This window comes from Kribbella sp. ALI-6-A (assembly GCF_001984195.1).
Lineage (GTDB): Bacteria > Actinomycetota > Actinomycetes > Propionibacteriales > Kribbellaceae > Kribbella.
On sequence record NZ_MTQN01000011.1, the window covers coordinates 1252048 to 1309718 of the forward strand.

General features: G+C 70.4%; 38 protein-coding genes, 1 tRNA gene and 1 riboswitch (2 of these 40 only partly in view). Of the genes, 20 read left to right on the plus strand and 19 right to left on the minus strand.

The genetic code is table 11. The features are described from left to right. The 4 genes from BWI15_RS26385 to BWI15_RS26400 form a co-directional block, all read left to right on the plus strand. Positions 1-2982: the 3' portion of an NEW3 domain-containing protein gene (locus BWI15_RS26385; protein ID WP_077017298.1), read on the plus strand. It extends 1278 nt beyond the left edge of the window; only the last 2982 of its 4260 coding nucleotides appear in the window; its start codon lies off the left edge, out of view; the stop codon is at positions 2980-2982. After that, the gene (locus BWI15_RS26390) at positions 2979-3638 is read left to right on the plus strand and encodes a DUF7158 domain-containing protein (RefSeq protein ID WP_237771471.1); all 660 of its coding nucleotides are present in this window, start codon (positions 2979-2981) and stop codon (positions 3636-3638) included. The genes BWI15_RS26385 and BWI15_RS26390 overlap by 4 nt, the downstream gene beginning before the upstream one ends. 10 nt (positions 3639-3648) lie before the next feature. Next, positions 3649-4563, plus strand: a complete 915-nt coding sequence (locus BWI15_RS26395) for an ROK family protein (protein WP_077017111.1) — start codon at positions 3649-3651, stop codon at positions 4561-4563. Positions 4564-4929: 366 nt separating this feature from the next. Next, entirely contained in the window at positions 4930-5472 is a 543-nt protein-coding gene (locus BWI15_RS26400; RefSeq protein ID WP_077017112.1) for a hypothetical protein, read from the plus strand. Between the two features lie 271 nt (positions 5473-5743). Here BWI15_RS26400 and BWI15_RS26405 read toward each other — a convergent pair whose 3' ends face one another. From BWI15_RS26405 to BWI15_RS26420, 4 genes are all read right to left on the minus strand, one after another. After that, positions 5744-17686: a hybrid non-ribosomal peptide synthetase/type I polyketide synthase gene (locus tag BWI15_RS26405; RefSeq protein WP_077017113.1), complete on the minus strand. Its 11943-nt coding sequence runs from the start codon at positions 17684-17686 to the stop codon at positions 5744-5746. A gap of 614 nt (positions 17687-18300) precedes the next feature. Then, positions 18301-18372 (minus strand) — tRNA-Val (locus tag BWI15_RS26410). 14 nt (positions 18373-18386) lie between these two features. Further along, positions 18387-18866, minus strand: a complete 480-nt coding sequence (locus BWI15_RS26415; protein ID WP_077017114.1) for a peroxiredoxin — start codon at positions 18864-18866, stop codon at positions 18387-18389. Then, positions 18863-19309, minus strand: coding sequence for a DUF3052 domain-containing protein (locus BWI15_RS26420; RefSeq protein WP_077017115.1), 447 nt, complete (start codon positions 19307-19309; stop codon positions 18863-18865). The genes BWI15_RS26415 and BWI15_RS26420 overlap by 4 nt, the downstream gene beginning before the upstream one ends. A 316-nt stretch (positions 19310-19625) precedes the next feature. Here BWI15_RS26420 and aceE point away from each other — a divergent pair, with 316 nt between their 5' ends. The 6 genes from aceE (at position 19626) to BWI15_RS26450 (ending at position 28024) form a co-directional block, all read left to right on the plus strand. After that, positions 19626-22355, plus strand: a complete 2730-nt coding sequence (gene aceE / locus BWI15_RS26425) for a pyruvate dehydrogenase (acetyl-transferring), homodimeric type (protein ID WP_237771472.1) — start codon at positions 19626-19628, stop codon at positions 22353-22355. Positions 22356-22524: 169 nt separating this feature from the next. Next, positions 22525-23628: a flavin-containing monooxygenase gene (locus BWI15_RS26430; RefSeq protein WP_077017117.1), complete on the plus strand. Its 1104-nt coding sequence runs from the start codon at positions 22525-22527 to the stop codon at positions 23626-23628. Positions 23629-23670: 42 nt separating this feature from the next. Further along, entirely contained in the window at positions 23671-25305 is a 1635-nt protein-coding gene (locus BWI15_RS26435; protein WP_077017118.1) for a helix-turn-helix transcriptional regulator, read from the plus strand. A gap of 43 nt (positions 25306-25348) precedes the next feature. Next, positions 25349-25870, plus strand: a complete 522-nt coding sequence (locus BWI15_RS26440; RefSeq protein WP_077017119.1) for a GNAT family N-acetyltransferase — start codon at positions 25349-25351, stop codon at positions 25868-25870. Positions 25871-25946: 76 nt separating this feature from the next. Next, the gene (locus tag BWI15_RS26445; RefSeq protein WP_077017120.1) at positions 25947-27422 is read left to right on the plus strand and encodes a peptide MFS transporter; all 1476 of its coding nucleotides are present in this window, start codon (positions 25947-25949) and stop codon (positions 27420-27422) included. A 74-nt stretch (positions 27423-27496) separates the two neighbouring features. Next, a complete protein-coding gene (locus tag BWI15_RS26450; protein WP_077017121.1) occupies positions 27497-28024 on the plus strand; it encodes a hypothetical protein in 528 nt (175 codons plus the stop codon). 12 nt (positions 28025-28036) lie between these two features. Here BWI15_RS26450 and BWI15_RS26455 read toward each other — a convergent pair whose 3' ends face one another. After that, complete coding sequence (locus BWI15_RS26455; protein WP_077017122.1) at positions 28037-29047, minus strand: pirin family protein; 1011 nt, start codon at positions 29045-29047, stop codon at positions 28037-28039. Between the two features lie 43 nt (positions 29048-29090). Here BWI15_RS26455 and BWI15_RS26460 point away from each other — a divergent pair, with 43 nt between their 5' ends. Beyond that, positions 29091-30365, plus strand: a complete 1275-nt coding sequence (locus tag BWI15_RS26460) for an ADP-ribosylglycohydrolase family protein (RefSeq protein WP_083751011.1) — start codon at positions 29091-29093, stop codon at positions 30363-30365. Between the two features lie 6 nt (positions 30366-30371). Here the strand turns inward: BWI15_RS26460 and BWI15_RS26465 are convergent, their stop codons facing one another. After that, positions 30372-31415 carry a PHP domain-containing protein gene (locus tag BWI15_RS26465; RefSeq protein WP_077017123.1) on the minus strand — a complete coding sequence of 348 codons (1044 nt, stop codon included), beginning with the start codon at positions 31413-31415 and terminating at the stop codon, positions 30372-30374. 53 nt (positions 31416-31468) lie between these two features. On the opposite strand from BWI15_RS26465, the gene BWI15_RS26470 reads away from it, so the two are divergent. The 6 genes from BWI15_RS26470 (at position 31469) to BWI15_RS26495 (ending at position 38171) form a co-directional block, all read left to right on the plus strand. After that, the gene (locus BWI15_RS26470) at positions 31469-32668 is read left to right on the plus strand and encodes a PucR family transcriptional regulator (RefSeq protein ID WP_077017124.1); all 1200 of its coding nucleotides are present in this window, start codon (positions 31469-31471) and stop codon (positions 32666-32668) included. A gap of 78 nt (positions 32669-32746) precedes the next feature. Beyond that, complete coding sequence (locus tag BWI15_RS26475) at positions 32747-33937, plus strand: acyltransferase domain-containing protein (RefSeq protein WP_077017125.1); 1191 nt, start codon at positions 32747-32749, stop codon at positions 33935-33937. A 1-nt stretch (position 33938) separates the two neighbouring features. Then, positions 33939-34937: a beta-ketoacyl-ACP synthase III gene (locus tag BWI15_RS26480; RefSeq protein WP_077017126.1), complete on the plus strand. Its 999-nt coding sequence runs from the start codon at positions 33939-33941 to the stop codon at positions 34935-34937. Positions 34938-35021: 84 nt separating this feature from the next. Continuing rightward, complete coding sequence (locus BWI15_RS26485; protein ID WP_077017127.1) at positions 35022-35270, plus strand: acyl carrier protein; 249 nt, start codon at positions 35022-35024, stop codon at positions 35268-35270. A 158-nt stretch (positions 35271-35428) separates the two neighbouring features. Continuing rightward, entirely contained in the window at positions 35429-36664 is a 1236-nt protein-coding gene (locus BWI15_RS26490) for a beta-ketoacyl-[acyl-carrier-protein] synthase family protein (protein WP_077017128.1), read from the plus strand. A gap of 82 nt (positions 36665-36746) precedes the next feature. Continuing rightward, positions 36747-38171 carry an acyl-CoA carboxylase subunit beta gene (locus BWI15_RS26495; protein ID WP_077017129.1) on the plus strand — a complete coding sequence of 475 codons (1425 nt, stop codon included), beginning with the start codon at positions 36747-36749 and terminating at the stop codon, positions 38169-38171. 302 nt (positions 38172-38473) lie between these two features. Here BWI15_RS26495 and BWI15_RS26500 read toward each other — a convergent pair whose 3' ends face one another. Then, on the minus strand, positions 38474-38971 hold the full coding sequence (locus BWI15_RS26500; RefSeq protein WP_077017130.1) for a DUF3145 domain-containing protein: 498 nt from the start codon (positions 38969-38971) through the stop codon (positions 38474-38476). A 397-nt stretch (positions 38972-39368) separates the two neighbouring features. Between BWI15_RS26500 and BWI15_RS38930 the strand changes: the two genes are divergently transcribed. Next, the gene (locus tag BWI15_RS38930; RefSeq protein ID WP_143465824.1) at positions 39369-39614 is read left to right on the plus strand and encodes a hypothetical protein; all 246 of its coding nucleotides are present in this window, start codon (positions 39369-39371) and stop codon (positions 39612-39614) included. Here the strand turns inward: BWI15_RS38930 and BWI15_RS26505 are convergent. Genes BWI15_RS26505 through BWI15_RS26515 form a run of 3 tightly spaced genes read right to left on the minus strand, consistent with a single transcriptional unit; the run spans position 39600 to position 42580 of the window. Next, on the minus strand, positions 39600-40553 hold the full coding sequence (locus tag BWI15_RS26505) for a VWA domain-containing protein (protein WP_077017131.1): 954 nt from the start codon (positions 40551-40553) through the stop codon (positions 39600-39602). The genes BWI15_RS38930 and BWI15_RS26505 overlap by 15 nt on opposite strands. Further along, complete coding sequence (locus BWI15_RS26510; protein ID WP_077017132.1) at positions 40553-41512, minus strand: DUF58 domain-containing protein; 960 nt, start codon at positions 41510-41512, stop codon at positions 40553-40555. Before BWI15_RS26510 ends, BWI15_RS26505 begins: the two co-directional genes overlap by 1 nt. A 33-nt stretch (positions 41513-41545) precedes the next feature. Beyond that, a complete protein-coding gene (locus BWI15_RS26515) occupies positions 41546-42580 on the minus strand; it encodes an AAA family ATPase (RefSeq protein ID WP_077017133.1) in 1035 nt (344 codons plus the stop codon). A 345-nt stretch (positions 42581-42925) separates the two neighbouring features. Between BWI15_RS26515 and BWI15_RS26520 the strand changes: the two genes are divergently transcribed. Continuing rightward, on the plus strand, positions 42926-43786 hold the full coding sequence (locus BWI15_RS26520) for a hypothetical protein (protein WP_143465826.1): 861 nt from the start codon (positions 42926-42928) through the stop codon (positions 43784-43786). 18 nt (positions 43787-43804) lie between these two features. Here the strand turns inward: BWI15_RS26520 and BWI15_RS26525 are convergent, their stop codons facing one another. From BWI15_RS26525 to BWI15_RS26555, 7 genes are all read right to left on the minus strand, one after another. Then, complete coding sequence (locus BWI15_RS26525) at positions 43805-44065, minus strand: CBU_0592 family membrane protein (RefSeq protein ID WP_077017135.1); 261 nt, start codon at positions 44063-44065, stop codon at positions 43805-43807. A 20-nt stretch (positions 44066-44085) separates the two neighbouring features. Further along, positions 44086-44154: riboswitch (guanidine-III (ykkC-III) riboswitch) on the minus strand. Positions 44155-44165: 11 nt separating this feature from the next. Continuing rightward, a complete protein-coding gene (locus BWI15_RS26530; RefSeq protein WP_077017136.1) occupies positions 44166-46436 on the minus strand; it encodes a right-handed parallel beta-helix repeat-containing protein in 2271 nt (756 codons plus the stop codon). A 207-nt stretch (positions 46437-46643) separates the two neighbouring features. Continuing rightward, positions 46644-47516 (minus strand): aldo/keto reductase, encoded by an 873-nt coding sequence (locus tag BWI15_RS26535; RefSeq protein WP_077017300.1) that lies wholly within the window; start codon positions 47514-47516, stop codon positions 46644-46646. A gap of 614 nt (positions 47517-48130) precedes the next feature. Then, entirely contained in the window at positions 48131-50611 is a 2481-nt protein-coding gene (locus tag BWI15_RS26540; protein ID WP_077017137.1) for a LamG-like jellyroll fold domain-containing protein, read from the minus strand. A gap of 87 nt (positions 50612-50698) precedes the next feature. After that, the gene (locus tag BWI15_RS26545; RefSeq protein WP_083751016.1) at positions 50699-51781 is read right to left on the minus strand and encodes a lactonase family protein; all 1083 of its coding nucleotides are present in this window, start codon (positions 51779-51781) and stop codon (positions 50699-50701) included. Positions 51782-51915: 134 nt separating this feature from the next. Then, positions 51916-52833 (minus strand): oxidoreductase, encoded by a 918-nt coding sequence (locus tag BWI15_RS26550; RefSeq protein WP_077017138.1) that lies wholly within the window; start codon positions 52831-52833, stop codon positions 51916-51918. A gap of 58 nt (positions 52834-52891) precedes the next feature. Then, a complete protein-coding gene (locus tag BWI15_RS26555) occupies positions 52892-54376 on the minus strand; it encodes a M4 family metallopeptidase (RefSeq protein ID WP_077017139.1) in 1485 nt (494 codons plus the stop codon). Positions 54377-54569: 193 nt separating this feature from the next. Here BWI15_RS26555 and BWI15_RS26560 point away from each other — a divergent pair, with 193 nt between their 5' ends. After that, the gene (locus tag BWI15_RS26560; protein ID WP_077017140.1) at positions 54570-55667 is read left to right on the plus strand and encodes a winged helix DNA-binding domain-containing protein; all 1098 of its coding nucleotides are present in this window, start codon (positions 54570-54572) and stop codon (positions 55665-55667) included. An 81-nt stretch (positions 55668-55748) separates the two neighbouring features. Here the strand turns inward: BWI15_RS26560 and BWI15_RS26565 are convergent, their stop codons facing one another. Both BWI15_RS26565 and BWI15_RS38935 read right to left on the minus strand, forming a co-directional pair. After that, positions 55749-56768, minus strand: coding sequence for a hypothetical protein (locus BWI15_RS26565; RefSeq protein ID WP_143465830.1), 1020 nt, complete (start codon positions 56766-56768; stop codon positions 55749-55751). A 15-nt stretch (positions 56769-56783) separates the two neighbouring features. Beyond that, a protein-coding gene (locus BWI15_RS38935; RefSeq protein WP_143465832.1) for a hypothetical protein crosses the window boundary here: on the minus strand, positions 56784-57671 show its 3' portion. Its footprint extends 255 nt past the window's final position; 888 of the gene's 1143 nt are visible here — the last part of the coding sequence; the start codon falls outside the window, past its right edge; its stop codon occupies positions 56784-56786.

Below are 57671 nucleotides of genomic sequence, written 5' to 3' on the forward strand. Positions count from 1 at the left end.
GACACCAAGCAGGCCCAGCGGGCCGCCGAGGTCGCCGCCGTCGACGCGGAGAAGCTCGGCACGTACGCCGACCTGCTCGGTCTCGGCCGGTTCGCGGAAGCCTCGCTGGACAAGGCCTGGCGGCAGCTCGCGTACGGCGCGCACCACGACGCGATCACCGGATCGGAGTCGGACCAGGTCTACATCGACCTGGTCACCGGCTGGCGCGAGGCGCACGACCTGGCCGACACGGCCCGGACCGCCGCGCTCGAGGCGTTCGCGGCCCGGATCGACACCAGCGCGTTCGGCAGCACGGCGGTCGTCGTCACCAACACGCTCGGTTTCACGCGCACCGATCTGGTCACGGTGGAGCTGCCCGGACCGGGCGGAGTCGCTGTGCTCGGCCCGGACGGCGAGGTCCTGCCCTCGGTTGTCGAGGGCAACAAACTGACCTTCCTCGCCCGGGACGTCCCCTCGCTCGGCTGGCGCACCTACCAGCTCACCGACGGTACGCCGGGTGCCTGGGGCCCGGCCAACTCCGCCGAGACGGTGGAGAACGAGTACTTCCGGATCACCGTCGACGCCTCCCGGGGCGGCGCGGTCAGCGGCATCGTCGACAAGCGCACCGGACGGCAGGTGCTCAAGGGTCTCGGCAACGAACTGCGGGTCTACCAGGAGTACCCGGACCACCCGCGCTTCGGCGAAGGCCCCTGGCACCTCACGCCGTCCGGCCCGGTGGTCGGCTCGTCGGAGGCGCCGGCGAAGGTGATCACCCAGACCGGACCGCTCGGCAGCCGGGTGATCAGCCGCGGCGAGGTCGACCGGATCGCCTACGAGTCCGTCGTCACGGCGTACGCGGGACTGGACCGGATCGAGTTCTGCACCCGGATCCTCGACCACGCGCAGTCCGACCGGCTGGTCCGGGTGAAGTTCCCGGCCGACGTTCCGGGGGCGCTGCCGGTCAGCGAGGTCGCCGGTGCGGTGGTCGGGCGCGGCTTCGGCCTGATCGACGTGGACAGCGAGCAGGCTCCGTGGACGCTGGACAACCCGGCGAACACCTGGTTCGGGCTCAGCTCGACCGCGCGGATCGAACTGGTGGACACCGACGGCGGATCGGTCGGCACCCGGCCGATGGCCGTCGCGGAGATCGTCGTCCCGGACGAGTCCGACCCGGCCGAGGTCCGCGACCTCGTCGTGGCGCTGGCCCGCGTCGGGGTCACCGCCACCACCTCCCGCGCGAGCGGCTCCCGCTACGGCAGTCTGCAGGTCGACTCCAACCTTCCCGATCTGCGCATCCTCGTCGGCTCGGCGGCGGCGCTGCTCGATGCTCCAGGCAACGAAGTTACGGCCTTCTACGTGCCGCCCCGGACGGCATTGGCCGACGTCTGGCAGCCGAACGCGGACGTGCGGGACGTGCGGGCGATCCCCGCGCTCGTGCTGCCCACCCAGGACGCCGTCGCGGCCGCCATCGCGGAACTCGGCCAGGCCCGGATCACCGCGACCGTGGCGGGCGACGGGGTGATCGAGGACTTCACCGACGCGACCGTCGCGCTGCTGACTTACGGCCTGCCCGGTTTCGCCGTGGACGCGACCGGCGCGCTGCATGCCTCGCTCATGCGGTCCTGCACCGGCTGGCCGGCCGGAATCTGGATCGACCCGCCCCGGCGTTCGGCGCCGGACGGATCGTCGTTCCAGCTCCAGCACTGGACCCATGAGTTCCGCTACGCGCTGACCGCCGGTGACGGCGACTGGCGTGCGCTCCAGTTGCCGGCGCGCGGTCAGGAGTTCTCCTCGCCGTTGCTGGCAGCAACTACCACCGGCCACACCGGACCGTTGCCCGCGAGTCATTCGCTGCTCAGGGTCACCCCTGAGCGCGACGTCCTGATCTCCACCGTCAAGCCGGCCGGCAATCCGATCGCACACGGTTCCGGTCGTCCCGCCGACCCGCGCGAAGGTGTCACGCTCCGCCTCGTCGAGGCGACCGGTCTCGGCGCGACGGCGACCGTCACTTCTGCCCTGCCGATCACTGCGGCGACCCAGGCCGATCTGCTGGAGCACCGCGGCGCCGCGCTCGACGTTGCCGACGGCACCCTCACGGTCGACCTGACCGGTTCCGCGGTCGACACCTACGTCCTCGACCTCGAGCACGAAGCCGCGGCAGGCTCCAGCGTGCTCGGACAGGCCGCGGAGATCGCGCAACCGTCGTACTCGCGGTACTGGCTGCACAACCGGGGTCCTGCGCAGATGGGCTTCCTTCCGGTCAGCCTGTCGGTCTCCCCCACCGTCGCGCGGACCGCCGGCTCGAAGTTCGAGGTCTCGATGGTGGTCGCCAACCAGTACGCCGACGCGGTCGCGGTCGGCGTGCTGTCTCTCGACCTGCCGGAGGGCTGGACGACCGACCAGCCGGACCGCACGCTGCGGCTCGAGCCGGGCGGCTATGTCCGTCATCTCGCCTACGTTCACCCACCCGCGGACTGCGAGCCAGGCCAGTACTTCGTCGCTGCCCGGGTCGACACCGCTACGGATCACCTGGCCGGTGGAGCGGGAGTGCGGTCGGTCGAGGACGTCGTCACCGTCTTCGTCGGGGAGAGCCCTGAGCTGACCGCGACGCTGGGCTTCGCCATGGCGCCGGCCGAACCGCCGAGCCCCAACGCCGGAGCGGCCGAAGGCGAGCCGGGGCGCCCGACCGGATTGACCGTCACGCCGGCCACGCAGGATCTGCGGCTCGACCCTGGTTCGACGGCGACGCTGGAGCTGGTCTTCGCGAACGACACCTCGGCCGAGATCCGCGCCGAGCTGCAGCTGGCGTCGCCGTACGGGACCTGGTCGTGGCTGCCGGAACCGGTCCGCGCGGTCGTCGTACCGGCGAAGACGTCGGTGACCGTCGGTGTACCGGTGGTGGCTCCTGCGGACGCGACCCCGGCGCATGCCTGGGTGCTGCCGAAGGTGATGTGGTTCGGGCGAGCCCAGTACGCGCCGACCGTGCGACTGGAGATCCTGTGACGGCCGCTCTCGCCAGGCCCGCCATCAGCGGGCCCGGGCATTCAGCTGCGCACGATCACGGTCACGGTCACGGGCATTCCGGTGCGCCGATCGCGCCCGACGACGTGATGGCCTACCTGAACGGCCGGCCGATCCCCCGCACGCTGCTGGACGAGCGCCTGGCCGCCCTGCGCTCCGGCGACGCCGCCTGCGTGCTGCCGAAGCCCGGCAGCCGCGAAGCCCGGCAGCTCACCCGGTGGGTGGCCCAGGTGATCATCACCGAGCAGCTGTGCCACGACGAGCTGAGCCGTCGTACCGACGTCATACCGGAGCCTGCTGCTCGCCCCTTGGACGTGTCGGCCGCCATCGCCGTCGGGTCGATCACGGCCGCCGCTCTCGCCGGATCGGAGCCGGTACGCCGGGTTGCCGCGCTGGTGAGCGCCGGCGTGGCGATCCCGCGTGAGCAGCTGGAGTACGCCGCTGACGTCCTCGGTGTGCCGGCGCCGGCCGACCCCGACGTACCGGTGGACCGCTGGCACGCCGAGCTGCTCGACAGTGCCCGGCTGGAGGCGTTCGCCCGCTGGCTGAACCGGGCCATGCACGAACGGGTCCAGCTGGTCCACGGCCTGGAGCACCCCGGCGACAGCAACCAACCTGACAACCTGCACCGGCACTGACGGGGGGATCATGAGCGACGAGTCAGCGACCGTTCTCGGCATCGACATCGGCGGCACCAAGATGGCCGCCGCGCTGGTGGCGGCCGACGGGACGATCCGCACCGAGGACCGGATCCTCACCCCCTCGGGTGACGCCGACCAGGTCTTCGCCGCGCTCGCCGAACTGGTCGCGCGGGTGGTGGACGGCAGTACGCCGATCGCGGTCGGCATCGGCTCGGCCGGGCCGCTCGACCTCACCCACGGTCTCGTCTCCCCGGTGAACATCACCGGCTGGCGGGACTTCCCGCTGGTCGACCGCGTCCGCGCCCTGGTCGGCGACGTACCGGTCGAGCTCGGCGTCGACGGGCACTGCTTCGCGCTCGGCGAGTCCTGGACCGGTGCGGGCCGCGCGGTCGACACACTGCTCGGCATCGTCGTCTCGACCGGCGTCGGCGCCGGGATCGTTGTCGACGGCAAGCCCTTGCTCGGCCAATCCGGCAACGCGGCGCATCTGGGGCACATGGTGGTCGACCTGGACGGCGAGGCGTGCGCCTGCGGCTCGTTCGGCTGCGTCGAGACCTATGCCAGCGGTCCCCGGATGGTCGCCCGGGCCCAGCGGCGCGGCTGGCGCCCCGACCAGCAGGTCGACGCCGCCGTGCTGTCGGCGGACGCCGCGGCCGGCGACGAGATCGCCCTCGCGATCTTCGACGACGGCGCGCAGGCCCTTGCCGCAGGCATCGTCGCGACCGCCGTCACCGTCGATCTCACCACCGTCGTGATCGGTGGCGGTGTCGCGAAGGCCGGCCCGGTCCTGTTCGACCCGGTCGGCCGGTGGGTGAAGCGCCTGGCCCAGCTGCCCTTCGTCACCGCTCTGACCGTCGAGCCCGCCCAGCTCGCCAACGCCGGCCTGCTCGGCGCCGCCCGGCTGGCCTGGGCGGCCGTCTGAGCTGTCGCCCCGGCGGTAATTGAATTCTGTCGGACAGTCCGACGGAACCCGGCGTGACGGTCGCGGCACCGGCTGCAGCCCTAACGCACACAAGTGGCGCGCAGAAACGGATTCCGCGCGCAATTTTGGGCAATTTTTACCCAATGCCGAAAAGTCTGTAACGGCGACCCCGTTCCACCCGATGCAACGGATGGATGGGGTGGGGGCACGTCATCCAAGGGCAGTCAGGGGGGCCTGCATGCCAGGGATTGACCACTTGTGGGTGCGGCGGAGAGGCGACTCTCCGCCACACCCGCGGGAAACGCAGTCGTACGCACGTCCACCAGCGTTGCCCAGGGCAATGCTCGACCCGAGGAACTGGTGTTGATGGACGTTGCCGTACTTGTCGTCTTCGCCTTGTTCTTCACCGCGCTGGTCGTCGTGACCACCAGCGCGCACGGCCGCGTCCGGGCCTCGGTCCGCCGTCCGCGGCTGTTCCAGCTGGTTGTCGTCGGCGCCGCCGCCGCGACGGTTCCGGTCGATGTGTACGCCGTGGTGTACGGCACCGTCGCCGGGACACCGGTCGCCGCGGTCTCCGACCGCCTGCTGCTGCTGAACGTCGCCGCCGCGTGCGGCGTCGCGGCCCTGCACGAGTCCCTCCGGGGACACGCCGTCACCGCCGTACTCGACCCGGACGACCGGTCCGCGTCCGAGGAGCCGGTGCGGATGGGCGTGCTGGGCTGGACCGGCCCACTGATCGCTCTCGTCGCGGTCACCGCCGTGATCGCGCTCGGCTCCCGGGGGAACGGGAACGAGCTCGGCCACGTCGGATCTGTCTGGGCCGTCTACTCGCTGCTCGTCTGCGTGATCAGCGCCTACGCGCTGCTGCGGCGACAAGCGGTGAGTGCGATCGATCCTCGGGAGGGATGAGGATCGACGCGGGTTCTGCACCGCGGACGGTGGGCCGGTGACCGCGGGGAGGGCGGCCACCGGGGAACCACACCCCCGTCCACGGTGCAGAACCGAAGTCCCCGGGTGAAAACCCGCCCGCCGGGAGGACACCGGGCGGGGCTTCGGCGCAGCGGACTGCGCCGAATCGGCGATGGGTTGGCTGGCAGGTCCACCCTCAGGCGAGACTGAGGTGCTGGATGCCTCCAGCCCTTTCCGAGGGCGAGGTGGGCGGAGCCCACGAGCCCGAAGGTCAGGCCTGCAACCACTCCGGCTCGGGAAGACGACGCCGGTCGAGCTTGCCCGCGGCGTCCAGCGGCAGATCCTCGATCGGGATCAGATCCGCCGGCACCAGATAGATCGGCAGTTCCTTGGTGAGCTCCAGCATCAGCCGCGCCAGCACCGCCGGGTCCTCGTCCTCGAGTACGACGTACCCGATCAGGCAGGTGTCGCCGGCCGGATTCACGCACGCCACGACGACCGCGTCGATCACCCCGTCCAGGTCGGCGAGCACGTGCTCGGTCTCCCCCGGCTCGACCCGGTGGCCGCGGATCTTGACCTGGTCGTCGACCCGGCCGAGGTAGTCGAGGGTGCCGTCCGGCCGCCAGCGTCCGAGGTCGCGGGTCCGGTACAGCCGGCTGCCCGGTGTCGACGGATCGGCGACGAACGCCGTCATCGTCTCGTCCGGCCGCCCGACGTACCCCTGGGCCACGGCCACGCCGCCGAGGTGGATCTCGCCGACCGCGCCGACGGGGACCGGCCGTAGCGCCTCGTCCAGCAAGCGAACGACGACCCCGTCGATCGGCCGCCCGATCGACGGCCGGTCGTCGGCCGGGTCGACCTGGTGGATCGTGGTGACGATCGACGCCTCGGTCGGCCCGTACTCGTTGAACAGCACGCAGTCGGGGTGCGCGGCGAGGAAGTCGCGGATCCCGTGCGTCAGCACCATCGCCTCGCCGCCGGCCACGATCTCCCGCAGCGCCGGCAGCTTCGGCATCTCCTCCATCGTCGCGAGCAGCGCGGTCAGCGGCGTGAACGTCATGAACAGCCGCTCGATGCCGTGCTCGGTCAGCGCCGCGACCACCGCGTCGGGATCGTACCGGTCGTCCTCGCCGATCAGCACCAGCGCGGCGCCGGACGCGAGCGCGGTGAACATCTCCTGTACGTGCACGTCGAACCCGAACGACGTCCACTGCAGCGTGCGCAGCGACGACCGGGTCCGCAGGTAGTGCCGGATCAGGTTCACCGGGCCGCGGTGCGGGACCGCGACGCCCTTAGGGTTGCCGGTCGAGCCCGACGTGTAGATGCAGTAGGCAACGTCGTCGGCCGCGGCGTTGACCGGCGGCGCCTGCCGGGCCCGGACGTCGCCGTCCCCGGACGCGACCGGGACGAGCCGCAGCCCGAGCCGGTCCGCCAGCGCCGCGTCGTCACCGACCAGCGCGACCGCTCCGGCGTCCGCGGTCATGAACGCCCAGCGCGACTCCGGCACACCAGGATCGAGCGGCAGGTACGCCGCGCCGGACTTCAGCACCGCCAGTACGCCGACCACCAGCTCGGCGCCCCGCGCGACTCGGACGGCGACCAGCTGACCGGGCTTCACGCCGAGGTCGACCAGCTGCCACGCGACGGCGTTCGCGCGCCGGTCGAGTTCGGCGTACGAGATCTCGCGGTCGCTCTGGATGAGCGCGATCGCGTCCGGCGTACGGGCGACCTGCTGCTCGAACAACGTGTGCAGGCCGCTCAGCTCGCCGCTGACGACCGCGTTGCGACCGACCCGGCCAATTGGTCCGGTCTCCGGGGCCGCGCCTTCGAGCTCGCGCAGGGCGATGCGGTCGGACTCGATCGGCAGCATCAGGTCGGGCAGCGTCGTCGCCGGCTGGGCGACCGCGCGGCGCAGGACGGCCTCGAGGTAGTCGAGCAGGCGCTTGATCGTCGACTCGTCGAACAGGCCGGCGCGGTAGTCCGCCGTACAGGTGATGCCCTGGGCGTGATTGGCGAGGGTGAGCCGGAGGTCGAGGCCGACCGGCAGCTCGTCGGTGGTCGGTTCGAAGACGACGAGGACCTGGTAGAGCGGGTCCTGCTCGAGTACGGCGAGGTCGGCGCCGGCGTGGTCGAACGCGCCGGTGGTTGCCTCGCGCACCCGTTGCGCCAGCTCGCCGAGGTCGGGTTCGCCGGACAGGTCGATGCGCAACGGCAGCGGCGTCGGCTCCTGGCTGCGCAGCGCGGCGGCGCCGATGGTGATGTCGTCCTGTGCGGCGAACCGGCCCAGCACGGTGCCGACCGCGGCGAGCATCGTCATCAACGGGCTGACCCGTCGCTGGCGGCTGAACGCGAACACGGCCTCGCCGAGGCCTGCGTCCACCTCGTGCACGAGGACGGCGGTGCCGGCCGCTGCTTCGGGCCTTGCGCGGTCGGCCGGCAGGACCAGTGGCTGGGCGCCGCTGAGGGCGGCCTGCCAGTAGTCGACTGCTGCGCGCTGGCGGGCTCGTTCGGCCTCGGCTTGTTCGGGGTCTTGGGGCGTGGTGGTTCCGGTTGCCTCGTCCAGGACGGATGCGGCGCTTCCTGGCTCGGCTTGATCGAGATGAGTCAGCGGCGGGTTGGCCGGCGCGCCTGGTGCCGCGCCGGTTTGCGTCGGGTCAGAACCCGCGTGCTCGTCGGGCGCATCGTTCTGCGCCGGGCCGCTCCTTGCGGGGCCGCCGCGGTTCGGTCCGCCGGGGTTCGGGCCGCCTCGGAGCGTGCCGCCCTGGTCGGGGCCGTCCTCGTCCGGGCCGGGTTCGTCCTGACCGCGCTGTTGCTGGGCCGGCGGGGCCGGTACCTCGCCCAGCAGCGCCAACTGCTCGTGCATCAGCTTTGTGACGCCCTCGACCAACTGACTCGCGACCCGCAACTGCTGCGACATCAACGCGGCCATGCCCGAGCCCGGCAGATCGGCCTCGCTGGTGGCGGCCGCCGCGGCGTCGACCTTCGCGGCCAGGTCGGCGAGCCCCGACCCGAGCACCGCCAGGGCCGTGCGCGAGCTCGGCTGCTCCTTCTTCGGGTGCTCCGGCAGGACCTTGATCCGCGCCGGCTTCAGCGTGGTCTGCTTGCGCCTCGACGTGAACGCCGACGGCGGGGTCTTCGCCGCGACGGCCGAGGCCAGCTTGTGCGGCGTGATCAGGTCCTCGAACAACGCCTCGGCCTTGACCTCGACGTCGAACTTGCGCTGCACGGCGTCGACCACCCGCTGCATCAGGGCGGCATCCGCGCCGAGCTCGGCGAACGAGTGGTCCACCGTCACGTCGTACGGATCGAGGCCGAGCTGCTCGCTGGTCAGGTCGAGCACCAGATCCAGCGACTCGCGGTACCGCTCGGCGACCACCTCGGGGTCGGCGGCCGCGGCGTACCCGGACTCGTCGGCGCGCTGCTCGGTCGCCTCGGGCTCGCTCTGCGGAGCCTCGTTGCCCAAAGCAACGTTCTGGGCAGACCCTGTCGCCTCCACGTCGACGTGCTCGTCGACCACGGCCGCCGTGTCCGGCACCACGACCCGGTCGACGTCGTCGGCCGGGATCGCGAACGGCGACTCCTCGGTCGTCTCGGGCTCGGGCTCGGTCTGCTCGGTCGCCTTCGGCCGGCTCGGCGGGTCCAGCGGGATCCGCTTGAGCGCACCGCTGGTCCGCTCGACCGGACGCAGGTCGTCGACCGGTTCCGTATCCTCCAGCCGCGCCGCCTTCGCGGCCGCCTCCGCCGAACGAGCGAACGCGTCGACCGGGTAGTGCACCCGCCGGAACGGGTACGTCGGCAGCGGCACGCGGCCACCGTCGGCGTACACCTTGGCCCAGTTGATCTCCGTGCCCTGCAGGTACAGCTCGGCCAGCCCGTTCATCGTCGCCAGCACCGGATCCTGGCCGAGCCGCTGGGCCGGGATCCACGTGCTGTTCGGCGCGATCCGCCGGCCGGCCGGCGACAGTACGGCGTCCGGGCCGAGCTCGAGGAACCGCCGGCACCCGGCCGCGGTCAACGCCTCGACCGCGTCGCCGAACTGCACCGGCTGCCGCAACTGCCCGACCAGGTAGTCCTCGTCGAGCTTCGTCCCGCTCTCCAGCAGATCACCCGACCACGACGACACCATCGGCGTCCGCAGCGGCCGGAGCTTGATCGTGGCAACGAACTCGGCGAAGTCGGACAGGATCGGCTCCACCAGCGAGCTGTGGAACGCGCGATCGACGTCCAGCCGCTGCCAGGACACGTCCAACCGGTCCAGCTGTTCGGCCAGCTGCCCGACGATCACCTCGGACCCGGCCAGTACGAACGACTGCGGACCATTGCCGGCAGCAACTTCCACGCCGGGCGTCTTGGCCAGTTCGCGGACCCGGTCCGCATCGGCGCGTACGGAAACCATTGCTCCCGGCACCGTTCCGCGCTGCATCAGCTGGCCGCGCTTCGCGGTGAGGCGAACGCCGTCAGCGGTCGACAACGCGCCGGCCACGCACAGGGCGGCGTATTCACCGACGCTGTGCCCGACGACCAGCGCGGGCCGGACGCCGAACGACTCCCACAGTCGCGCCAGCGCCAGCTCGAACGCGAAGAGCGCCGGCTGTGCGGTCTCGGTCGGCCAGACGCCTTCGCTCCCGCTCGCGGGAGTGAGCAGGAGGTCGAGCAGGCTGCCGCCGAACTCCTCGGCGTACACCTTGTCGCACTCGTCGAGCACCGAGCGGAACACCGGGAACCGGGCCGCGAGGCCGGCCGCCATTCCGCGTCGCGCGGCGCCTTGGCCGGTGAAGGCGTACCCGAGCGGACCTGGTCCGCCGCGCGGCACCTCCGCCGGGATCGCCGAGCCGAGGGCCTCCGCGAGTTCCTGCTCCGACGAGCCCGCGACCGCGATCCGGTGCCGGTGCGCCGGGCGACCGAGCGCCGCCGTACCGGCCAGGTCGATCAAGCGGTGGCCGGTGCCGATCTCGAGGTCGGCGCGGAACAGTTCGGCCAGCTCGCTCAGGCCGTGCGGGTCGGGCGCGGACAACGCCAGTACGACGGGTCCGTCGTCGCCGCGGCGGATCTGGCGCGGTGCCTCCTCGAGGATCACGTGCGCACTGGTGCCGCGGGCATCGAGTGCGCTGACGCCGGCGCGCAACGGCGTACCGGACTCCCAGGCGCGGACCTCGGTGCCGATCACGAACGGGCCGTTGGCCAGCGGGAGCGCGGGATTGGGCCGGGCGTAGTTGATCGTCGGCACGAGCGTGCGGTGCTGCAGCATCAGGATCGTCTTGATCAACCCGGCCATGCCTGCGGCGCTGGCGAGGTGGCCGATGTTCGGCTTGACCGAGCCGATCGTGCAGAAACCGACCTTGTCGGTGTGCTTGCGCAAAGCGTTGCTCAGGGCACGGAACTCGGCCGCGTCGGCGTCCGCCGTACCGGACGCGCTGGCCTCGACGTAGCTGATCGACTCGGCCGGTACGCCGGACTTCTCCAGCGCCCGCTCGACCAGCTCGACTTGATCGCCTTCACTGACGGCCGAGCCGCGGATCACGGCGTACACGGTGTCGCCGTCGGCGATCGCCTGATCGAGCCGCTTCAGCAGCACGGCCGCGACCCCGTTGCCGCCGACGGTCCCGTCCGCGTCCGCGTCGAACGCCCGGATGTGCCCGGTCGGCGAGAGGATCGACTCCGGGCTGGCGTGGTAACCCGTTGCCTGCGGCACATGAACGGCGGCCGCGCCGGCGAGCGCCAGGTCGGCGTCCCCACTGCGCAGCGCCTGGCACGCCAGATGCACCGCGACCAACGACGAAGACCAAGCAGCTTGTACGCCGATCGCGGGGCCGGTCAGCCCCAGCCGGTAGGCCACGCGGGTCGCGAGGTTCTCCCCCGGCTGCGCGCCTTGGGAGTACAGGTTCATTCCGGACCCGGCGAACACGCCGATCCGGCTGGATGATCCCGCGTGCCCGCCGTGCTCGAGCGCCTGCTGGCAAACCTCCAGGAACAGTCGCTGCGCCGGGTCGGTCAGCTCGGCCTCGCGCGCGCTCAGTCCGAAGAAGGCCGCGTCGAACGACTCCACGTCGTCGAGCGCACCACTTACCGCGACGAGTTCGTCGTCTCCGAATGCTTCGGCGTCGCCGACGCTGCGCAGTTCCTCCGGGGAGAACCGCCGCAGACTCTCGACGCCGTTGACGAGGTTGTCCCAGAACTGGTCGAGTCCTGTTGCCCCGGGCAACCGAGCCGCGAGACCGATCACGGCGATGGGCTCGGCTACTTGGCCGGATGCTGTTCCGCGGCCGGCGTGGGCTGCGCTCCTGGTGCCCTTGACTGCAGGTGCCGGCGCCAGCTCCATCACGGAGACGTCGGTTTGACGGGCTGGGTCTTCACCGACGTGACGTCGAGCCGTGGGCTCTGCCGGTGCCCCCGGCGTACCGGATTCGGCCGCCACGAACGCAGCCTCGTCGGGGCCGGCTGCTACCTCGGCATCCGGCTGCCCAGCCGGCGCGGTAGGCAGAGCAGCCGCAAGCGTCGGCGCCGCCACGAGCGGCGCGGTCACAGCCTCCGCGGTGTCCTTTGCGATGCCTGCGTCTTCCGCGGCGTTGGCCCCGTCCACCTCGTCGGCGGGCTCACCGTCCCCAGCGGACTCATCCACATCGGCAGACGCGACGTCATCTGCAAGCGACTCGTCCTCAGCCTCGGCAGCCACCGCTTCATCAGCGTCACCCGCGGTGGATCGCGGCTCCTCGCCCGACGCAGCGTCCTCGCCTGCCCGCTCTTCGGTCAGATCACCAGCATCGCCCGAGACACTCGGCGTCTGCTCCGACACTGCCTCGCCAACCGTCGGCGACTCCGCTGTGCGCACGCCTTCATCGGTCGCCGCCAAGCTCTGCGCACTCTGCTGGACATCCCCCGCGGCCCGTCGAACGTCTTCCGCCGTCGCCGAAGCATCCGCGTCGGACGGAGTCCCGTCGATGCCCGTCTGATCTTCGTCAGCCGTCTCGACCTCGACCGGCGAATCCTCAGCTGCGGGCGCACTCTCGGCCACTGCCGACCGCGGGTCCTCGACATCCGGTGCGCCGGTACTCGAAGACGCCACAACGTCCGAGCCAGACACGACCTCGCCGGCCGATGCGTCTCCAACCGTTGGGATCTGCTCATCGGCCGCCCGTACGCCGTCCGCTGTCTCTGGAACGTCGTCCGCAACTGCCTCGACCTCAACCGCCGGAACCTCGTCGCTCGCCGCAGACTCAGCGGCCCGCAACTTAGCCGATCGCACATCCTCCGCCTGCGGCGTATCCGCGCCCGCGGCCGGGACGTCGTCCGCGGTCCGTGCGGCGAGATCGTCGCCAGCCGGGGCCTCATCCTCAGCTTGCGAGGCAACTTCACCGCCCGGCCTGTCGCCGTCCAGCGGCGCGACCACACCGCCGTCCGCCGAGCCATCTCCAACAACCTGCTGAGCAATCTCCGCATTCGGCGCGTCGCCGTCCACCATCGGCCGGACCGCATCACCGTCAGCCGGGACGTCATCGACACCCTGCTGGGCGACCTCAGAGTCCGGCCCGTCGGTATCCGCCTCCGACGCGACCACGTCGGCACTCGCCGGATCAACCACCGCAGCCTGCTGAGAATCCTCAGCGCTCGGCCGCGCATCGCCCACCGCCGGGTCAACGTCGGTGGCGACCGGCTCAAGGTCATCGGTGGCTGCTGCTTCGGCGGCGATCGGCCGGTCATCGTCGGCAGTCGGCTGAACGTCCTCCGCGTTCGGGGCAACGTCGGTCGCCCGCACCTCGGACTGTTGCCCGTCGTCCGGCTGCGATGTTTCTGCCGACGAGGCTTCGTCGGTGACAGCGGCCGCTTCGGTGGTTGCGGGCTCGGTAGACCGGTCGTCGGCGTGCGTCGAGGACTCGTCCGCGAGTTCGCGGTCGTCGGCCGAGGGTTCAACCGTCGGCACGTCGCCATCGCCCGACGACTCAACCACCGGTACGTCGGCACCTGCGGAGGGCTCGGTCGCCGTCACGTCGGCCGAGGACTCGGCAGCCAGCGAGTTGCCGTCCGCCGAAGACTCGGCAGTCGGTGCGTCAGCGTCCGCGTCCGCCGAGGACTCGGCCGTCAGTGCGTCCGCAGAACGTTCGGCCGGTGGTGCTTCGGTAGTTGCCGCAGGCACCGTCGGCTGCGAGGCGTCCGGCTGGGGTACATCGCCCGGCGACGGAGCATCGGCGTTGAGCGGTACGTCGGCGTGCGCCGGCAATTCGGCGGATGAACGGTCCGCCGGGCGGACATCTGCAAGCGACGCGGCGTCAGACGGAAGGGAGTCCGCTTGCGACAGTTCGTCGTCCGTCGGCGGGACGGCGTCGATGGACTCGACCGCTTCGGCCGACGAGGTCTCCGACGACAGCACGTCGCGGGTCGACAGGATCTGAGTCGGCTCGTCGTCCGCTTCCTGCACGTCGCCGCTGTCGGCGCGCTGACCGGCGGGAGACTCCAAAGACAGCACGTCACGAGCCGACAGAATCTGAGTCGGCTGCTCGTCATCCTCTTCCCGCGCGTCGCCGGTCGCGGCGTCGTTGTCGGCGAGCGGGGCAACGGCGTCGGAGCGCTGCTCGGTCGCCGACGACTCCGCGGACAGAGTGTCGGCCGACATCGAGGGCTCTTCCGTCAGCACGTTGGCGGGCGACGCAGAGGTGTCGACCTCCGCCTCGTCCGCCGGTGCCCCTTCGGTGGAAAGCGCTGCCGCGGCGACCCGCGCGTCGTCCGCCACTGCCCCGTCGGCGGAAGGCGCCGACTCGGCGATCTGTACCTCGTCCGCCGGTGCCGTGTCGCTCGAAGACGCGGTTTCGGAGACCCGCGCGTCGTCCGTCACTGCCTCGTCGGTGGACGGCACCGACTCGGCGATCTGTACGTCGTCCGTCGGCGCCGTGTCGCTCGAAGACGCGGTTTCGGCGACCCGCGCGTCGTGCGCCGGCGCCGCGTCGGTGGAAGACGCCGGGTCGGAGATCTGCGCGTCAGCAGTCCGGGGGGCGTCGTCGGCTGTGGGGACGCGGTCGGAAACCAGTTCGCCGTCGGTCGTCAGCTGCTCGGCCGTCGATTCCTCAGCCCCGACCACTTCGGCGGGCGACCCCGTCGTACGGGGCGTCGCGGACTGGGGCGCGGCAGCGGGGGCCGCCTCGGGCGAAAGGTCGGTGGACGCCTCGGCCGAGAGAGCTGCGTCCGGCGTCACCTCGGGCGCCCGGTGCTCAGCCGGGGCCTCGTCGGAAGGCACTTCCGCACCCGACACTGCCGCCGAACGCGCATCTGCGGGAGTTGCGTCACCGGCGAGCGAATCGGCCGGAGCCGCCTCGGGTGAGAGGTCCTCGGCGGACGCCTCTGCTGAGAAGTCGTCGGTGGACGCCTCGGGTGGGAGGGCCTCGTCCGGTGGTACTTCGGTCGCAAGGGCTTCGACCGAGGGCGCCTCGTCGGAGACCACGTCAGCACGCGACTCTGCGGACGACAGCGCGTCGGAGGGAGTTGCGTCGGAAGCGAGCGGGTCGGAGGGAGTCGCCTCGAGCAAGAGGTTATCGGTGGACGCCTCGGGCGACGCCGCCTCGGCCGCCGGGCTCTCGGATGGAGCCGCCTCGTCGGAAGCTTCGTCCGCACCCGACTCCGCGGCCGGCTGCGCATCGGCAGGAGATGCGTCGGACACGAGCGCATCGGCGGGCGCCGCCTCGGGCGACCGCGCGTCAGTGGGCGCGGCTTCGGGCGACAGCGCGTCGGTGCGGGCTGCCTCAGACAGAAGATTGTTCGGCGTCGGCGTCGGCGTCGGCGTCTCGGCGGCGGGCTCGTCTACGCCGGACTGCGGAAGCGCGCCGGCGGGGGTCGCGTCTGGCGAGAGCGCGTCGGCTTGGATTTCCTGGGAAGGGCGCGCGTCGGCTGAGGTCGACTCGGAGGACCGCGCGTCGGCTGGGATCGACTCGGACGACAGCGCGTCGGCTGGGGACTCGGAGGACTGTGCTTCGGCTGGGATCGACTCGGACGACAGCGCATCGGCTGGGATCGACTCGGACGACAACGCATCGGCTGGGACCGACTCGGACGACAGCGCGTCCACGGAGGACGACGCGGGCAAGTGTTGATCGACGTCCGTCCCCGACGGCGACGCGTCGAGCTCGTCGGCTTGGACCTCCGACGTCGGCTCGGCAGGAGCAGCCTCCGGATCGCCCGCCAGTTCGTCGTACGACGACTCCTGCGGCAGCTCGTCCATCGCGACCACCGGCGTCGGCTCGGCGGAAGACTGGGGCTCGTCCGCTTCCGCGTACGACGGCTCCCGGTTCGCCCCGAGCGTCGGGCGCTCAGGCGGCTTCGGGATCGAGTCCTTGATCTCGCGCCGCCACGCCAGCCGCACGACCGGGAGCTCCATCGTGCGCTCGGCCGGGTCCTCCTCGAACGTCGGCGGCGCGGTCGCGCTGTCGAGGGCGTCGGCGGCCGGAGCAGCCGGGCGGAGAGGGCGGGACTGGTCGAAGCTGTTCTCGATCCAGCGCTGCTTGAGCAGCGGGCGGAGGATCTTGCCGCCGGGTGTGGTCGGGAACTGGTGGCGCGGGACGGCGACCACCTGGGCGGCCAGGCCCAAACGGTCGAACAGCGCGCGGTTGATGGCCTCGTCGAGGTCGGGGCGGTTCTCCGGTACGGCGGCGTAGAAGATGACCAGGCGGTCGGTGCCGGTGGTGCTGTCGGCGACTCCGCAAGCCGCGATCAAGCCCTCGGGGGCGCCGGGGACGCTGCCCGCGACGGCCTCGATTTCGTGGGCGTAGTGGTTCTCGCCGTTCAGGACGATGCGTTCGCTGTCGCGGCCGGTGATGACGACCTGGCCGCCGGCGATGAACGCCTGGTCGCCGGTCGCCAGCCACTTGCGGGCCGGCCAGTTGCCGACCGGGAACGCGGCGCGGTCGGCCTCGGGGTTGCCGAGGTAGCCGGGGGTGACTCGGGCCGAGGCGACCTGGAGCTGGCCGATCCGGCCTTCGGGCAGGACGGCGCCGTTGGGGCCGACGATGCGGACCGTCGTACCGGGGGCGGGGGCTCCCACTGACACCAGGCTCAGTACGCCGGGGTCGTCGACGCGGGGCTTGCCGGGGCGGGCGACGGCCACCTTGCCGGACGCGGTGGCCTGGTCGACCCATTCGACGACGCCGGTCGGGGGGATCCGGACGCGGTGCACGTTCGGGGTGAGGCCCGGCCGGGCGAAGGTGATGCCGGTGACGGTCTCGGTCATGCCCCACGCGGCGACGAAGGTTTCCGGTACGACGCCGAAGCGGTTGGTCAGGCGCAGGAACTCGCTCATCACCGGCACGGTGATCTGCTCGCCGCCGCTGACCAGGCTGCGCAGGGCGGACAGGTCCCAGTGGCGGTCGGGCTCGCCGGAGATCGCGGTGGTGACGAGCCGGTAGCCGAAGTTCGGCGACCAGGAGTGGTTGACCCGGTGCTGGTCCATCAGGTCGAGCCAGCGCAGCGGGTCGGACAGCACCCAGCCGGTGTTCACGTGAATGTTGGTGCAGCCGGTGAACACGGGCAGCAGGTGGTAGAGCAGGAACGCGCCGCTCTGGTCGAGCGGGAGCCAGTTGAGCGTGACCTGGCCGGGGCGGACCGGCAGCATGGCCGGCGTACCGGCGGCGAACTCGACCAGTCCGCGGTGGGTGAGCTGGGTGATCTTCGGCGTACCGGTGCTGCTGCCGGACGACATCATCAGTACGGCGACGTCGTCCGCGGCCGGGCGGTGGAAGTCGGACGTCGGCTCGTGGCCGGCCAGCGCGTCGGGGTCGAGGACCGGCAGGCCGAGGTCGTCGGGCAGGTCGCTGGGGCGGCCGATCAGCACGGTCCAGCCGAGCAGCTCGGTGACCTTGCGGAGGCGTTCGCGGCCTTCCTCGGAGCGGTCGCCGGCCGGGGACGGGGAGATCAGCAGCGGGCGGATGCCGCCGAGGGTGCAGGCCCAGAACGCGGCGAAGAAGCCGACCGGTTCGGTGCAGTGCACGACGGCGGGGTCGCCGGCGCGGACGCCGTTGGCGCGCAGGCCGGCCAGGATCCGGGCGGCCAGCTCGAGCAGGGTCGGGAAGTCCAGGCGGGTCTCGCGGCCGTCCGGGCCGATCTCGACGACGCCGGCGGTGCCGAAGTCGCGGGCCGCGCGCAGCAGCGCGCTGGGCAGGTCGCGGGGATAGCCGGCCGGGATCATCAGGGCCGGTCCGGTGCTGATCGCCGGCCGGTCCGCGCCGTTCCTCACCACGCCGCGGGCCCGTCGCCGGAGTCGTCCAGTACGCCGTACGCCTGCCGCAGGCCGGCGGTCGGGTGCGGGTCAGGGAAAGCGGAGGAGACGGAGGCTGCCGCCAGGCGGAGCGGCCTGGCGACCGCCCCCTCCCCGGTGCCGTGGGCAATCGGGTGCAGGCGAGGGAGAACGGAGGACGCGAGGCAGGTCGTGGCGGGACGCGAGGATCCGGCGGTCGCCCGCGCGGGGTTTGCGGCGTACGGGCGCGTCGGCCGCGTGCTGGTCACCAGGCGGGGTGACGGGGATGCAGGCTGGGTACGGCTGTGGACCTCAGCGGCGCCTAGTCGGCGACCCACGGACACGCGCCTCCCCAACTGGACGGAGCCGGGCTCAGGGCACACCCGTCTCGCTCTCACCGACAGAACTGGCCCCGTTGCGGCCGGGCGGCGGTGCCTCAGCGCGCCGACCGACAGCCGTGAACCCTACCAGCCGGCGGGTGGGCCGGAGGAGTCCGTTCTCGGCAGCTGACGGTTAAGAATTTCGCCGCCCCCTGACACAGGAGACAACGAGCGTCGGCCCGATCGGATACGGCCGAACCACCAACTGGCGGGAAGTCGCCGTCGGTGCGGAAAGGGTGGGTGCTGAGGGGATCGAACCCCCGACATCTTCCTTGTAAGGGAAGCGCTCTACCGCTGAGCTAAGCACCCGGGAGCGACGCAGTTTACCCGAGTCCGGGGACCAGTTCGGACAACGCGCGGGCGTAGTCGTCGGGGTCGCGGGCGTCGGGCACGTCGTTGACCACGGACCACCGCACCACGCCCTCGGCGTCGATCACGAAGGTCCCCCGCAGCGCGTGACCGCGCTCCACGTCGAACACCCCGTACGCCGACGCGATCGCCCCATGCGGCCAGAAGTCGCTCAGCAGAGCGAAGTCCAGCCGCGCGGACTCGGCGTACGCGCGCAAGGTGAACATGGGGTCGCAGGACACCCCGACGAACTCGGCCGCGCTGAGCAGGTCGGGGCGGTCCCGCAGCGCCTCCAGCTCACTCGTGCAGACCCGGCTGAAGGCGTACGGGTAGAACACCACGACGACCGGCCGCCCACCCCGAAGAGAGGACAGGCGCCACGGCTCGCCGTGCTGCGTCCGTGTGGTGAAGTCCGGTGCCTCGCTGCCGACCAGGAGGGCGGCAGCGGGGCTCACTTCTTGACCCGTGGCGACTTCGGCATCACCAGTTTGGTGGCGGACCAGTCATCGGTCACCGTCAGGCTGCTGGTCGTGGCCAGTCCGGCGGTGGGTGCTGCCTCGGCGATGTCGCTGGCGTCGACGTAGCCCTCCCGGCCCACCTTCGGGGTCAGCAGCCACACCACGCCCCCGGCCTTGAGGTCGGTCAGGACGTCGAACAGCGCGTCCACGAGATCGCCGTCACCGTCCCGGAACCACAGCAGCACGACGTCCACGACGTCATCGGTGTCCTCGCCGACGAATTCCTCGCCGGTCGTCTCCTGGATGGCGTCGCGCAGTGCGTCGTCGCAGTCCTCGTCGTAGCCGAGCTCCTGGACGACCCAGCCGCTCTCCAGGCCGAGCCGGCTCGCCATGTTCGGCTCGCCGCTCTTGCCGTCCGCGTGGTCCGCGGTCGCGCTCACGTGTCCTCCTCCGTCGTCCCCGGGGCCCGGGGGTAGGCGTCAGTAGCAGTAGTCCATCGTGGCCTACCGCGTCGCGCAAGTATGCACGAGGGTTCCGTGACGTGTCCGGTATCCGCGTGCCGTGGACCGTGCGTGTCCGCTCCGACTGCCCTCCGGAGGCCGGATCCTGCCCGGGAAGGGACGCAAAGTAGAACGCATTCCGAACAGGTGACAGGATTGCTAGGAGTACCGACTAGTGCTTGGCAGGATCGACTAGACAGAACGGCAGGACACCGTGGCTTCCGGACACGAACCACCAGCCATCATCACCGAGGGGATGCCGACCCAGCTCCCCGACATCGACCCCGACGAAACTCGTGAGTGGGTCGAATCGCTCGACGCCGTGCTGGACGAGCGGGGCAAGTCGCGCGCGCGTTACCTGATGCTCAAGCTGATCGAGCGGGCCCGGGAGCGGCAGGTCGGCGTGCCGGCGCTGCGCAGCACCGACTACATCAACTCGATCCCGCCCGAGCGCGAGCCGTGGTTCCCCGGCGACGAGCACATCGAGCGGCGGATCCGGGCCTTCATCCGGTGGAACGCCGCGGTGATGGTGAGCAAGGCCAACCGCAAGGGCCTCGAGGTCGGCGGTCACATCGCCACCTACCAGTCGGCGGCCAGCCTGTACGAGGTCGGGTTCAACCACTTCTTCCGCGGCAAGGACCACCCGGGCGGTGGCGACCAGATCTTCATCCAGGGCCACGCCTCGCCGGGCATCTACGCGCGCGCGTTCCTCGAGGGCCGGCTGACCACGGACCAGCTGGACGGCTTCCGCCAGGAGGTCTCCCGGGGTGCCCACCAGGGCCTGTCGTCGTACCCGCACCCGCGGCTGATGCCGGACTTCTGGGAGTACCCGACGGTCTCGATGGGGCTGGCGGCGCTGGACTCGATCTACCAGGCCCGGTTCAACCGGTACCTGCACCACCGCGGCATCAAGGACACCAGCGACCAGCACGTCTGGACGTTCCTCGGTGACGGCGAGATGGGCGAGCCGGAGTCGCTCGGCGCGATCGGCCTGGCCGCCCGCGAGGAGCTCGACAACCTCACCTTCGTGATCAACTGCAACCTGCAGCAGCTGGACGGACCGGTCCGCGGCAACGGCAAGGTCATCCAGGAGCTGGAGGCGTTCTTCCGCGGCGCCGGCTGGAACGTGATCAAGGTGATCTGGGGCCGCGAGTGGGACGCGCTGCTGGCGCAGGACCACGACGGCGCGCTGGTGAACAAGATGAACACCACCCCGGACGGCCAGTTCCAGACCTACTCGGTCGAGTCCGGCGAGTACATCCGCAACAACTTCTTCGGCGGCGACCAGCGGCTGCGCCAGATGGTCAGCAACCTGTCCGACGAGGACCTGCGCAAGCTGCCCCGCGGCGGTCACGACTACCGCAAGGTGTACGCCGCGTTCAAGAGCGCCAAGGAGCACGTCGGCCAGCCGACGGTCATCCTGGCCCAGACCATCAAGGGCTGGACGATCGAGGCGCTGGAGGGCCGCAACGCGACCCACCAGATGAAGAAGCTGACCTCGGACGACCTGAAGGCCTTCCGCGACCGGCTCTATCTGCCGATCGAGGACAAGGACCTCGAGGACGCCTACAACCCGCCGTACTTCCACCCCGGCACCGACTCGCCGGAGTACCAGTACATGATGGAGCGGCGCCGGCAGCTCGGCGGTTTCCTGCCCGAGCGGCGGGTGGCCCCGAAGACGTCGCTGAAGCTGCCCGACAACAAGGTCTACGCGCCGCTCAGCAAGGGCAGCGAGAAGACCCCGGTGGCCACCACGATGGCGCTGGTCCGGCTGTTCCGCGACCTGATGAAGGACCCGGAGATCGGCGACCGGATCGTGCCGATCGCCCCGGACGAGTACCGCACGTTCGGCATGGACTCGATGTTCCCGACGGCCAAGATCTATTCGCCGCACGGGCAGAACTACGAGGCCGTGGACCGCGCGCTGCTGCTGTCGTGGAAGGAGTCCCAGCAGGGCCAGCTGCTGCACGAGGGCATCAGCGAGGCCGGCGCGATGGGCTCGATGATCGCGGCCGGTACGGCGTACGCGACGCACGGCGAGCCGATGATCCCGTTCTACATCTTCTACTCGATGTTCGGGTTCCAGCGCACCGGCGACTCGCTCTGGGCGCTCGGCGACCAGCTCGGCCGGGGCTTCCTGATCGGCGCCACGGCCGGCCGGACGACGCTGACCGGTGAGGGCCTGCAGCACGCCGACGGGCACTCCCCGCTGCTCGCCTCGACCAACCCGGCGGCGGTGCACTACGACCCCGGTTTCGCCTACGAGGTCGCGCACATCGTCAAGGACGGGCTGCGCCGGATGTACGGCTACGGCCTGGACAAGGACAAGCCGTTCGGCGAGGACGTCTTCTACTACCTGACCGTCTACAACGAGCCGGTTCCGCAGCCGGCCGAGCCGGAGAACCTCGACGTCGCGGCACTGCTCAAGGGCATGTACCGCTTCAGCGAGGGGCAGGCGACCGAGGACGACGCGCCGCGTGTGCAGCTGCTGGCCTCCGGTGTGGCGCTGCCGTGGGTGCGCAAGGCCCAGCAGATCCTCGCCGACGAGTACTCGGTGGCCGCCGACGTCTGGTCGGTGACCTCCTGGAACGAGCTGCGCCGGGACGCGATCGCCGCGGAGGAGCACAACCTGCTGCACCCGGACGAGGACGAGCGGGTTCCGTTCGTCACCGAGCAGCTGAAGGACACCAAGGGCCCGGTCGTCGCGGTCAGCGACTTCATGCGGTCGGTCCAGGACCAGATCTCCCGCTGGGTCCCGAACGACTACACCTCGCTCGGCACCGACGGCTGGGGTCTGGCCGACACCCGTGCGGCCGCGCGCCGGCACTTCCACGTCGACGCCGAGTCGATCGTGGTCGCCACGCTGGAGATCCTGGCCAAGCGCGGTGACGTCAAGCGCGAGGTGGCCGCCGAGGCTGCCCGCAAGTACCGCATCGACGACCCGACCGCGGTCGCCGGCGTGAAGCAGGAGGGCGCCGGCGCCTGACGCCGACGTCCGAGCCAGGGGCCGTCCACCGACCAGGTGGGCGGCCCTTCGCGCGTCTACGACAAACCACGTAGCCGCGGCCGCGCGCGAGTTGGGTAGATCGTCCGACGCGGCCGCGGGCCCCGCGCTCCTAGCGTCGAAGGACCTTCCACGACGAGCGGAGACGGACATGTTCACCGAACAGATCGAGACGGTCATCATCGGCGCCGGGCAGGCCGGACTGGCCACCGCCCACCACCTGCACAAGCGGGGGCGGCAGTGCGTCGTGCTCGACGCCAACGCCCGGATCGGCGACAACTGGCGGGCCCAGTGGGACACCCTGCGGCTCTACACGCCGCGCCGGTACGACGGGCTGCCCGGCCTGCGCTTCCCCGGCGACGGCTGGTCGTACCCGACGAAGGACGAGGTCGCCGACTACCTGGAGTCGTACGCCGCCCACTTCGAGCTGCCGGTCCGGACCAGCACCACGGTCGACCGGCTCGAACGGTCGGGCGACGGCGGCTTCGTCGTGACCACGGGCGATCGCCGCATCCTGGCCGACAACGTCGTGGTTGCCACCGGCACCTTCGGCCGGACGCCGTACCTGCCCGACTTCGCGGTCGACGTGGACCCGGCGATCCGGCAACTGCACTCCAGCGAGTACCGCCGGCCCAGCCAGCTCAAGGACGGGCCGGTGCTCGTAGTCGGCGGCTCCCACTCGGGCACGGACATCGCGTACGAGGTGGCGCTGACCCATCCGACCGTGCTCTGCGGCCGGGACCCGGGCCAGATCCCGGTCCGGCTGGAGAAGAAGGGCGCTCGGCTCTTCTTCCCGGTGTTCCTGTTCGTCGGCAGCCACCTGCTCACCCGGCGGACTCCGATGGGCCGCAAGGAACTGCGGGAGGTCCGCTACCACGGCGGTCCCGCGCTCCGGGTGAAGCGCGAGGACCTGCTGACCCGGGGCGTCGAGCGGGTGCCCGAGCGGGTCGTCGGCGTACAGGACGGGCGGCCGCTGCTCGACGGCGGCCGGGTGCTCGACGTCGCCAACGTGGTGTGGTGCACCGGGTTCCGTCAGGTGTTCGACTGGATCGATCTCCCGGTGATCGGCGCGGACGGCTGGCCCGAGGAGTCGCGGGGCGTCGTACCGGCAGCGCCGGGGTTGTTCTTCTGCGGCCTGTCGTTCCAATTCGCGTTCACCTCGATGACGCTGCCGGGCGTCGGCCGGGACGCCGAGTACGTCGCCGAGCGCATCGCCGCCCGGGCGCGCAGACCTCGCACCGTCGCTGCCGGATGAGGCCGCGCGCGCGTATTGTCGGCGGAAGGGGAGGACTGCGCGATGGGCATCGTCGACGATCTCGAGCAGGCGCGGCAGGCGTTCGAACGGCGGGACTGGACCGCCGCCTACCAGCGACTGTCGACCGTCGGCGACCAGGAGCCCGACGAGCTGACCCCGGACGACCTGCTGTCCCTGGCCACCGCGGCGTACTTGGCCGGGGACGACGACGCCTGCATCCGGGCCCTCCAGCGTGGTTACCAGGCGGGCATCGAGCGCGGTGACACGCTGCGGGCGATCAGGTTCGCCTTCTGGCTCGGACTCGTCCTGAACGTCCGCGGCGAGGCGGCGGTCGCCAGTGGCTGGGTCGCCCGGGCGCAGCGCCTGCTGGCCGGCCAGCCCGCCGATGTGGTCGAGCGTGGCTACCTGCTGATCCACGACTTCTTCCGGTGCCTCGACCGGCAGGACTTCGCCGGCGCGTTGCGGGTCGGCACCGAGATGACCGATCTGGGCCGCCGGTTCAGCAACGACGACCTGGTGGCTCAGGGTCTGGTCTGCCAGGGCCGCCTGCTGATCTATGCGGGCCGGGTCCCCGACGGACTAACGCTGCTCGACGAGGCGATGGTCGCGGTCGCGGCCGGCGAGCTGTCCCCGATCTTCGCGGGCAACGTCTACTGCGCGATGATCGAGGCCTGCCAGGAGGTGCTGGACTTCGGTCGCGCGTCGGCCTGGACCAGCGCGCTGACCCGATGGTGCGACAGCCAGCCCGACCTCGTCCCGTTCACCGGACAGTGCGCCGTGCACCGGGGGCAGATCCTGCGGCTGCGGGGCGCGTTCACCGAAGCGCTGGAGGAGTTTGAGCTCGCCTGCCGCCGGTACGCCGCCTCGCGCTCCCAGGCCGCGGCAGGACTCGCCCTGAGCGAGCAGGGCGACGTCCTGCGCATCCGCGGTGACCTGGCCCGGGCCGAGACCTCCTACGAGCAGGCCTCTGGCTTCGGCCACGAGCCCCAGCCCGGTCTGGCCCTGCTGTGGCTAGCCCGGGGCCGTACGCCGGCCGCCCTCGCGGCGATCCGCCGCCTGCTCGCCGAGACGCCCGGCCCGGTCCAACGCGCCCGGCTGCTGCCCGCGGCGGTGGAGATCCTGGTGGCCGGCGAGTGTCACGACGAAGCCGAGCGGGCCGGGAGCGAACTGACCGAGATCGCGGCGGCCTTCGGCTGCACCGGCCTGCGCGCGATGGCGGCGTACGGCACCGGGCTGGTCGCCCTGGCGGTCGGCGATCCCGACCGCGCGCTGCCGCAGGCGCGGCTGGCCAACCGGCTCTGGAGCGACCTGCAAGCGCCGTACGAGGTTGCGCGGGCCCGGGTGCTGGTCGGGCGGGCGTTCCGGGGGCTCGGGGACGAGGACTCGGCGACGGCCGAGCTGACCGCCGCGTTCCAGACCTTCTCCGAGCTCGGCGCGGTGAGCTGTCGCGAGGACACCGGGCGCCTGCTGCACCGCCCGAGCGCGGGTGGCCTCACCCCGCGCGAGCTCGAGGTCCTGCGTTTGGTTGCCGACGGCCACAGCAACACGGAGATCGCCCAGCGCCTCGTGCTCAGCGACAAGACGGTCGCCCGGCACCTGTCGAACATCTTCGGCAAGCTCGCGGTCCCGTCGCGCACAGCGGCGGTCGCCAGCGCCCGGGAGCACAACCTGCTCTGAAATTCGGTGCGCCTCGCTGCCGGTGCCGATCTAGGCTCTGGTCATGCCTGAGCTGATCGAACCGACCATGGCCTTGCGCGACTCCTGGCTGGAGTCCTCGCGTGAGTGGGGTGCGCAGCCCCAGCACGGCTCCGGGCTGCACGAGACCGACGAGGTCGGCACGGTCGAGGGTTTCACCGCCTGGATCGAGCGACTGAAGGCGGAGGGTGACGAGACCCGCGAGCTCGCACCTGGTCGCGTGCCCGCGGCGTACTGGTGGATCGTTGACGACGGCAACTACGCCGGAGCGATCACGCTGCGGTACCGGCTGAACGAGAAGCTGCTCGACGGTGGCGGACACATCGGGTACGGCGTCCGGCCGTCGGCGCGCGGGCGCGGACTGGCGTCGTGGGCGCTCGGCGCCGTCCTCGACCGGGCTCGCGCTCGGGGTCTCGACCGCGTGCTGGTCACCTGTGACGACGGCAACCTCGCGTCGGCCCGGACGATCGAGCGCAACGGCGGTGTCCTGGAGGACGTCCGCGAGACCTGGCTCGGCATCACCCGGCGGTACTGGATCGCGCTCTGACCCCCGGGTGATGGTTGGTAACGGCAACCGACTACCGTCGAGACGTTTGATTTCCGTCGACGGGGAGTAGTCGATCGTGTCGCAGACACAGTCCGGAACCGATCAGGACACCGCGTTCTTCGGGCATCCGCGGGGCCTGAGAACGCTGTTCGCCACCGAGTTGTGGGAGCGGTTCAGCTATTACGGGATGCGCGCCATCCTGCTGCTGTACCTGACCGACCAGGCGCACGGGCTCGGGCTCGGGCAGTCGCTCGGCGAGGCGGTCGTGTCGATCTACGGCGCGTCGGTCTACCTGCTGTCGGTGCTCGGCGGCTGGTTGGCCGACCGGGTCGTCGGCGCCCGCCGTACGGTCCTGTACGGCGGGTCGGTGATCGTGGCCGGCCACCTCAGTCTCGCGCTGCCCGCCGAGGGCCTGGCCTACCTGGGCATCGCCCTGGTTGCCCTCGGCACCGGCCTGCTGAAGCCGAACGTGTCGACCATGGTCGGCACCCTGTACGCCGACGGCGACGACCGGCGCGACTCGGCGTTCTCGATCTTCTACATGGGCATCAACCTCGGCTCGTTCAGCGCGCCGTTCGTGGTCGGCTTCCTGCGCCGCGAGTTCGGCTTCCACGTCGCGTTCGCGGCGGCCGCGGTCGGGATGACGCTGGCGCTGGTCGCGTACGTGCTCGGCCGGCGGACGCTGCAGGGCCGCGGCGACACCCCGCCGAACCCGTTGACCGCGCAGGACCGGCCGACGATGCTCAAGGTCACCGGCGCGGTCGTCGGCCTGCTGCTCGTGGTGTTCGCCTTCTCCGCCTGGCGCACCGGCGGAATCGGGCCGAAGCCGGTCGTCGACGCGATCTCGTACCTGTGTTTCCTGGCGCCGATCGCCTACTTCACGATGCTGTTGCGCAGCCCGCTGGTGACACCGATCGAGCGGCAGCAGGTCCGGGCCTACATCCCGCTGTTCGTCGCGGCGATGTTGTTCTTCATGCTGTTCGAGCAGGCCGCGACGACGCTGACCACCTTCGCCGCGGACCGGACCGCGCTGGACCTGTTCGGCCTCTCGATCTCGCCGGAGTTCTTCCAGTCGGTCAACCCGTTCTCGATCGTCGTGCTGGCGCCGGTGTTCGCGGCGGTCTGGATCAAGCTCGGCGACCGCGGCCCCGGGATCGGCCAGAAGTTCGCCACCGGCCTGCTGCTGGCCGGGATCTCGTTCGCGGTGATGGGCGTCGCCTCGGCGGTTACCGGCGACGGTCTCGCCTCGCCGCTGTGGCTGATCCTGGTCTACGTCATCCAGACCCTGGGTGAGCTGTTCCTGTCCCCCGTCGGCCTGGCCGCGACCACCGTGCTCGCGCCGAAGGCGTTCCTCAGCCAGATGATGGCGCTGTGGTTCCTCGCCCCGGCGGCCGGGCAGGCGATCACCGCCCAGCTGGTCCAAGCCACCGAGGGAGCTTCCGACACGGCGTACTTCGGTGGTTTGGCGGTGGTGACGATCGCCTTCGCGCTCGCGCTGTACTTCCTCTCACCGTGGATCCGCCGGCACGCCGAACCGCACCGGAACCGCTGATCTCACCCGCGCGAGGGAGGCGAATCCCTCGCGGGGGTGAGGTTTTCGAGGGCTCGGCCACGCAGGCTTGAGGCATGACCGAGAGACCTGTGCCGCGGTGGGCCGAACGGCTGGCCCACGCGATTCCGTTCATGGTGCTGCCGTCGGGGTTGTGGCGGCTGGGTCTGGCCGCCGGGTGGTCGATGGGCATGGTGGACGAGGCCGGGCGGCCGATCCACGCGCACGGGTGGGAGATCGGGTACGTCGTGGTGCTCAGCCTGGTCTCCGAGGCGGTCGCGCTGACGGCGTTCGGCCTGGTCCGGCGGTGGGGCGAGGTGGTGCCGCGGTGGATCCCGTGGATCGGCTCGCGCCGCGTCCCGCCGTACGCGGCGATCGTGCCGGCGACGCTGGGCAGCCTGGCGCTGATCGCGATCTGGGGCTTCGCGTTCCGGGACGTGTTCAGCGACGAGTTCCTGCCGTTCGGCAGCGACGCGGCGAAGGCACTGATGATCGCCTGCTACGCGCCGCTGAACCTGTGGGGACCGGCGCTGCTCGTGCTGACGTGGGCGTACTACCGGCGCCGGGTCAGCTCGGCGGCGCCGGTGGAACCCGCGGCGGTGTGAGTGGAAACGGGTTCAGCGCGCGCGAGGTCTCGGCTTCAGGCGGGTGCCGGGCAGCGGCGGAGCCGGGAGCGGCGCGCCGTCGTACCCGGGCACGGCCGGGAACCGGGCCGAGCCGCCGGCCTCGATCGACGCCATCCAGTCGTTGCGCGCGGCAACAACCTCCTCGTGCGACCGGCCGATGAAGTTCCACCACATCACCAACTGCTCGTCGAACGGCTCGCCCCCGAGCAGCACGAACCGGGCGCCGTCGGCACCGGCGGTCAGCTCGATCGCGTCCCGGCCGGCGCCGAAGTACGCCATCTCGCCGAACCCGGGCGCGACCTGCCCGGCGCTGACCGACCCGTCGACCACCAGGACGGCGTACTCGAACTCGGGCGTCAGCGGCACCGCCACGGTCCGTCCCGGCTCGATCGTCACGTCGGCCCCGACCAGCGGCGTGTACGCCGGAGCCGGCGACGTGACCCCACCGACCGTGCCGACCATCACCTTCGCCCGCGCGCCGTCGAGCTCCAGCACGGGCAGGTCGGCGTAGGCGTTGAAGGCGGGCGGGACCGTGTTACGGGCCGACTCGGGCAGGGCGACCCACAGTTGTACGCCGTGCAGCATCGGCGGCGCCGACGGCAGCGAGATCTCCGAGTGCGCGATGCCCGGGCCCGACGTCATGATGTTCAGCTCGCCCGGCCGGACCATCGCGTGCGACCCGGCGGAGTCGCGGTGCTCGATCTCGCCCTCGATCAGCCAGCTCACCGTCTGCAGACTGGTGTGCGGGTGCGGCGGCACGAACATGCCCCGCTCCCCCGGTACGTCGTACGAGTCGACCCGGGCGGTCAGGTCGTCCGGTCCGTAGTGGTCGGCGAAACACCACGCGCCGACCATCCGGCGGTTCTTGTTCGGCAACAGCCGACGGACCTTCGTGGTCCGGCCGAGCACCACCTGCCGCGGCTCCAGCAGCTCCTGCACCGGCCCCTCCGCGTCCGCCCCGTCGCAGACGACCTCGGCCGGGTCGTTCTCCAAGTCGCTCATTGCACGAGTATGGACTCTGACGCGCGAACTCTGGAGGCTGCCCGTGCACGACGTACTCGACCTTCGCGACCTCGTCCCGGACGAGGCCGAGCAACTGGAGAGCGCCGGGTACGCCGTCGGCGACCTGCACGCGCGGGCCCGGATCGCGGCGGCCGCGGGCGACCTCACCCAGCTGGCCGACATCGAGACCGCGCTGGCGGCACTGCGGCGTGACCCGGAGTGGCCGTACGAGGAACCGGAGCCGACCGGGTCGGGATCGCAGGCGCCGACGCCGCCCGGGGACGACCTGGCCGACCGGATCCGGGGCGCGTGGCTCGGACGCTGCGTCGGGAACACGATGGGCAAGCCGGTCGAGGGGCTGAGCCGCGCCGATGTCCGGACCTATCTCGAGGCGGTCGGGGACTGGCCGCTGAGCGGGTTCGTCCCGTACGCCGCGACGCCTCCGCCCGGCATCGTCCTGCACCCGTCGGCGGCCGAGGCGTCCGCGGGCCGGTTCGACGCGGTACCGCGCGACGACGACCTCGACTGGACGATGCTCGGGCTGCACCTGCTGGAGACGTACGGGCCGGAGCTGCGCACCGAGGACGTCGCGCGCGAGTGGCTGGACCGGATGCCGTTCACGCAGACCTACACCGCGGAGCGGGCGGCGTACCGGAATCTCGTGCAGGGCCTGCGCCCGCCGGACACGGCCACCACGCGCAACCCCTACCGCGAGTGGATCGGCGCGCTCATCCGCGTCGACGCCTACGGCTACGCCAACCCGGGCAACCCCGCCGAGGCGGCGCGTCTGGCCCTGGTCGACGCGAGCCTGTCCCACACCGCCAACGGCCTGTACGGCGCTCAATGGGCCGCCGCGCTCGTCGCCCAGGCGCTCGTCGCGGACGGGATCACCGAGGCGTTGCGCGTCGCGCTCGACGTCGTCCCGCCGAAATCGCGCCTCGCCGACAGCCAACGGGCTCTGCTCGATCTGCACGCGCAGGGTGCGACCGCCGAGGAGGCCCTCGACTGGATCGACGAGACGCTCGACTACAACTGGGTGCACACGCTCAACAACGCCGCGATCATCACCACGGCGCTGCTCTGGGGCGACGGCGACTACGTCCGCACGCTGGGCTTGTCCGTCGGCGCCGGGCGCGACACCGACTCCACCAGCGCGACGGTCGGCAGCGTCTTCGGCGCTTTACACGGCGCCGCCGCCATCCCTGCTGTCCTGACCGAGGCGGGCAACGGCGTCGTCCGCTCAGCCGTCCGAGGCTTCGACCGCATCACGATCGACGAACTGGTCGAGCGGACCACGGCGCTTCACGGCGAGTTCTGACGGCCCTCAGCTGTTCGTCCACTCCAGCAGCTCGTCGGCGTCCCAGGTGTTGACCACCTGGGACGGGTCGACGCCGCACTCCTCGGCGCGTTCGCAGCCGTAGGGCTGCCAGTCGAGCTGGCCCGGGGCGTGCGCGTCGGTGTCGATCGAGAACTGACAGCCGGTCTCGACGGCCAGGGAAAGCAGGCGGCGTGGCGGGTCGAGGCGTTCCGGGCGGGAGTTGATCTCGACCGCGGTGCCGAACTGGCGGCAGGCCTCGAAGACGACCTCGGCGTCGAAGTCCGACTCCGGGCGGGTGCCGCGGCCGCCGGTGACGAGCCGGCCCGTGCAGTGGCCGAGGATGTCGACGTGCGGGTTGGCGATCGCCTTGACCATTCGCTCGGTCATCGGCTCCGACGCCATCCGCAGCTTGGAGTGCACGCTGGCGACCACCACGTCGAGCCGGGCCAGGATCTCGATGTCGCAGTCCAGCGACCCGTCGTCCAGGATGTCGACCTCGATCCCGTTCAGGATCCGGAACCCGTCGAGCTCGTCGGCTAGCTTCTTGTTCAGCTCGGCGACCACGTCGAGCTGCTGCAGCCGCCGTTCGCGGGACAGCCCGTTGGCCACCGTCAGCCGCGGCGAGTGGTCGGTCAGCGCGATGTAGGAGTGCCCGAGCCGGGCCGCCGTGCGCGCCATCTCCTCGATCGGGCTGCCGCCGTCGGACCAGTCCGAGTGCAGGTGCAGATCCGCCTTCAGCGCCGCCCGCATCGCCGTACCGGCCTCGGTCAGCGCGGCGGCCCCCTGCTCCAGCTTCGTCAGGTACGCCGGCACCGCGCCGTCCATCGCCTCCAGGATCACCGCCTCGGTCTTCGGCCCGATCCCCGGCAACTCGGTCAGCGTCCCGGCGCGCTTCCGCGCCCGCACCTCGGTGGCCGGCAACGCCTCGATCGTGTCGGCGGCGCGCCGATAGGCCTTCACCCGATGAGTCGGCTGCCGGTCGCGCTCCAGGTAGTACCCGATCGCGCGCAACGCCTCGACCGCCGCCGTCACCCCAGCCTTGTCGCTCATGGCCTCCATCATGGCGGGTCGGTGGGACAACCGCGGACAGCTATGGTCGGGGCGTGGCTAAGGGCAAGGGTCAGACGCATGCGGCGCGCGCGGAGCGGCTGCAGGGGGCTACTGGCGCGCTGGCCACGGCGGCGATCGCGGCGATGGACGAGAAGTTGCCGTGGTTCGGCAAGTTGTCGGCGCAGGACCGGTCCTGGATCGGGCTGGTCGCGCAGTCCGGCATCACCGCGTTCGTGGACTGGTTCCGCGACCCCGAGGCGCACTCGTCGATGCCGACACGGATGTTCGGGTCGGCGCCGCGGGAGTTCACCCGGGTGATCAGCCTGCACCAGACCGTCGACCTGGTCCGGACCACGATCGAGATGATCGAGAACACGATCGGCGACCTGCTGCCCGCCGAGGACGTGCCGGCCGTGCACGAGGCGATGCAGCGGTACGCGCGTGAGGTCGCGTTCGCGGCGGCCGCGGTCTACGCGCAGGCGGCCGAGATGCGCGGCGCGTGGGACGCCCGGCTGGAAGCGCTGGTGGTCGACTCGGTGATCCGCGGCGAGGCCGACGAGTCGGTCCGGTCGCGCGCCTCGGCGCTGGGCTGGACCGGCGCCACCGGGTCGTCCGAGGTGGCGGTCGTGGTCGGCCGGGCCCCCGACGGAGAGTCCGGTACGGCGAACGTCTCCGACGCCGTCCGGGCCGCCGCCCGCGAAGCCGGTGCCGACGCGTTGTGCGCGATGCAGGGCGACCGGCTGGTGGTAGTACTTGGTGGTACGAGTAAACCTGTCGAGATCGTACAAAAGCTGGTCGGCTGGTTCGGGCCCGGTCCGATCGTCGTCGGGCCGGTTGTCAAGGACCTGATGGCGGCCGTCACCTCGGCCCGCGCGGCGGTCGCCGGACTGCGCGCGGCGCCGGCCTGGCCGACGGCTCCGCGACCGGTGCACGCCGACGAACTGCTCGCCGAGCGATCGCTGTCCGGCGACGGTCACGCCCGCCGTCAACTGGCCACCGGCGTCTACGGCCCGCTCACGATGGGCGACGGAGTCCTGCTCGACACCGTTTCGGCGTACCTGGACTCGGGTGGTTCGATCGAGGCGACGGCCCGGGCGATGTTCATCCACGCCAATACCGTCCGGTACCGGCTGAAGCGTGTGGGCGAAATCACCGGTTACTCGCCGGGCAATCCCCGCGACGCTTTCACGTTACGTGTCGCACTGGCCCTCGGCCGCCTGCTCAACCCGGAACCAGGGGCCCACGTTTTGTAGGATCCCTACAAAGTCCAGGCGGTAGAATTCGTGCTGCCGCGTAGCCCACGATCGGTCCGGCTCAGGGAGAGTTGTCACGTGCTCGTCATCGTCGCGCCCGGACAGGGCGCCCAAGCCCCAGGTTTCCTCGAGCCGTGGCTGGAGGACCCAGTCTTCGCCAACCGGCTGAACTGGTTGTCCGCCGTCGCCGGTCTCGACCTCGCCCACTACGGCACGAAGGCCGACGCGGAGACCATCCGTGACACCGCGATCGCGCAGCCGCTGCTGGTCGCCTCCAGCATGCTGGCCGCGCTGGCCGTGTTCCCGCACCCCGGTGACGCGTTCCAGAAGATGGGCGCGCTGGCCGGTCACAGCGTCGGCGAGATCGCCGCGGCGGTCGGCGCCGGGGTGATCAGCGCCGAGCAGGCGATGGTGTTCGTCCGCGAGCGCGGCAAGGCGATGGCCGCCGCGTCCGCGCAGACCGCGACCTCGATGACCGCCGTACTGGGTGGTGACCGGGACGAGATCCTGGCCAAGCTCGCGCAGTACGGGCTGACCGCCGCCAACGACAACGGGCCCGGCCAGATCGTTGCCGCCGGCACCGTCGAGGAGCTGGCCGCGCTGGCCGAGGACCCGCCGGCCAAGGCCCGGCTGATCCCGCTGTCGGTGGCCGGAGCCTTCCACACCAAGCACATGGAGCCCGCCGTCCAGACCCTGGCCGGCTACGCCCGCTCGATCACCACCCACGACCCCCGCGCGCGGCTGATCTCCAACCGCGACGGCCAGGTCGTGCACGACGGCCAGGACGTCCTGCAGCGCTTGGTCCAGCAGGTCAACGCGCCGGTCCGCTGGGACCTGTGCATGCAGACGATGGCCGACCTGCAGGTCACCGGCATCCTGGAGATGACCCCGGCCGGCACGCTGACCGGGATCGCCAAGCGCGCGCTCAAGGGCGTCGAGACGTTTGCGCTGAAGACGCCGGACCAGCTCGACGACGCCCGCGCGTTCGTCGACAAGCACGGCAGTCCGTCGGAGATCGACGCCTCGCCGACCTGGCGGCTGCTGGTCGCGCCGATGAAGGGCACGTTCACCCGCGAGGCGCAGGTCAAGCGCGAGGCGGGCGACGCCGTCGAGGCCGGCGAGGTGGTCGCGAGGGTGTTGAGCCTGCGCGACGAGCTCGAGGTGCGGGCCCCGCACGGCGGCATCGTGGTGGAGTGGCTGGTCGAGGAGGGCGACCCGGTCGCCCCCGGGCAGCCGCTGGTCCGGTTGCATCCGAGCGGAGGAAACTGACATGACCGGCACGATCGCTTCAGTCCAGGGCGCGGCGCACACCGCCGTCCTGGGCCTCGGTTCCTACCGCCCGCGGCGCGTCGTGCCGAACTCGGTGATCCTCGAGCAGATCGACTCCAGCGACGAGTGGATCCGGACCAGGTCCGGCATCCGTGAACGCCGCTGGGCCGAGCCCGACGAGACCGTGCTGATGATGTCGGTCGAGGCCGCCAAGCAGGCGCTGCGCGACTCCGGCATCGACCCGGCCCAGATCGGCTGCGTCGTCGTGGCCACCGTCACGCACCTGTACCAGACGCCCGCGATCGCGACCCGGATCGCGGTCGAGGTCGGCGCCCCGACGGCCGCCGCGTTCGACATCTCCGCGGCCTGCGCGGGCTTTTGCTACGGCGTCGCGATGGCCAGCGACATGGTCCGCGGCGGCAGCGCGAAGTACGTGCTGGCGATCGGCGTCGAGCGGCTCAGCGACATCACCGACCGGACCGACCGCGGGACGGCGTTCATCTTCGCCGACGGCGCCGGCGCGGCCGTCGTCGGTCCGTCCGACGAGCCCGGCATCGGCCCGGTGGTGTGGGGTTCCGACGGCACCCAGCACGCGCTGATCAGCCAGAAGGAGTCCTGGCAGGAGGCGGCCGGCAGCTTCAACTGGCCGCACCTGACGATGGACGGCAACCCGGTCTTCCGCTGGGCGTCGTACGAGATGGCCAAGGCCGCGCAGCAGGCGCTGGACGTGGCCGGCGTGAGCGCCGAGGACCTCGACCTGTTCGTGCCGCACCAGGCCAACATGCGGATCACCGACGCGATGCGGCGGGCGCTCAAGCTGCCCGAGCACGTCAAGGTGGCCCGCGACATCGAGCGCCAGGGCAACACCTCGGCCGCCTCGATCCCGCTGGCCATCGAGGCGATGCGCGAGTCCGGCGAGGCCAAGAGCGGCGACCTGGCGCTCATCATCGGGTTCGGGGCCGGGCTGGTGTACGCCGGCCAGGTGATCCGGATCCCGTAGCACTCCCCCAGTTGTCCGGGAACGGCTCAGGTGGCCGGGCCCGGCGTACGCAAGCAGCAGAAATCCGAAAGGGAAACCACACAGATGGCCAGCACCGAAGAGATCCGCAGCAACCTCGCCGAGATCGTCAACGAGATCGCGGGTATCCCGGTCGAGGACGTCCAGCTGGACAAGTCCTTCACCGACGACCTCGACGTCGACTCGCTCTCCATGGTGGAGGTCGTGGTGGCCGCCGAGGAGAAGTTCAGCGTGAAGATCCCCGACGACGAGGTCAAGAACCTGAAGACCGTCGGCGACGCGGTCGCGTTCATCGAGCGCGCCCAGAACGGCTGACCGAGCCCTGCCCGGATCGGGCCGGCGGCGGCGACCCACGAGGTCTTCGCTGCCGGCACCGCGCCAGTCACCATGCCAGTCACCACGCAGTCCACACCGCCGGCCCGCCGGCGTTCCCGTTACTCGCACCAGTTCTCTCGCCGAAGGATGAGGTAACCATGTCGAAGACCCGAGTCGTGATCACCGGGCTCGGAGCGACGACCCCGGTCGGGGGCGACGTCGCCAGTACCTGGGAAAGCCTGCTGGCCGGCCGGTCCGGCGCCAAGCTGCTGACCGCCGACTGGGTCGAGGAACTGCCGGTGAAGATCGCCGCCCCGGCCGCGGTCGAACCGACCGAGATCATCGAGCGGGTCAAGGCCCGGCGGCTGGACCGCAACGCGCAGTTCGCGGTGGTCGCCGCCCGTGAGGCCTGGGCCGACTCCGGCCTGGCCGACGTCGAGCTGGACAAGACCCGCCTCGGCGTCGCGATCGCCACCGGTATCGGCGGCCTGCTCACCACGCTGGCCAACTACGACGCGCTGCGCAACGGCCCGCGCCGGGTCTCGCCGCTGGCGATCCCGATGCTGATGCCGAACTCCGCGGCCGCCAACGTCGGCCTCGAGCTCGGCGCGCTGGCCGGCGTCCAGACGCCGGTCTCGGCCTGCGCCTCCAGCAACGAGGCGATTTCGCTGGCCGCCGACCAGATCCGGCTCGGCCGGGCCGACATCGTGGTCGCCGGCGGCGCGGAGGGGTCGATCGCCGGACTGCCGCTGGCCGCGTTCGGCCAGATGATGGCGCTGAGCCGGCGCAACGACGACCCGGAGCGCGCGTCGCGGCCGTGGGACGTCGACCGCGACGGCTTCCTGCTCGGTGAGGGCGCCGGCGTGCTGGTGCTGGAGACCTACGAGCACGCGGTCGCCCGGGGCGCCAAGATCTACGCCGAGTTCGCCGGCTCCGGCATCACCGCCGACGGCCACGACATCGTGCAGCCCGACCCGACCGGCTCGGGCGCGGAGCGCGCGATGCTGCAGGCGCTGCGCGAGGGCGACCTGACGGCCGCCGACGTCGTGCACATCAACGCGCACGCCACCTCGACGCCGGTCGGTGACGTCGCCGAGTCGGTGGCGATCCGCAAGGCGCTGGGCAGTGCGGCCGACCAGGCGGTCGCGACCGCGCCGAAGTCGATGTTCGGTCACCTGCTGGGCGCCGCCGGAGCGGTCGAGTCGATCGCCACCGTGCTCGCGCTGCACCACCGCGTGGTGCCGCCGACCATCAACCTCGACAAGGTGGACGACGGGGTCGACCTCGACATCGCCACCGAGCCGCGCAAGCTCGGCGACGGCGACCTCGCGGCGCTCAACAACTCCTTCGGCTTCGGCGGGCACAACGTCGCCTTGGCCTTCAAGTCGATCTGATTCTTGGCTGGGCCGGGCGTCTCACGCCCGGCCCAGCACCATCCAGTAGGCAGTTTCGCCAGCTGATCCCCCGGAGATGCCCATGACCACTGCCCCCGCGAAACCAGCGAAGCTGCCCCGCGAACTGGACCCCCGCAACCCGTTCACCCGGCTGACGAACCTGCTCGACCCCGGCTCGCTCGAGCTGATCACCCCCGACGACCTGTCCGGCATGCTCGCCGTCCGCGGCACGATCGCGGGCGCTCCGGTCGTCGCGTTCTGCTCCGACGCGACCGTGATGGGCGGCGCGATGGGCGACGAGGGCTGCGAGGTCGTCTGTACGGCGTACGAGGTGGCGCGGCGCGAGGAGCTGCCGATCATCGGGCTGTGGCACTCCGGCGGCGCGCGACTGGCCGAGGGCGTGCTCAGCCTGCACGCGGTCGGCAAGATCTTCTACGCGATGACGCAGGCCTCCGGCAAGATCCCGCAGATCTCGGTCGTGCTCGGCCCGGCGGCCGGCGGCGCGGCGTACGGGCCGGCGCTGACCGACGTGGTGATCCTCGGCCCGGAGGGACGGATCTTCGTCACCGGTCCGGACGTCGTCCGCTCGGTCACCGGCGAGGACGTCGACATGCTGCGCCTCGGCGGCCCCGAGCCGCACGGCCGGCGCTCCGGCGTCGTGCACATCACGACCGACTCCGAGGCGGCCGCGATCGAGCAGGCTCGGCGACTCGCGGATCTGTTCGCGAACCAGGGCGAGGTCTCCGGCGACGTCTCCGACAGCGACCTGTCCGGGCTGCTGCCCGAGTCGGCCAAGCGCGCGTACGACGTGCACCCGCTGGTCGGCGGCGTACTCGACGAGGGCTCGGGCGTCGAGCTGCACCAGCGCTGGGCGCCGAACATCGTCACCACGCTCGGCCGGCTCGGCGGGCGCACGGTCGGCGTGATCGCGAACAACCCGCTGCGGCTCGGCGGCTGCCTGGACGCGCTGTCGGCCGAGAAGGCGTCGCGGTTCGTCCGGATGTGCGACGCGTTCGGCGTACCGATGGTGGTGCTGGTCGACGTCCCCGGATACCTGCCGGGCGTCGGTCAGGAGTGGGACGGCGTCGTACGGCGTGGCGCCAAGCTGCTGCACGCCTTCGCGGAGTCCGTCGTACCGCGGGTGACGCTGGTGACCCGCAAGACCTACGGCGGCGCGTACATCGCGATGAACGCGCGCTCGCTCGGCGCGACCCGGGTGTTCGCCTGGCCGCGGGCCGAGGTGGCCGTGATGGGCGCGGTCGCCGCGATCCGGATCCTGCACCGGCGCAAGCTCGCCGAGGTCGCTCCGGAACTGCGCACGCAGGTCGAGGCCGAACTGGCCGCCGAGCACGAGACGATCGCCGGCGGCATCGAACGAGCCCGCGAGATCGGCGTCGTCGACGAAGTGGTCGAGCCGGCCAAGACCCGGTCGGCGCTGGCCGCGGCGATCGCCACCGCCGAGCAGCACGGTCGCGTCCGCGGCCGGCACGGCAACATCCCGCTCTAGCGCCACCCGCAACGTCCGAAGAACCGAGGCCTAGAGCCTCGGGTTCTTCGGACGCAACGCGATCGGCACAACGAAAGGGCGCGAACCCCGGTGGGGTTCGCGCCCTTTCACGTGGTGCGGCCGCTGTTTGGTGACAACCGGGGGTGTCCCGACACCCGGTGGCCCAGCGGCCACGGCCTGGTCCCCGGACGACCGGGGAAGCTGTGGGTCTCCAGCATCCTCGAAAACTCTGCGGAAAGCTCCTGCCTTCACTGCTTTCTTCAGAACTTCTCAGGTTTGCTGTCGAGCGGTTGATTCAGTCCTCAGACCACCTGGTGGAGCCAGCGGACCGGAGCACCGTCACCCGCGTAGCGAAACGGTTCCAGTTCGTCGTCCCAGGGCCGGCCGAGCAAACGCTCGACCTCCTCGGTCAGGTCGGCCTCGCCGCTGGCGGCCTTGAGCATCGCGGCCTTCAGCCGGTCCTCGGGCACCATGATGTCGCCGTGCACCCCGGTGGTCGCGTGGAACACCCCGAGCGTCGGCGTGAACGAGTACCGCTCACCCTCGACGCCGTTGCTGGGCTCCTCGGTGACCTCGAAGCGCAGCTTCTGCCATCCGCGCAGCGCGGACGCCAGCTTGGCCGCCGTACCGGCTTCCGCCTGCCACGACAGCTCGGCCCGGTACGTGCCCTGGGCCGCGGGCTGCGGCGTCCAGTCCAGTTTCACAGGCACGCCAAGGATGCCGCCCGCTGCCCACTCGACATGCGGGCACAGCGCTGACGGCACCGTGTGGACGTACAAAACGCCACGAGTCGTCGCCACCAGGACCTCCTTGTGCTCGAGCTGCGCCTTCCCCAGCGTTCTCGAACACGGGCTCGAAAGTCCCGGACAGCGAGACCCATCTTGCACCACTGACCCCTGTGACACCAGCAACCACGCCATGTCAACTACATCACCGTCGTGTCGCAATCCGGCACCGATCGGTCCGGAATCCGTCGCCGGGCGGCTCAGCCGGGCGGCCGATGTCGAAAAACGACCCCGTCAGCAGCGTCGCGGGACGGGAACCTTCGGTAGAGCGTCGACCGATTCGGCCCGCCGCGCGCGCGAGCTGCGCCAGGACGCGGACGGATTCGTGGCCAGCAGTTGGGCGGAGCTGCCAGGACGGTGTCGGCGTTCCGGGGGCTCGGATCCCGCCGCCGCCGCCGTGGGGTACCAGGCAGTGGTCGACGCGGTAATTGCCAGCGGCAACGGCCCGGCCGGGGCAGTTGCCGGCCGTACGGGCGTGGCAGGGCCGCACGGGCGTGGCAGCGTCGTACGGGCGCGGCAGGCGTCGCACGGGCGTGGCAGCGTCGTACGGGCGCGGCAGGCGTCGCACGGGCGTGGCAGCGTCGTACGGGCGCGGCAGGCGCGCACGGGCGCTGCAGCGCCGTACAGCCGCCGCGGGCAGCTGCTACGGGAAGCGTGAGGCCATCGCGATGCACGCGCCGGCGGCGGCCAGCGTGAACAGCATCGCGATCCCGGCGAACCGCGAGGTGACTTCCTTGTCGACCTTGTCGTAGCCGACCGAGGAGCCGATGTCCTTGTAGACGTCCTCCAGCTCGCCCGCGGACTCGGCCGTGTACGCCTCGCCGCCGGTGATCTCCGCGACGCTGCGCAGCTCGGCGCGGTCCGGGGGAACCCGCTGGCGGATCCCGTCCATCTCGATGAAGCCGGAGTCGGTGCCGAAGGTGATCGTGTAGATCGGCGTGTTCTTCGCCTTGGCCGCCTGCGCGCCCTCCTGCGCCGTCCGGCCGACCGTGCGCTTGCCGTCGGACAGCAGCACGATGCGCGCCGGGGCCGGGTCGTCGGGGTGCTCGGGGTCGGGCGGGACCTGGGTGAGCGCCTGCAGCGAGGTGAAGATGCCCTCGCCGGTCGCGGTCGACTCGGCCAGCTCCAGCCCGTCGATCGAGCGCTGCACAGTGGCCCGGTCGGTGGTCGGCGGCACGATGATCGAGGCCGTGCCGGCGAAGCTGACCAGCGACACGTTGAACTTGCCGGGCAGCTGGTTGACGAAGTTCTTCGCCGACTTCTTCGCCGCTTCCAGCCGGTTCGGGTCGACGTCGGTGGCCATCATCGACAGCGAGACGTCGATCGCGACCACGATCGTGGCCCGCTCGCGCGGCACCTTGACCTCGTCCTTGGGCTGGGCGAACGCGACGATGCACGAGCACGCCGCGAGCAGCGCGAGGCCGACCGCGAGGTGCCGGCGCCACTGCGGCCGGCGCGGGGCGACCCGGTCGAGCAGGGCGATGTTGGTGAAGCGCAGCGCGTACTGCGCGCGCCGGTGCTGCAAGTAGATGTACGCCGCGACCACGAGCGGGATCAGCAGCAGGAACCAGAGTCGGGCCGGAGACAGGAACTCCATCAGCGAGCCACTCCCTTCGGCGGTTGGTGCAGGCGCGGCGCGACTCGCTTGTAGGCGAGCACGAACCGCACGGTGTCGGCGACCCAGTCCCGGTCGGTCCGCAGAACCAGGTGCCCGGCTCCTACCCTACGCAGGGCGATCCTGGTCCGTTCCCGCTGCGCGAGCGCCGCGGCGGCGTACTGCTCGCGGACCCGGCGCTTGCGGGTGTCGATCTCGCGGATCTGGCCGGTCTCGGGATCACCGATCATCACCACGCCGATGTTCGGCAGCTCGAGCTCGCGCGGGTCGACGATCTCGACCGCGAGCACCTGGTGCTGCGCGGTCAGCTTGCGCATCGCGCGCTCCCAGGATGGTTCCATCCGGCTGTCGATCTCGCCGTCCTCGGGGGTGAGGAAGTCCGACACGACCACCCGCAGGCCCCGTTTGCGCTGCGTCCGGGCCATCGAGTCGAGCGCGCCGGCCAGATCGCTGCGGGCCTGCTGCTCGCCGTGGTCCTTCTCGGCCAGCAGCGCGCGGAGCAGCCCGTACAGCGCGAGGCGGCCGGAGCGGGCCGGCCAGCGCCGCAGCGTCGAGTCGCGCAGCATCAGCCCGCCGAACCGGTCGCCGAGCCGGTGGGTCAGGAAGCCGACGGTGGCCACGGCGGCGACCGCCAGCTCGCGCTTCTCCAGCTGCGACGTACCGAAGTCCATCGACGCGGACAGGTCGACCAGCGCCCAGGTCTCCAGCTCGCGGTCCGCGATCAGGTCGCGCACGTGCGGCATCGTCGTACGGGCCGTGACCGCCCAGTCCATCCGCCGCACGTCGTCGCCGACCTGGTACTCGCGCGCCTCGGCCAGCTCGGTCCCCGGCCCGGGCAGCAACCCGAGGTGTTCGCCGTGCAGGTAGCCCTCGAGCCGCCGTACGACGGTCAGCTCCAGCCGGCGCAACGCCCGCTCGGGCGCGAGCTGCGAGATCGTCATCGCAACTCGTGGGTCGGGTCGGTTGGCCATGTGTTAGACGAACTCGGGGCGGCCGGACGCGTCGTTGCCGTCGCGCCAGACCGGCTGCGGCGGCGGAACCGTGGCCAGGATCCGCTCGATCACCGCGCGGGCGTCGATGTTGTCCGCGATCGCGTCGAAGGTCAGGCCGAGACGGTGGCCCATCACGTCCAGCGCGACGGTCTGCACGTCGCTCGGCAGCAGGTAGTCGCGGCCGTGGATCAGTGCCAGGGCGCGACCGGCCGAGATCAGGCCGAGCGTCGCCCGCGGGCTGACGCCGAGCTCGATGATCGGCTCCAGGTCGGGCAGGTGGAAGTCGGTCGGCGTCCGGGTCGCCATCACCAGGCGGACGGCGTACTCGGCGACCAGGTTGTGCACGAAGACCTGCTCGGCCGAGCGCTGCAGCTCCATGATCGTCTCCGGCTGCAGCACCTGCCGCGGCTGCGGCGGGTCGACGCTCATCCGGCGCAGGATCTCGAACTCCTCGTGCCCGCGCGGGTGCGGCACGTCGATCTTGACCAGGAAGCGGTCGCGCTGCGCCTCGGGCAGCGGGTAGACGCCCTCGGACTCGATCGGGTTCTGGGTGGCGATCACGATGAACGGCTTGGGCATCGGGAAGGTCTGGCCGCCGATCGACACCTGCCGCTCGGCCATCAGCTCCAGCATCGCCGACTGCACCTTGGCCGGCGCCCGGTTCACCTCGTCGGCGAGCACGAAGTTCACGAACGTCGGGCCCAGCTCGATGTCGAAGGTCTCCCGGGTCTGCCGGTAGATCCGGGTGCCGACGATGTCGGAAGGGACCAGGTCCGGAGTGAACTGGATCCGCGCGAACGACCCGCCGACCACCGACGCGAAGGTCCGCACCGCGAGCGTCTTGGCCACGCCCGGAACGCCTTCGAGCAGGCAGTGCCCCTTGGCCAGCAGCGAGACCATCAGCGTCTCGACCATGTGCTCCTGGCCGACGATCACGCGTTTGACCTCGGTGATCGCCTCGCCGACCAGACGAGACTGCTGGGCCACTGACCCCGCCGGGACGGTGGTTTCGGTCATGCCTGTCCTTCCGGGGCCCACGCGGGCCTGGTGCTCGGGAACTCCGGTCATTCCATCAGATCCCCGGGCTCAGCCACACCACGCCCCACCCGGGCCAGTCTCCATCCTCCCCGCCGACTCAAATCCGCACTCCTCGTCGTCGGTGCGCCGGCCTCGGCCCGGCTGCCGTCCAGGCAGCGCCGACCTGCACCACCGACCAACCAGCGGATGCCGTCACCGCCTGAGCGTGGTCAGGCTAAGGCGGCACCGCGGCGGCGGCGGTTGGTCGGTGGTGCAGGTCGGCGCGGGCGTGAGCGCGTCGGGGTGGGCGACAGCGTTACCGCCGATGTGGTGGGATTGGTGTTGATGACCGCGACCCAATCGCCGACGACCACCGCGCCGCCGGACGCTCCCGAGGTGAGCGCGCCGGCGCGCACGCTGCCGGACGCGTTGCCGCTGCTGCCGGAGGACCCGCCGCGGGTCGGCGAGTTCTGGCTGCGCGGGCGGCTCGGGGCGAACGCGGCCGGCTACCTCTACTCCGCGGCGGACGAGAACGGCCGCGGCGCCGTCGTGGCGATGATGACCGAGGGGTCGGCCGACGACGCGGCCGCGCGGGACCGGTTCGTCCGGGCGGTCGACGCGCTGCCCGGGGACGCCGTACTCGCGCACAACGACGCGGACGACGACGATCTCGCGCTGTGGGTCGCGCTGGGCCCGGTGCGTGAGGACGACGGTTCGAGCTCGGCGGCCGACGAGCGACTGATCGCCGAACGCCGCGGCGAGGACGTGCTGTCCGCCGTACTGATGGACCGGATTCCGCAGCTCGGCCGGGTCCGTGGGCCGGACTTCCGGCACTACTGGGAGGGGCGTCGGCGCCCGGGGTTGTTCAGGATCTGGCCGCTGCCGTGGCCGACGGCATTGCGTCCGGCGTCCCGGCTCGCGCTCATCCTGTCGCTGCTCGCGATGGCGCTGATCATGGCGCTCGCCGTACTGATCGCGTGGCTGCTGTTCCGCAACGCGCCCGAGGTCGATCCCGGGCCGGTGATTCCGGATCCGAGCGGTACCGCGACGGTGACGGTCACGCCGACCACGCCGCCGCCGGGTACGACCAGCCCGACCACTGGACCCAGCCCGGGGACGCCGACCAGTACTGTCACTCGCCCGGGCACGCCTGGTACCAGCCCGAACTCGCCTGGTACGCCGGACGACCCTGCCGACCGGTTCTAGCTGAGCTGTCCGTCTTGGTCAGCTGGTCGTGCTCGCCATCCGCCGGCTTTTCAGCAGCGCGATGAGCCCGACCAAGCTGACCAGCGCCCATGTCCCCTCGAGCAGCAGGAACCCCCACGATCGCTCGACCCCGGCAATCACGGCAAGAACAGCCGAACCGATCAGGTTGAGCAACTGATACCGGAGCGTCTTCTGCTCCAAGCGCCCGGCCTGGGACGCGGCGAAGGCGATCAGAATCGTGATCGCACCGGCGATTTCGAGAACGTCGACAGCATGCATGACCTCTGCCCCTCCCGGGGCTGGCGTCGTCTTTGCGTCGGCCGGGTACGGCGCCGTCTCGTCCGGGGGCCCGCGGTCACGGACCCGCGCACCACCCTACTCACAGCGAGTCCTTGATCGCCGTTGCCTTCGTCACCAGCTGCTGCGCGGCTGCCGCCGGGACGAGCTTCTTCGCGGCGAGTACCTTCACCTCGATCACGAACGCCGTCAGCAACGTCTTCGCGGCCGGATTCTGGTTCTTCTGCACCGCCGCCCTGGCCAGCTCCAGCTTGAGCACCAGGCTGGCTTCCAGCCCGGCCTGCAGGTGCAGCCCCTTCACCTCGGCGATCAGCGCCTTCAACGCCGCATCCGGAGTGACCGCCACCGTCTCGGCGATCTCCACCGCGCCCGGCTCACAGTTCGCTCCGGTCGGCCGGAACGCCATCCGCTGGTCGGATTCCTCGCCGCAGCTCGCGGCCGGAACCCGCCCGCCGAGCGGACTCGTCGCCGCCGGCACCCGAACCCGCGAGAACCCGCCGCCCGCCAGCCCCGCGAGCTGCGGATCCGCCGCCGTCACCAGGTCGGACGCGGCACTGCCGCAGGTGGCGTCCCGCCGTACCGAGAAACCGAGGGACGTCCCGGCGAACGCTCCGCCGATCCCCGCACACGAGACCCCGACCTTCGGCAGCACGATCGCGCTCCGGTCGGTCTTCACCTGAGCAGCCGGTACGGCGGCGATGTGCGCGCCGGTCGTCGCTTGGTCGTCCGCCATCGTCACGTAGGTCAGCGTGGTCGCCGCGCCGTTCGTCACGGCGAGCCCTCCGCCGGTCGTGGCGGTGTTGCCGCTGAACGTGCTGTTGAGGAAGTTCGCCGCGACGGCGGCCAGCCGCACTCCGCCGCCGGTCCCGGTCGCCACATTGTCGGCGAACGTGACCCGGTTGGCGCCGAGATTCTCGGTGGCGACGTCCAGACCGGCGCCGTTGGCCGCTTTGTTGTTGTCGACGGCCATGTCGTCGAGCGTCACCGAGTAGCTGTTGACCACCTTCGCTCCACCGCCGTTGCCGCCGGCGGTGTTGTTGCTCAGCCCGGTCCGGTCGACGTACAGCGCGGCGATCTCCTTCGCGTAGATCGCGCCGCCGTCACCGGTCGCGGAGTTGTTGGTGAGCGGAGTCTCGTCGAAGGTCATGTCGAACGGCCCGGTGGCGTCGACCGATCCGGCCGCACCGCCGTGACCACCGGTCGTGCTGTTGCCGGCCAGGCTGCCCTTGTACATCTGAACGCGGCCGAACCCGAGCCAGATGCCGCCGCCACCGCCGACCGACTGGTTGTTGTCGACGAACACCCGGTCGAGCGCGACGCTCGGGCTGCTGCCATCGTCCTCGATCAGGACGGGCGTCAGCGAGATCCCGCCGCCTGGCTGGGTGCTCTTGTTGCCGGTGACGCTGGACAGGATCGCGCTGACGCCGAGCGAGCCGTTGCCGCGCTTGGACGCGGTGAACGAGATGCCGCCGCGCGCGTCGGCCGCGGTCAGGCCGTTGTCCGCGACGCTGGTCGAGTACATGCTGAGGTGCCCGCAGTTGCTGCACAGGATGCCGGCCCGGCCGTTGTTCCGGATCGAGGTGTTGTTGACGGTCATCGTGTTCGCGGCGAATCCCTGGCCGGTGTTGGTGATGCCGGTGCGGGTGTTGTTCTCGATCGTCGCGCTCTCGATCAGGACGGGGTAGCCGTCGACGAGCGAGAGGCCGGAGCCATTGTTGTTCGCGATGCTCGTGCCGTTGATCGACAGCGAGCAGTTGTCGCAGCTGACCACGCTGCCGGTGTTGTGGTGCAGGCTTCCGCCGTCCAGTTCCATCCGGTACGGCGTGGTGCCGTGATCGAAGCTGCTCCAGACCACGCTGCCGCCGGGCGACAAGACGTTGCGGACCTCGACGTTGCTGAGCCGCAGTTCGCTGTCGGAGCGGATCGCCGCGCCTTCGAGGCCGGTGTTGGTGGTGTTCGGGCCGCCGTCGATCGCGAGGTCCTCGAGTTCGAGTCGGCCGTCGTGGCTGGTGCTGTTGACGATGCGGGTCGCGTCGCAGGTCTGCTCGATCGTCGCGTTGTTGCCTTGGACAACTAGCTCGTGGGTGTCCGCGTGGGTGAGGGGGCCGGTGCAGATCGACAGCGCGTAGGTCAGGCCGGCGCCGAGCGTGATGACGTCGTCGGCGCCGTTGCCGGACGCGGTGGTGAAGGCTTCGCGCAAGGAGGTCTGGCCGTCACCGCCGTTGACCACGTCGGCGGTTGTGGTGACCGTGATGGTGGCGGCTGTGGCCGGTGCTGACGTGACGACGAGACTCGCGCCGAGCAGTCCGGCCAGCGCGGCGGCGCGCAGGCAGGACGCAGTGATTCTGGACAAGACATCCCCCCACAGGAATCGGAGCGACCAGAATCGCGGAGCGCTTTGGCGCTGACAAGGGTTCGTGGGCGGTTCTGCCCGGACGGACATCTTGTGGCCAGGGGTTGTTCAGATTGCCCGGGTTGTTCAGTTGCCAGCGGGGCTTCGCGTTGCCGGGGTGGGTTGTTCAGTTGCCAGCGGATGCTTCACGTTACCGGGACGGGTTCTTCAGCCGTCCAGAAGTCGCGCCAGCTCGGGATCGCGCCAGAACCGTTCCGGCACCGGTTGCCGGACGAGCGCCGCGTCGGCCCGGATCTCCGCCGGACTGGCAGCCCCGATCAGCACCGAGGCCACCGCGGGATGCCTACCAGGAAAGGCCAACGCCGCCTGCGGCAGCGATACGCCGTACCGTTCGCACACCGCGGAGATCCGCCGAGCCATGATGGTTTTCGGCTCAGTCGTCTGCTTGGACTGGTCCATCAGCAACACCTCCGGAGTCAGCACCCCGGAAACGATCGCCGCCACTCCCCTTGCCTGGCAGCGATCCAGCAGCGGCGTACCCGCGCGGTCCAGCAACGAATACCGGCCCGCCAACAGCACCGCATCCACCTGGAAGTCCCGAACGACCCGATCGAGCTCCTCCCAGTCCTGCCCCGCCACCCCGATCCCGCCAACCACTCCACGTCCCCGAAGCTCATCCAGTACGCCGTACGCGTCGCCGATCGCCCGCCCACCGGGATCCTGCAGGAACATCAAGTCGACCGACGCGACTCCGAGCCGCTCGAGACTGCCCTCCACCGACTCACGCACCCGGTCAGCCGCCAGTCCCGCGTCCACTTTCGACGACACCATGAACCCGGCCCGCGGATGTCCCGCCAGCACCACGCCCATCCGGCGCTCCCCCAGCCCGTCCCCGTACGCCGGCGAACTGTCGAAGAACCGGATCCCCGCCGTATAGGCCGCCTCGACCGTGGCGGTCGCCAGAGCCTCTCCCGCGGCGTTCGCCGGCAGCTCCCCCAACGAAGCCCCACCCAACCCGAACCGCGGAGGACGGAACCGCGTCACGGCACGCGAAGCAAGTACACGGCTGGGAGCGGTCATCGGCCACACCTCCCTGGTCGGCACTACCAGCATCGGCCTTCCCAGAGAACTTCGCACCTCGAACACCGCGCGTACCCGGCGACTTCGTTTCCCGGACCGGGCTCGTACGCGGGGGACTTCACACGTTGGCACCGCGCTCGTACGCGGGGACGTCGCACCTCTGCAGCGCGCTCGCACGCGGCGACTCCCCCCAGCGAGCCCGCAGGCGCGCACTTCACAACCTCGACCACCCGTGCACGGCCAACCGTGCGCACTCCGCACCTCGCCGCAGACGTGCAGCAACTTTGCCCGCCCGGCGCGTACACGCGGAACTCGGCAAGCCCCGACCACAGGCGCACGCGAGCAATCCCACACTCCGCACCACGCGCGTCCTCCGGCGACCTGACACCCCGCAACCCGCGCGCACTCCGGCAACCCACGCCCTGCACCACGCGCGCACTCCGGCAACTCCACACCCGGCACCAAGCGCGCACGCGCCCAACCCACACCACCCGCGCACTCGGGCAACCCCACGCTCGGCACCACGCGCGCACACGCCCACCCCCCCACCACGCGCGCACACGAGCACCCCCGCACCCCGGACCCCGCGTGCCCGCGGGGTCCGAGGGCGACGATCAGCGACCGGAGTCGTACAGCGCCTTCACCTCCGTCGCATCCAGAGCCCGGTCGAACAGGTGAACCTGATCGACCACCCCGTCGAGGTAATCCACCGGATTACCCCCGAACTTCCCGCGCCCGATCACCGTGTGACCGGTCGAACTGGAGTCCAGGCTGCAAGCCGCCTTCGTGGCGACCAGCGCACCATCCACGTACAACCGCAACTCCCCCTTCGCAGCATCCCGTACGCCGGTCAGGTGATACCACTGACCGGGATTCGGCTTCGTCGGCGCCAGCGCGCGCTGGCCCGGGAAGCTCATCGCGAACCTCTGGTCCTGACCGGAGTACTGCAGGAAGAACGCGCTGTCCCGCTCACCGTCCTGGCTCACCACGGTCTGGAACGCACCATCGGCCTTGTTGAGCTTCACCCACGCCGTGGCGGTGTAGTTGCCGCTGGTGTCCAGCAGTTGCGCGCCGGTGTCGACGAACTGGCCCGCGCCGGTCGTCGCAACGCCCTGCCCGTTCTTGCCCGGAGCAAAGATCGCACCCCCGACCAGCGTCGCGTCGTTCGTCCCGACGGCATCCTCCCCGGTCCCGTCCAGCGGGTAGAAGTGGATCCCGTCGGCTCCCGGCGTACCGGGCGGTGGGTTCGGTCCACCCGTGCCGGTCCCGTCCGCGCCGGCGATGATCTGCTCGTTCACCGCCCGGACCTGCGCGAAGTCCATCTTCGGCACCTGCCGGTCGTAGGTGAAGAAGCCGTTCAGCTCACCCTCGACGTCGGTGATCTGGGTGTACACCGAACCACTGATCCCACAGGTGTTCGCCGACCTGAGCACATCGCGCTGGTTCTCCACGTACCGCCGGGTGAGCGTCGCCGAGTCCGGCGTCATCTCGTACGCGAACCCGTCGCCGAACCACATGTGCTCCGGCGTCTTCAACCCGAACCCACCGTGCTCCCCGTCGACCGCGACCCGATCACCGGACGGCGCGGGCGTCGCCGGCCCCAGGTACGCGTGATGGTCGATCATGTCGCCGCGCCCGGAATCGCCCAGGGAGTCGCAGCAGTTCATCCCGCTGTGCGCGTTGACCAGCCGGGACGGGTCCTGCGCCTTGACGCTGTCGGCGATGCGCCCGGTCTCGGCCAGGTCCCACTCACCCCAGCCCTCGTTGAACGGCACCCAGGTGGTGATCGAGGTGAAGCTCTTGTGCTCCTCGATCATCTCGTGCAGCTCCGCCTTGTACTGCGCCTGCCAGGCCGGCGGGATCGGATCGGTCTTCGACGACGGCATGTCCTGCCAGACCATCAGCCCGAGCTTGTCGGCCCAGTAGTACCAGCGGTCCGGCTCCACCTTGATGTGCTTGCGCACCGTGTTGAACCCGAGCTCCTTGTGCTGTTCGAGGTCGAACCGCAGCGCCTCGTCGGTCGGCGCGGTGTTCAGCCCGTCCGGCCAGAATCCCTGGTCGAGCGTCGAGAGGTTGAACAGGATCTTCCCGTTCAGCGCCAGCCGAAGCTTGCCGTCGGCCCCCTTCAGCTTGCCGACCGACCGCAGACCCGAGTACGAACCGACCCGGTCGACGACCTTGCCGCGATCGATCAGCTTGACGTCGAGCGTGTAGAGGAACGGGTGGTCGGGCGACCACAACTTCGGGTTCGGGATCGCCAGCCGGAGTTCCGATCCGGCCTTGCCACGTTGCGTGCGGACCTTGCGGCGTCCGTCGTACACGCTGACCTCGACCTCGAGACCCGCCGGCCCGGTCGTGTCCGCGACGAGCCGCAGCGCGCCACCCGGTACGTCGGGCGTCAGCTGCAGCCGCTCGATCGAGGACCGGCCCACGGGCTCCATCCAGACGGTCCGCCAGATCCCGGAGCTGCCTTGGTAGAAGATGCCGCGGTCGCCGACCTCGCGCTGCTTGCCGATCGGCTGGAAGGTCTCGTCGGTGAGGTCCTCGGCCCAGACGATCACCTCCTGCGGACCGGTCCGGTGCAACGCGGTGGTCACGTCGACCGAGAACCCGTCGTACCCGCCGCGATGGGTGGCGACCTGGCGGCCGTTGACCCAGACCTTCGCGTCGTAGTCGACCGCGCCGAAGTGCAGGAGCAGGCGTTGACCCGACCAGCTCTTCGGTACGGTGAACGTCCGGCGGTACCACATCCGGTCCTCGTGCCGTTGGATGCCGGACAGGGCCGACTCGATCGGATAGGGCACCAGGACCTTCTCGGCCAGCGACCGACCGAACGGCGGCGCCTCGCCCGGAGTAGCGGCGGCGAACTCCCACAGGCCGTTGAGGTTCTGCCAGCGGTCGCGGGTCAGCTGCGGTCGCGGGTACTCCGGGAGCGCGTTGGTGGGTGAGACGTCGTCGGTCCAGGGTGTGCTGAGTGGTGGCGTCCCGACCTGCCACGCAGCAGCATCCGGTGGTGGCGCTGCTTGGGAACTCGGGACGATGAGTGCGGTCGCGGCCAGGAGTCCGGCCGCGACCGCGGCGAGGCGTGACTTCATACTGCTTTTCCTTCCGGGGCGGGGAAAGGACAGCACCATGGGAACGCTCTCACGACAAATTTGCAAGGGCTCGCGCATGATCGAACATCACACCAGCGTGCACACGGGACTCGGAGTGCTGAAGCTGGCCGCCGGCCTCAGAGTCCCGGTTTGTTGGTTTCTGTGGAACGTGGTGATCGAGTTGGACCGCTGGTTGGAGACGAGCAGCAGGGTGCCGGTCGGATCGATCGCACAGTGCCGCGGCCAGTCCCCGCCGCACGACGGCGTCGCGACCAGCCGCAGGGCCGCTCCCCCGGACTCGACGGCGAACACCGCGATGCTGTTGTGCCCCCGATTGGTGACGTAGACGAACTTGCCGTCCGGCGACACGATCACCTCGCCGGGGTAGTTCTGCGGGGAACCCGCCGGCACGGTCGGCAGCGGCGTACCGGGAGTGAGGCGCCCGTCGGAGTAGCCGCACGGCACGACGGTACTGTCGAGCTCGTTCGCGACGTAGACGTACCGTCCGTTCGGGTGGAAAGCGAGATGGCGTGGCCCCGCGCCTGGCTTCAGCTTCGCCTGGGCTACGTCGGTCAGCTTGCCGGTCGCGGCGATCGTGGAGGTGTAGACGGTGTCGGTCCCGAGGTCGACCGAGAGGATGTACCGGCCGGCCGGATCCTCCACCACCTGATGCGCGTGCGGCGAGGCGCCGACGTGCTTGACCAGGTCGGTCCGCGCGCCCAGCCTTCCGTCGGCCTTGACCGGATGCACGGCGACGTCGCCCGATCCGTAGTTGGCGCTCAGCAGATACTTGCCACCAGCAACCAGCGCGAGATGGCAGGGCGCGGATCCGCCGGTCGACTGGCGATTCAGCACTCGCAACTTGCCCGGGGCATCCACCGCGATCGCCGTCACGCCGCCGTCGGTCTGCTCGTTCACGGCGTACAGGAACCGGCCGGACGGCGCCAGGATCAGGAACGACGGCTCCTGGACCCCCGTCAGCACGCCGTTCGAGGTGATCACACCGCTGGCCGCGTCGTACGAGGCGAGCCCGATCCCGGTCCCACCCGCGGACGTGTAGGTGCCGATGTAGAGCGTCGCGCCGTCCCGGCAGGACGCGAACGCCGGGGTGACGCCGGACGCGGCAACGGCCGCGATGAGACCGAGGAAAGTACGTCGAGTCGTGATCATCAGGCAGAACCTCTTCGGTGGGGGCGGAACGAGGACCACTGAAGGGTAGGCAGGTGATCAGCGCTCTGTCATCACGCAACCACGCTAAGTGCCAGTAGAATGCCTGAAGAATGCCGACCGAGTTCCGGTTCGGTTCACCAGATCTCGACGCCGGTCGCCTCGATCGACCAGTCCCACAAGCGTTTCGCGAGCTCCGCGTCCTGCGCGGCATGGCTCGGACGGACCACCTTCGGCGCGCCGCGATAGTCCAGGAAACCCGGCCCGACGAACGAGCCAGGACGCACGTCGGGCAGCGTCGCGGCGTACAGGCTGGGCCAGGCGCCGGCAGCGGCGGACTGCGCGGCCAAGCGGGTGAAGGCACCGAAGACCTGGGCCTGAAGGCGCCTCCCGGCCAGCGCCGGCCCGGCCGCCTGCAAATTTGTGGAGGCATAGCCGGGGTGCGAGCCCGCGCTGATCAGGTTCGAGCCGGCCGCCCGTGCACGGCGGTCCAGCTCCAGCGTGAAGAGCACGTTGGCGAGCTTGGACTTCCCGTAGGACTCCCACTTCCGGTAGCCGTTCTCGGCGCGGAAGTCGGCCCGGCTGATGCTGCGCACGGTCTTGTGCATGATCGAGCTGACCGTGACGACCCGCGGCGCGTCAGCCTCCTGCAACAGCGGCATCAGCCGAGCGGTCAACGCGAAGTGGCCCAGATGGTTGGTCCCCACCTGCAGCTCGAACCCGTCCACAGTCTGCCGGTACGGCGTCGCCATCACGCCCGCGTTGTTGATCAGCAGGTCGAGGCGGTCGTAGGTCTTGCTGATCTGCTCAGCGGCCTGCTGCACGCTGGTGAGGTCGGCCAGGTCGAGTTCGACGACCTCAGGAGCCTTGCCGGCTGCGGCAGTCAGTTCAGCTGCGGCGCGAGCGGCCTTGTCTGGGTTGCGGACCGCGATCAGCACGTCGGCGTTGTGTCTGAGCAGTTCGAGCGCGGTGGCGTAGCCGATTCCGCTGGTGGCGCCGGTGACGAGGGCCCGGCGTCCGGACTGGTCAGGGATGTCCGCAGTGCTCCAGCTCATGCGCCCACAGTAGTGGTGGGCGCATGAGCCGGCTGCGCGTCGTACGTCGTACGTCGTACTAGAGGATCTTGCGGGCCTTGAAGGCAGCGGTGACCTGGTCGGCTGTCGCCTTGCCGTACAGCAGGCGCGCCGACTGGACCGTGACACGCGCCGCGTCGGCGAAGGTGGTGTCGGGCGCGTAGAAGAACGTGCCCTGCAGGATCACCTTGTTGGCCTTGTTGCGGCCCAGCGCCTTGTGGATGTCCCACAGGGCGTTCGACCAGATCTCGCCGTCGTCGTGCACTGAACCGGAGATGTCGTCGGTGGTCTTGCCGGTGTCGGTCCGGCGCAGGCAGTGCTTCGGGCCGGACGTGTACGAGGTGGCGTCCCAGTCCATCACGCAGGGCAGGTCGTAGCCCTTGCTGACCGGGATCGACATGCTGACGGCCCAGTAGTCGCCGAAGCCCTCACCGATCGAGCCGGCCTCCAGGGACTCCCCGAAGCCCGGGACGATGTCGTCCTGGATCGCGTGTCCGTACTCGTGCCAGATCACCTCGGCGTCCTCGCCGTCGTCGACGCCCCCCTCGCCCATCGTGATCATGTCGATGCTCGGGTCGTAGAAGCTGTTGTCGCCGTCGAAGGTGTTGATCGCGAAGTCCTGCGACTCGTTGTTCACCTCGGTGAAGCCGAGCGAGTGGATGTACTCCTGGGTCTGGTTGACCTGGTAGTACGCCATCACCTGCTCGAACTTGTCGTTCGCGCGCTGATAGACGAACGTGTGGCTCTTGCTCTCCGCGACGCCGCCCTTGGCCTCCTTGATGTTGACGTAGGGGCCGTTGAGCTTGCCGGAGCCGTCCAGGTTGCGCAGGATGACGTTCTTCTGCGCGACGAACAGCTCGTTCTGGTTCTTGTCGTCCTCGTCGGCCAGGTTCTCGTTCTTCTGGCTGACCACCGGGTTGGGATCGAACACCGATCCCTTGCCGTCCACGTTGTGGCTGATCACCTTGGAGTCGACCACGACACCGTTCTTCGCGTCGACGAGCGAACGGGTGACGCCCTCGGTCGACCGGGAGGTGACGTTCCAGACCAGGCGCGCGTGGGGTCCACCGACGACAGCCAGCTGCGCGGCCCCTTCGGTGGCGGACGGGGTCGGGGTGACGCTCTTGTTCGGCGCGGCGATCCGGTTCCGAGCCGCCCGCGCGCTGACCAATGTGTTCGCCGACTTCGTCGCCGTTGCCGCCGGCACCTTCACCGTGACGTCCAGCGAGTCCGGTACGGCGTCGCGCCCGTCGGCGACCTCCAGCACCTTGCCCGACTTGTCCAGGTGCTTCGCGTAGTACCCGTTCACCACCGGCAGCCCCTTGAAGGTCTGCTGGTACCAAAGGTGCTTGCCGAGCAGCGACGTCTTGGTCCGGATCAGCTTCAGGTTCGCCGGTACGGCGTCCGCACTACCGGCGTCCGGCGCTGCCCCCGCGGCGCTGGTGAACGACATCCCGAGTGTGGCGGCAGCAAACCCCACCGCCAGAGCCGCGACCGCCTTCCGGCGATGCACGCGCTTGGTCATCTTCCCTCCCTGGTGGACATCCGTGGTGACACGACTACGATCCGTCGCGACCCTAGTTCGCACACCCCCTCCCTGGGAAGCAGAACCCGCACTACTTGCCGATCCGCAAGGGAAATCATGGTCCGCCCGTAACGGCCAGAACCTGACCGCTACTCCTCCTAGCGTTGACCCCGAACCAAGGAGAGGACCGGCCATGCGGACGTTGACCCTGCGAGCCCTGAACCGCGCCACCCTGCACCGCCAGTGGCTCACCGAACGCCACACCGCTTCCGCGCTGGACGCGATCGAACACCTCGTCGGCATGCAGGCCCAAAGCCCCCTGGCGCCGTACGTCGGCCTGTGGACTCGCCTCACCGACTTCACCCCTGCCGAGCTGAGCCACCTACTCGAATCCCGCCAGGCCGTCCGCGGCTCGATGATGCGGGCAACCATCCACCTCGCCTCCAGCCGCGACTTCCTGGCCCTGCGAGCGCTGGTCCAGCCCCGCCTGGAACGCGAGGTCTACCAAAACCAGGCCTACGGCCGGCACCGTCTGGTGGGCCTAGACATGGACGCCGCACTCCACGCCGGCCTCACCCGCCTCAAAGAGTCCCCCGCCACGGCAGCCCAGCTCCGCGACCACCTTGGCCCGCTCTTCCCCGACCGGGACCCGGCATCGCTGGCCCACGCCGTCCGATGTCTTCTCCCCACCATCCAGATCCCACCCCGCGGCATCTGGGGCAAAGGCGGCAACCCCACCCTCACCACCGCGGACCTCTGGCTCGACTCCCCCATCGACGCCACCCCGTCGATCGACGCCCTCGTCCTCCGCTACCTGGCCGCCTACGGCCCCGCGTCCCCCGCCGACGCCCAAACCTGGTCCGGCCTAACCCACCTCACCGAGGTCTTCGACCACCTGGATCTCCGGTCCTACGCTGCTCCCAATGGCCGCACCTTGTACGACCTCCCTCACATCTCGCTGCCGGAGGAGGACCTTCCGGTCCCGGTCCGATTCCTTCCTGAGTACGACAACCTCCTCCTCTCCCACGCTGACCGCACCCGATTCATCCCGGACGCCACCCGGCAGCACCTGGCCCTGACCGAAATCCTCACCAGAGGCTCAGTCCTCCACGACGGCCAAGTCACCGCTCTTTGGAAACTCCACCGCCAGGGCAAGAAGTCCGCAGTCGTCGAGATCGCCTCGATCGCCAAGCTCCCCCGACCTATGAAGTCAGCCATCGAGCCGGAGGCCCACGAACTCTTGAAGTTCGCCGCCCCCGACGCCGCGCATGAGATTGAATTTCTGACCTGATGCAAGCCGTCAGGGGGACACCAACACCCAATTGAAATGGCCCGTGTCCTGCACTCCGTCGGCTGAGGCAGCGACCAGCGGTCAAGATCGCTGAATGTAGTTCTCCAACGCCCGGATCCGCTCAGACACGGACGATCGTCCGCCAAGCCAGTCCGGCTGCGTCATCCCCATCCGGCGGGTTTCTTCTTGATGCTGCGCCTGCCAGCCATAGAGAACTTCCAGCATCTTGCGCCCGTACCCCATCTCGACCACCGCGCGATCGGCCATCCGCTCGTTCCAGTGAGCAAGTCCTCCGAACAGGAATGGCAGCAGTACCGGCGAGAGGTAGAGCAACGGCACTGCCAGGCTGTCGTAGAAGACGAGGGAGAACAGCAGAATCCCGATGTATGCCATCAACAGGAACCCGACGATCGTGCAACCAACAGCTGGGATCGTTCGACTCAGCTTCAGCAGCTGCCGAATCCCGAGAGCAACCAGTCTGGCCGGCACTGCGTACCAGAGCGCCACTCTGCTGAGCCAACTGCGACTGTGCAGATGGCTGGCCAGGTCGAAGGCCATCACAGCCTCGAGGTGGCTCGGCGGGAGCGTGTACATCGCCCAGTTGGTCACCGTGACTGTGTTTCCAGCGGTTGCCCCGGCAGTTGCACCTTCCGCGCCCTGAATCCAGATCGAGTACTTGTTCATGTCGACCCCGGACCGCGATGCGATCGAGTACCAACTGGGCATCAGACGCTGCTCCTCGACCATGGTCGGCTGACGCAGGCCGAACAGGTAGCGCGAGAGCACAAAGTCGATTCCGGGCCACAACACAATTGCGCCGGAAACCAGCCAGATCGCGATCAAGACCCAAATTGCGTCCTCGGCTCCGAAGAGCTGGCACAGCCAGTAGATGATGAAGAAGCTGCTCAGCGCCCAGACTGCGCTACTGACGATCTCCGACAGGAGGAGCCCGCCACCGCCGGGAGAGTGAGTTCGCGTCGGTTGTGGTGGCCCACCGCCCGGCAGTTGAGGAGTGGCATCCGACGCACCGTCGCCTCGATTGTGCGCACCGCTTCCCTTCGAGCCCTCCGGCTGATCGGGTCCGCCCTCAACACCACTCATTCAATGCCTCTGCCATCAATAGAGCGACACATGGACATGGTCGAAGTGACCACCGGTCGCGTTGCTCGGATCATAGATTCCGCCACCGTTGTACGGCTTCCACGTGCCGGTGCGAGCGCTCCAGATCTTGCCGTACCAGATGAGGTACTTGACCCCGGTCGTCCCAGCCGTCTGGATGGTCCAGTTCGCGATCCGATCCCCCTTGGCTCGGACGGCCGGTGCTCGCCTGCCGTCACCGCCCACGAACACGTCACACGCCCGGCCCTTCGGGTGGTCGCTGGTCGGATTCCACAGATGGGGATCCCAGCAACTCATCGCCGGATTCGACAAGTTCGTGCGTGCCGATGAAATCCACGCCGCCGTCCGGGGCGTCACCATGCCGCCCGTTCCCGTCGGATCCGAGATGGTCGCCTCCTCAGGCGGCCAGACCCCGTTCACCGGGCGACCAGAGATCAGCCCACCACTCTCATCACACTCGTCCAGGACAGCTGGGCTCTCTTCTCCGTTCGGCACACCGGGCGTCACGACTGCCTGACCACCGTACGGATCACCTGGCCGATCGAGATTGATGCCGGCCAGCTCGGCGATCCGCCGAGCCGTTCGCTCATGCCGCGCGTACGCATTCGGGAACGCGGAAACCTGTACCGCTTGAGCCGCTTCGGTATAGGACATCGAAGGCCAGCCTTCGATCTCCACCAGGCCAGGCGGGCTCGGGGGCTTCGGTCCCCCGAAAAAGGCTTCCGCGGCATAGGTTGGATCCAAAATCTGCTGGACCGTCCCCCAGCCCGCTGATGGGCGTTGCTGAAACAGGCCTACCGAATCCCGGTCGCCATACCCAATGTTTTCCAGTTGCGACTCCTGCAGCGCGGTCATCAGCGCCACAAGTGTTGCCCTTCCCGGCAG

What these genes read in the sequence shown, in the direction of transcription:
- BWI15_RS26395 (WP_077017111.1), top strand. Translation starts at nt 3,649, where the DNA reads ATGAGCGACGAGTCAGCGACCGTTCTCGGCATCGACATCGGCGGCACC.
- BWI15_RS26550 (WP_077017138.1), bottom strand. Translation starts at nt 52,833, where the DNA reads ATGAGCTGGAGCACTGCGGACATCCCTGACCAGTCCGGACGCCGGGCC.
- BWI15_RS26505 (WP_077017131.1), bottom strand. Translation starts at nt 40,553, where the DNA reads ATGGAGTTCCTGTCTCCGGCCCGACTCTGGTTCCTGCTGCTGATCCCG.
- BWI15_RS26515 (WP_077017133.1), bottom strand. Translation starts at nt 42,580, where the DNA reads ATGACCGAAACCACCGTCCCGGCGGGGTCAGTGGCCCAGCAGTCTCGT.
- BWI15_RS26400 (WP_077017112.1), top strand. Translation starts at nt 4,930, where the DNA reads ATGGACGTTGCCGTACTTGTCGTCTTCGCCTTGTTCTTCACCGCGCTG.
- BWI15_RS26545 (WP_083751016.1), bottom strand. Translation starts at nt 51,781, where the DNA reads ATGATCACGACTCGACGTACTTTCCTCGGTCTCATCGCGGCCGTTGCC.
- BWI15_RS26560 (WP_077017140.1), top strand. Translation starts at nt 54,570, where the DNA reads ATGCGGACGTTGACCCTGCGAGCCCTGAACCGCGCCACCCTGCACCGC.
- BWI15_RS26540 (WP_077017137.1), bottom strand. Translation starts at nt 50,611, where the DNA reads ATGAAGTCACGCCTCGCCGCGGTCGCGGCCGGACTCCTGGCCGCGACC.
- BWI15_RS26555 (WP_077017139.1), bottom strand. Translation starts at nt 54,376, where the DNA reads ATGACCAAGCGCGTGCATCGCCGGAAGGCGGTCGCGGCTCTGGCGGTG.
- BWI15_RS26465 (WP_077017123.1), bottom strand. Translation starts at nt 31,415, where the DNA reads ATGAGCGACAAGGCTGGGGTGACGGCGGCGGTCGAGGCGTTGCGCGCG.
- BWI15_RS26495 (WP_077017129.1), top strand. Translation starts at nt 36,747, where the DNA reads ATGACCACTGCCCCCGCGAAACCAGCGAAGCTGCCCCGCGAACTGGAC.
- BWI15_RS26490 (WP_077017128.1), top strand. Translation starts at nt 35,429, where the DNA reads ATGTCGAAGACCCGAGTCGTGATCACCGGGCTCGGAGCGACGACCCCG.
- BWI15_RS26520 (WP_143465826.1), top strand. Translation starts at nt 42,926, where the DNA reads ATGACCGCGACCCAATCGCCGACGACCACCGCGCCGCCGGACGCTCCC.
- BWI15_RS26535 (WP_077017300.1), bottom strand. Translation starts at nt 47,516, where the DNA reads ATGACCGCTCCCAGCCGTGTACTTGCTTCGCGTGCCGTGACGCGGTTC.
- BWI15_RS26480 (WP_077017126.1), top strand. Translation starts at nt 33,939, where the DNA reads ATGACCGGCACGATCGCTTCAGTCCAGGGCGCGGCGCACACCGCCGTC.
- BWI15_RS26510 (WP_077017132.1), bottom strand. Translation starts at nt 41,512, where the DNA reads ATGACGATCTCGCAGCTCGCGCCCGAGCGGGCGTTGCGCCGGCTGGAG.
- BWI15_RS26450 (WP_077017121.1), top strand. Translation starts at nt 27,497, where the DNA reads ATGACCGAGAGACCTGTGCCGCGGTGGGCCGAACGGCTGGCCCACGCG.
- BWI15_RS26430 (WP_077017117.1), top strand. Translation starts at nt 22,525, where the DNA reads ATGTTCACCGAACAGATCGAGACGGTCATCATCGGCGCCGGGCAGGCC.
- BWI15_RS26565 (WP_143465830.1), bottom strand. Translation starts at nt 56,768, where the DNA reads ATGAGTGGTGTTGAGGGCGGACCCGATCAGCCGGAGGGCTCGAAGGGA.
- BWI15_RS26435 (WP_077017118.1), top strand. Translation starts at nt 23,671, where the DNA reads ATGGGCATCGTCGACGATCTCGAGCAGGCGCGGCAGGCGTTCGAACGG.
- BWI15_RS26440 (WP_077017119.1), top strand. Translation starts at nt 25,349, where the DNA reads ATGCCTGAGCTGATCGAACCGACCATGGCCTTGCGCGACTCCTGGCTG.
- BWI15_RS26485 (WP_077017127.1), top strand. Translation starts at nt 35,022, where the DNA reads ATGGCCAGCACCGAAGAGATCCGCAGCAACCTCGCCGAGATCGTCAAC.
- BWI15_RS26455 (WP_077017122.1), bottom strand. Translation starts at nt 29,047, where the DNA reads ATGAGCGACTTGGAGAACGACCCGGCCGAGGTCGTCTGCGACGGGGCG.
- aceE (WP_237771472.1), top strand. Translation starts at nt 19,626, where the DNA reads ATGCCGACCCAGCTCCCCGACATCGACCCCGACGAAACTCGTGAGTGG.
- BWI15_RS26525 (WP_077017135.1), bottom strand. Translation starts at nt 44,065, where the DNA reads ATGCATGCTGTCGACGTTCTCGAAATCGCCGGTGCGATCACGATTCTG.